Source organism: Petrocella sp. (genome assembly GCF_059865615.1).
In genome coordinates, this window is the sequence record NZ_JCBCDA010000057.1 from 1 (window position 1) to 51,547 (window position 51,547).

At 36.3% G+C, this 51,547-nt stretch carries 56 protein-coding genes; 49 read left to right on the top strand and 7 right to left on the bottom strand.

The window, feature by feature from the left end; all coding sequences use genetic code 11:
• Nucleotides 1–178: 178 nt before the first annotated feature.
• The 6 genes from AC6F8J_RS06660 to AC6F8J_RS06685 all read left to right on the top strand — a co-directional run bounded on the left by AC6F8J_RS06660 (nt 179) and on the right by AC6F8J_RS06685 (nt 2,602).
• Nucleotides 179–493 carry a cupin domain-containing protein gene (locus tag AC6F8J_RS06660; RefSeq protein WP_500721950.1) on the top strand — a complete coding sequence of 105 codons (315 nt, stop codon included), beginning with the start codon at nt 179–181 and terminating at the stop codon, nt 491–493.
• A 160-nt stretch (nt 494–653) separates the two neighbouring features.
• Nucleotides 654–788, top strand: coding sequence for a NifB/NifX family molybdenum-iron cluster-binding protein (locus tag AC6F8J_RS06665; RefSeq protein ID WP_500721951.1), 135 nt, complete (start codon nt 654–656; stop codon nt 786–788).
• On the top strand, nt 739–1,404 hold the full coding sequence (locus AC6F8J_RS06670) for a 4Fe-4S binding protein (RefSeq protein WP_500721952.1): 666 nt from the start codon (nt 739–741) through the stop codon (nt 1,402–1,404). Before AC6F8J_RS06665 ends, AC6F8J_RS06670 begins: the two co-directional genes overlap by 50 nt.
• A 45-nt stretch (nt 1,405–1,449) precedes the next feature.
• Nucleotides 1,450–1,806 (top strand): NifB/NifX family molybdenum-iron cluster-binding protein, encoded by a 357-nt coding sequence (locus AC6F8J_RS06675; RefSeq protein ID WP_500721953.1) that lies wholly within the window; start codon nt 1,450–1,452, stop codon nt 1,804–1,806.
• A 245-nt stretch (nt 1,807–2,051) separates the two neighbouring features.
• The gene (locus AC6F8J_RS06680; RefSeq protein WP_125137548.1) at nt 2,052–2,246 is read left to right on the top strand and encodes a helix-turn-helix transcriptional regulator; all 195 of its coding nucleotides are present in this window, start codon (nt 2,052–2,054) and stop codon (nt 2,244–2,246) included.
• A 2-nt stretch (nt 2,247–2,248) separates the two neighbouring features.
• Nucleotides 2,249–2,602, top strand: a complete 354-nt coding sequence (locus AC6F8J_RS06685) for a DUF6773 family protein (RefSeq protein ID WP_500721954.1) — start codon at nt 2,249–2,251, stop codon at nt 2,600–2,602.
• A 592-nt stretch (nt 2,603–3,194) separates the two neighbouring features.
• Here the strand turns inward: AC6F8J_RS06685 and AC6F8J_RS06690 are convergent.
• Together AC6F8J_RS06690 and AC6F8J_RS06695 are read right to left on the bottom strand one after the other, a co-directional pair.
• Complete coding sequence (locus tag AC6F8J_RS06690; RefSeq protein ID WP_500721955.1) at nt 3,195–3,848, bottom strand: stalk domain-containing protein; 654 nt, start codon at nt 3,846–3,848, stop codon at nt 3,195–3,197.
• Between the two features lie 95 nt (nt 3,849–3,943).
• Nucleotides 3,944–4,144, bottom strand: a complete 201-nt coding sequence (locus AC6F8J_RS06695) for a hypothetical protein (protein WP_500721956.1) — start codon at nt 4,142–4,144, stop codon at nt 3,944–3,946.
• A 132-nt stretch (nt 4,145–4,276) separates the two neighbouring features.
• Here AC6F8J_RS06695 and AC6F8J_RS06700 point away from each other — a divergent pair, with 132 nt between their 5' ends.
• The 4 genes from AC6F8J_RS06700 to AC6F8J_RS06715 all read left to right on the top strand — a co-directional run bounded on the left by AC6F8J_RS06700 (nt 4,277) and on the right by AC6F8J_RS06715 (nt 5,519).
• Nucleotides 4,277–4,567, top strand: coding sequence for a nucleotidyltransferase domain-containing protein (locus AC6F8J_RS06700; protein WP_500721957.1), 291 nt, complete (start codon nt 4,277–4,279; stop codon nt 4,565–4,567).
• Nucleotides 4,564–4,887: a HepT-like ribonuclease domain-containing protein gene (locus AC6F8J_RS06705; RefSeq protein ID WP_500721958.1), complete on the top strand. Its 324-nt coding sequence runs from the start codon at nt 4,564–4,566 to the stop codon at nt 4,885–4,887. The genes AC6F8J_RS06700 and AC6F8J_RS06705 overlap by 4 nt, the downstream gene beginning before the upstream one ends.
• A 228-nt stretch (nt 4,888–5,115) precedes the next feature.
• Nucleotides 5,116–5,289, top strand: coding sequence for a VOC family protein (locus AC6F8J_RS06710; protein ID WP_500721959.1), 174 nt, complete (start codon nt 5,116–5,118; stop codon nt 5,287–5,289).
• Nucleotides 5,268–5,519, top strand: coding sequence for a VOC family protein (locus AC6F8J_RS06715; RefSeq protein ID WP_500721960.1), 252 nt, complete (start codon nt 5,268–5,270; stop codon nt 5,517–5,519). Before AC6F8J_RS06710 ends, AC6F8J_RS06715 begins: the two co-directional genes overlap by 22 nt.
• Here AC6F8J_RS06715 and AC6F8J_RS06720 read toward each other — a convergent pair.
• Nucleotides 5,509–6,552: a GNAT family N-acetyltransferase gene (locus tag AC6F8J_RS06720; RefSeq protein ID WP_500721961.1), complete on the bottom strand. Its 1,044-nt coding sequence runs from the start codon at nt 6,550–6,552 to the stop codon at nt 5,509–5,511. The two genes, AC6F8J_RS06715 and AC6F8J_RS06720, sit on opposite strands and share 11 nt — an antisense overlap.
• 344 nt (nt 6,553–6,896) lie before the next feature.
• On the opposite strand from AC6F8J_RS06720, the gene AC6F8J_RS06725 reads away from it, so the two are divergent.
• Complete coding sequence (locus AC6F8J_RS06725) at nt 6,897–7,460, top strand: hypothetical protein (protein WP_500721962.1); 564 nt, start codon at nt 6,897–6,899, stop codon at nt 7,458–7,460.
• 26 nt (nt 7,461–7,486) lie between these two features.
• On the opposite strand, the gene AC6F8J_RS06730 is transcribed toward AC6F8J_RS06725, so the two are convergent.
• Nucleotides 7,487–8,041, bottom strand: coding sequence for an NAD(P)H-dependent oxidoreductase (locus AC6F8J_RS06730; RefSeq protein WP_500721963.1), 555 nt, complete (start codon nt 8,039–8,041; stop codon nt 7,487–7,489).
• Nucleotides 8,042–8,116: 75 nt separating this feature from the next.
• Entirely contained in the window at nt 8,117–8,560 is a 444-nt protein-coding gene (locus AC6F8J_RS06735; RefSeq protein WP_500721964.1) for a MarR family transcriptional regulator, read from the bottom strand.
• 315 nt (nt 8,561–8,875) lie between these two features.
• Between AC6F8J_RS06735 and AC6F8J_RS06740 the strand changes: the two genes are divergently transcribed.
• The 13 genes from AC6F8J_RS06740 (at nt 8,876) to AC6F8J_RS06800 (ending at nt 24,125) form a co-directional block, all read left to right on the top strand.
• Nucleotides 8,876–10,546: an ATP-binding protein gene (locus AC6F8J_RS06740; protein WP_500721965.1), complete on the top strand. Its 1,671-nt coding sequence runs from the start codon at nt 8,876–8,878 to the stop codon at nt 10,544–10,546.
• A 36-nt stretch (nt 10,547–10,582) separates the two neighbouring features.
• Nucleotides 10,583–11,776 carry a chromate efflux transporter gene (gene chrA / locus AC6F8J_RS06745; protein ID WP_500721966.1) on the top strand — a complete coding sequence of 398 codons (1,194 nt, stop codon included), beginning with the start codon at nt 10,583–10,585 and terminating at the stop codon, nt 11,774–11,776.
• An 81-nt stretch (nt 11,777–11,857) separates the two neighbouring features.
• On the top strand, nt 11,858–13,669 hold the full coding sequence (locus AC6F8J_RS06750; protein ID WP_500721967.1) for a glycerophosphoryl diester phosphodiesterase membrane domain-containing protein: 1,812 nt from the start codon (nt 11,858–11,860) through the stop codon (nt 13,667–13,669).
• Nucleotides 13,670–13,829: 160 nt separating this feature from the next.
• Nucleotides 13,830–14,081 (top strand): hypothetical protein, encoded by a 252-nt coding sequence (locus tag AC6F8J_RS06755; RefSeq protein ID WP_500721968.1) that lies wholly within the window; start codon nt 13,830–13,832, stop codon nt 14,079–14,081.
• Nucleotides 14,082–14,099: 18 nt separating this feature from the next.
• A complete protein-coding gene (locus AC6F8J_RS06760; protein ID WP_500721969.1) occupies nt 14,100–14,534 on the top strand; it encodes a hypothetical protein in 435 nt (144 codons plus the stop codon).
• Complete coding sequence (locus AC6F8J_RS06765; protein ID WP_500721970.1) at nt 14,468–15,628, top strand: histidine kinase dimerization/phospho-acceptor domain-containing protein; 1,161 nt, start codon at nt 14,468–14,470, stop codon at nt 15,626–15,628. The genes AC6F8J_RS06760 and AC6F8J_RS06765 overlap by 67 nt, the downstream gene beginning before the upstream one ends.
• Before the next feature lie 151 nt (nt 15,629–15,779).
• Complete coding sequence (gene cls / locus AC6F8J_RS06770) at nt 15,780–17,315, top strand: cardiolipin synthase (protein ID WP_500721971.1); 1,536 nt, start codon at nt 15,780–15,782, stop codon at nt 17,313–17,315.
• Between the two features lie 489 nt (nt 17,316–17,804).
• Entirely contained in the window at nt 17,805–19,076 is a 1,272-nt protein-coding gene (gene kamA, locus AC6F8J_RS06775) for a lysine 2,3-aminomutase (protein ID WP_500721973.1), read from the top strand.
• Nucleotides 19,077–19,088: 12 nt separating this feature from the next.
• On the top strand, nt 19,089–19,925 hold the full coding sequence (gene ablB, locus AC6F8J_RS06780; protein WP_500721975.1) for a putative beta-lysine N-acetyltransferase: 837 nt from the start codon (nt 19,089–19,091) through the stop codon (nt 19,923–19,925).
• Between the two features lie 243 nt (nt 19,926–20,168).
• On the top strand, nt 20,169–21,548 hold the full coding sequence (locus AC6F8J_RS06785) for a tryptophanase (protein ID WP_500721976.1): 1,380 nt from the start codon (nt 20,169–20,171) through the stop codon (nt 21,546–21,548).
• Between the two features lie 47 nt (nt 21,549–21,595).
• Nucleotides 21,596–22,576: a D-alanyl-D-alanine carboxypeptidase family protein gene (locus tag AC6F8J_RS06790; RefSeq protein ID WP_500721977.1), complete on the top strand. Its 981-nt coding sequence runs from the start codon at nt 21,596–21,598 to the stop codon at nt 22,574–22,576.
• Nucleotides 22,577–22,632: 56 nt separating this feature from the next.
• A complete protein-coding gene (locus AC6F8J_RS06795; protein ID WP_500721978.1) occupies nt 22,633–23,634 on the top strand; it encodes a putative ABC transporter permease in 1,002 nt (333 codons plus the stop codon).
• A gap of 74 nt (nt 23,635–23,708) precedes the next feature.
• A complete protein-coding gene (locus AC6F8J_RS06800) occupies nt 23,709–24,125 on the top strand; it encodes an HD domain-containing protein (protein WP_500721979.1) in 417 nt (138 codons plus the stop codon).
• A gap of 102 nt (nt 24,126–24,227) precedes the next feature.
• On the opposite strand, the gene AC6F8J_RS06805 is transcribed toward AC6F8J_RS06800, so the two are convergent.
• Entirely contained in the window at nt 24,228–26,945 is a 2,718-nt protein-coding gene (locus AC6F8J_RS06805; protein WP_500721981.1) for a PBP1A family penicillin-binding protein, read from the bottom strand.
• Between the two features lie 374 nt (nt 26,946–27,319).
• Here AC6F8J_RS06805 and AC6F8J_RS06810 point away from each other — a divergent pair, with 374 nt between their 5' ends.
• The 25 genes from AC6F8J_RS06810 (at nt 27,320) to AC6F8J_RS06930 (ending at nt 50,260) form a co-directional block, all read left to right on the top strand.
• Entirely contained in the window at nt 27,320–27,973 is a 654-nt protein-coding gene (locus AC6F8J_RS06810; protein ID WP_500721982.1) for a hypothetical protein, read from the top strand.
• Nucleotides 27,974–27,994: 21 nt separating this feature from the next.
• Nucleotides 27,995–28,213: a hypothetical protein gene (locus AC6F8J_RS06815; protein WP_500721983.1), complete on the top strand. Its 219-nt coding sequence runs from the start codon at nt 27,995–27,997 to the stop codon at nt 28,211–28,213.
• A 201-nt stretch (nt 28,214–28,414) separates the two neighbouring features.
• The gene (locus AC6F8J_RS06820; protein ID WP_500721984.1) at nt 28,415–28,723 is read left to right on the top strand and encodes a hypothetical protein; all 309 of its coding nucleotides are present in this window, start codon (nt 28,415–28,417) and stop codon (nt 28,721–28,723) included.
• The gene (locus AC6F8J_RS06825; RefSeq protein ID WP_500721985.1) at nt 28,720–29,487 is read left to right on the top strand and encodes a hypothetical protein; all 768 of its coding nucleotides are present in this window, start codon (nt 28,720–28,722) and stop codon (nt 29,485–29,487) included. Before AC6F8J_RS06820 ends, AC6F8J_RS06825 begins: the two co-directional genes overlap by 4 nt.
• Before the next feature lie 54 nt (nt 29,488–29,541).
• Nucleotides 29,542–29,712 (top strand): hypothetical protein, encoded by a 171-nt coding sequence (locus AC6F8J_RS06830; protein WP_500721986.1) that lies wholly within the window; start codon nt 29,542–29,544, stop codon nt 29,710–29,712.
• 48 nt (nt 29,713–29,760) lie between these two features.
• The gene (locus AC6F8J_RS06835; RefSeq protein WP_500721987.1) at nt 29,761–30,885 is read left to right on the top strand and encodes a hypothetical protein; all 1,125 of its coding nucleotides are present in this window, start codon (nt 29,761–29,763) and stop codon (nt 30,883–30,885) included.
• Nucleotides 30,886–30,939: 54 nt separating this feature from the next.
• The gene (locus tag AC6F8J_RS06840; RefSeq protein ID WP_500721988.1) at nt 30,940–31,188 is read left to right on the top strand and encodes a hypothetical protein; all 249 of its coding nucleotides are present in this window, start codon (nt 30,940–30,942) and stop codon (nt 31,186–31,188) included.
• Nucleotides 31,189–31,467: a hypothetical protein gene (locus AC6F8J_RS06845; RefSeq protein ID WP_500721989.1), complete on the top strand. Its 279-nt coding sequence runs from the start codon at nt 31,189–31,191 to the stop codon at nt 31,465–31,467.
• A 20-nt stretch (nt 31,468–31,487) separates the two neighbouring features.
• Nucleotides 31,488–31,679, top strand: coding sequence for a hypothetical protein (locus AC6F8J_RS06850; RefSeq protein ID WP_500721990.1), 192 nt, complete (start codon nt 31,488–31,490; stop codon nt 31,677–31,679).
• Nucleotides 31,680–31,691: 12 nt separating this feature from the next.
• A complete protein-coding gene (locus tag AC6F8J_RS06855; protein WP_500722007.1) occupies nt 31,692–31,766 on the top strand; it encodes a zinc-ribbon domain-containing protein in 75 nt (24 codons plus the stop codon).
• A 67-nt stretch (nt 31,767–31,833) separates the two neighbouring features.
• Nucleotides 31,834–32,310: a heme-degrading domain-containing protein gene (locus tag AC6F8J_RS06860; RefSeq protein ID WP_500721991.1), complete on the top strand. Its 477-nt coding sequence runs from the start codon at nt 31,834–31,836 to the stop codon at nt 32,308–32,310.
• A gap of 31 nt (nt 32,311–32,341) precedes the next feature.
• Nucleotides 32,342–33,529: an AGE family epimerase/isomerase gene (locus AC6F8J_RS06865; RefSeq protein ID WP_500721992.1), complete on the top strand. Its 1,188-nt coding sequence runs from the start codon at nt 32,342–32,344 to the stop codon at nt 33,527–33,529.
• A gap of 112 nt (nt 33,530–33,641) precedes the next feature.
• Nucleotides 33,642–35,678 (top strand): sulfatase-like hydrolase/transferase, encoded by a 2,037-nt coding sequence (locus AC6F8J_RS06870; protein ID WP_500721994.1) that lies wholly within the window; start codon nt 33,642–33,644, stop codon nt 35,676–35,678.
• On the top strand, nt 35,675–36,733 hold the full coding sequence (locus tag AC6F8J_RS06875; RefSeq protein ID WP_500721995.1) for an MqnA/MqnD/SBP family protein: 1,059 nt from the start codon (nt 35,675–35,677) through the stop codon (nt 36,731–36,733). The genes AC6F8J_RS06870 and AC6F8J_RS06875 overlap by 4 nt, the downstream gene beginning before the upstream one ends.
• Nucleotides 36,723–37,466, top strand: coding sequence for an ABC transporter permease subunit (locus AC6F8J_RS06880; protein ID WP_500721996.1), 744 nt, complete (start codon nt 36,723–36,725; stop codon nt 37,464–37,466). Before AC6F8J_RS06875 ends, AC6F8J_RS06880 begins: the two co-directional genes overlap by 11 nt.
• Nucleotides 37,463–38,164 carry an ATP-binding cassette domain-containing protein gene (locus AC6F8J_RS06885; RefSeq protein WP_500721997.1) on the top strand — a complete coding sequence of 234 codons (702 nt, stop codon included), beginning with the start codon at nt 37,463–37,465 and terminating at the stop codon, nt 38,162–38,164. The genes AC6F8J_RS06880 and AC6F8J_RS06885 overlap by 4 nt, the downstream gene beginning before the upstream one ends.
• A gap of 40 nt (nt 38,165–38,204) precedes the next feature.
• A complete protein-coding gene (locus AC6F8J_RS06890) occupies nt 38,205–39,008 on the top strand; it encodes a TspO-related membrane protein (protein ID WP_500721998.1) in 804 nt (267 codons plus the stop codon).
• A 162-nt stretch (nt 39,009–39,170) separates the two neighbouring features.
• Nucleotides 39,171–40,205 carry a substrate-binding domain-containing protein gene (locus AC6F8J_RS06895; RefSeq protein ID WP_500721999.1) on the top strand — a complete coding sequence of 345 codons (1,035 nt, stop codon included), beginning with the start codon at nt 39,171–39,173 and terminating at the stop codon, nt 40,203–40,205.
• The gene (locus tag AC6F8J_RS06900; protein ID WP_500722000.1) at nt 40,189–41,664 is read left to right on the top strand and encodes a histidine kinase; all 1,476 of its coding nucleotides are present in this window, start codon (nt 40,189–40,191) and stop codon (nt 41,662–41,664) included. Before AC6F8J_RS06895 ends, AC6F8J_RS06900 begins: the two co-directional genes overlap by 17 nt.
• A gap of 4 nt (nt 41,665–41,668) precedes the next feature.
• On the top strand, nt 41,669–43,258 hold the full coding sequence (locus AC6F8J_RS06905; RefSeq protein ID WP_500722001.1) for a response regulator: 1,590 nt from the start codon (nt 41,669–41,671) through the stop codon (nt 43,256–43,258).
• Between the two features lie 12 nt (nt 43,259–43,270).
• Entirely contained in the window at nt 43,271–44,317 is a 1,047-nt protein-coding gene (locus AC6F8J_RS06910; RefSeq protein ID WP_500722002.1) for a substrate-binding domain-containing protein, read from the top strand.
• A 160-nt stretch (nt 44,318–44,477) separates the two neighbouring features.
• Nucleotides 44,478–45,638 carry a substrate-binding domain-containing protein gene (locus AC6F8J_RS06915; protein ID WP_500722003.1) on the top strand — a complete coding sequence of 387 codons (1,161 nt, stop codon included), beginning with the start codon at nt 44,478–44,480 and terminating at the stop codon, nt 45,636–45,638.
• Between the two features lie 207 nt (nt 45,639–45,845).
• The gene (locus AC6F8J_RS06920; RefSeq protein WP_500722004.1) at nt 45,846–47,363 is read left to right on the top strand and encodes an ATP-binding cassette domain-containing protein; all 1,518 of its coding nucleotides are present in this window, start codon (nt 45,846–45,848) and stop codon (nt 47,361–47,363) included.
• Nucleotides 47,364–47,375: 12 nt separating this feature from the next.
• Nucleotides 47,376–48,554, top strand: a complete 1,179-nt coding sequence (locus AC6F8J_RS06925; protein ID WP_275843433.1) for a sugar ABC transporter permease — start codon at nt 47,376–47,378, stop codon at nt 48,552–48,554.
• Nucleotides 48,555–48,571: 17 nt separating this feature from the next.
• Nucleotides 48,572–50,260 (top strand): methyl-accepting chemotaxis protein, encoded by a 1,689-nt coding sequence (locus AC6F8J_RS06930; protein ID WP_500722005.1) that lies wholly within the window; start codon nt 48,572–48,574, stop codon nt 50,258–50,260.
• A 123-nt stretch (nt 50,261–50,383) separates the two neighbouring features.
• Here AC6F8J_RS06930 and AC6F8J_RS06935 read toward each other — a convergent pair.
• A partial coding sequence (locus tag AC6F8J_RS06935) for an MATE family efflux transporter (protein WP_500722006.1) occupies nt 50,384–51,547 on the bottom strand: 1,164 nt, incomplete at its 5' end.

Consider the following 51,547-nt stretch of genomic DNA (forward strand, 5'->3'; position numbering starts at 1 on the left):
GAATTGTTAATTAACATATACGGTTAAGGCGTCAAAACTATATAGTTGAACTTTCACCTACCATATGTAGTTATGAAAGTATCAACGTAATCTACATATGGTAGGCGAATTTAGTGAAACTTAGTTTTGACCCTTTAACCATATACTAAAAGAAATAAGACTAAGAAAGGTGATTAAAATGATTGAACAAGTTTATAACATGACCCATGGAAACGATCGTACGATAGAAAAAGTCATTCAAGATGAGAATGTGCATTATATCCACATGGTATTCAAGAAAGACGAAGGTTTGCCGGAACATTTCGCTAATTCCAATGTGTATATGACAGTACTTCGAGGTACATTGTCTATTGGATTGGATGATCAAGACATTAATCGTTATGGCGTATATTCCATACTAAAAATTCCTGTTAAGACAAAAATGAACGTTAAGAATCTAGATGATGAAGTCTTAGAACTTATTGTATTAAAAGCCCCAGCCCCTCAGAATTAAAAATAAATAAGAACTAATAGAAAAAGCCGATTGAAGTCATTCTTCAATCGGCTTTTTCTATAAAAGTTTTAATACAAAGATAAAGTTATTGACATATGTCAAATACGGCGTATAATAAGAACTGTAAATGACATATGTCGATAATCAAGAGGAGGACACTATGAAAATTGTCATACCAGTAGATGAGAACAATAGAGAAACAGGTGTGTGCATATCTTTTGGACGTACACCTTATTTCTGGATGTATGATACAGAAACAAAAGAAGATATATTTCTTACATGGGAGTTATGTTGAGGACGGTTACCATGTAGATGCCTTTGCTTGTGAAGGATGCAGTGTTTGCGAGATGGTGTGTCCGGCGGAGGCGATAACCATGAAGCCGGCTGTGGCAGGTGCCTTAATGCTATATACTCAAGATGGTAGTGTGTTCTCTACAGCACAACTAAAAATGGGTAGTGGGACTTCGGGTATGTTGGTTACAAAAGTAAAAAAACAAATGAAGTCAATCGACGTGGAAACAGATTTTGCTATCATTGACGGCTCCCCAGGGATTGGTTGTCCGGTTATAGCTTCCCTTAGTGGGGTGGATATGGTACTCATTGTAACTGAGCCTTCTATATCCGGTATCAGCGACATGGGGAGCATTCTTAAAACCATTGAAAAATTTGGAACAAAGACAGCCGTATGTATCAATAAATATAATACGAACCTAGAAAATACAGAGAAAATACAAGACTTTTGCAAAAAAGCAGGTCTACCTTTTATTGGGAATATTCCTTACGATTCGGAAGCAGTAAAAGCGATTAACATGGGACAGACCATTGTGGATGTTGAATGTGAATCCGGTAAGGCTGTTAGGGTTATTTATCAAAAGACCAGGGCGCTACTTTTTAAAGAAGAAGTTAAATAAATAAAGATGAAACAAAACCAAAAACAAGAAAAAAAGGAGAAAAAAATGATTAAGATTGCAATTGCAAGTGAAAAAGACGTGGTAACGGAACATTTTGGACATTGTATTAATTTCAATATTTTTGATGTGGAGGGCGATCAGATTGTTAAGACGGAATCCATACCTAATCCTGGACATAAACCCGGTTTTCTACCCAATTTTTTAAATGATCTGGGTGTCAATGTCATTATATCTGGCGGCATGGGTGGTGGTGCTGTGGATATTTTTAATGAAAAAGGTATTGAAGTTGTGGTCGGCGCAAGAGGCAGTGCCAGAGTGGTTGCAGAAGCCTATTTACAAGGCGCACTTAAGTCAACCGGTTCCATTTGTCACGAACATCAGCATCATGATGAATGTGTGTAATACTATAATTATACACCAAGCTATTAGATCAAATACACTTAAGAGTGGTTTTTGCTTTTAGGTGTATTTTCTTATTCCCTAGGAGAGTATGTGCTATGTTAATGCGTTGAAGTGTTGCATAGCTTCTTTTCTTGTTCAAACTGATCAGGTTTTTACCAAAACAATTATTTTTACCATTTAATACAATATATACTTTACATTTTGAAATGTATATATTACAATATGTAATGTAAAGGAGGCTTATTATGAAAAATAAACGCATGAAAATAGCTCGAATGGAATGGGATATGAAACAAGAAGATTTGGCAAAAAAAGTTGGTGTAACAAGACAAACAATTGGACTCATAGAAGCTGGAGACTATAATCCAACACTTAATCTTTGTATCGCAATTTGCAAAGCATTGGGTAAAACACTAAATGATTTATTTTGGGAGGAATAAAAATGAAAAAAACAAACATTCAAGATGAGAGGATTATATCCTTAAGAAGAAAAATACAAAGTGATGCATTTGGGGTCTTATTTGTGGGGCTACTGATCTCGATATTACTACAAAAAATTATGTTTAATGCACCATTTTCTCAGTATGCAGCCGAGTTCATCCTTCTCATGGTATCAGCAATTTATGTAGAGGGCAGAAACATTGTCGTAGGTAGTGGCACTTATAGTGTTAATCTCAGCGGACAAACACTTGTTATGATACATAGCCTTGTATCCGGTTTGGCCATTGCTGCGATCTCAACGACATTTAATGTCATAAATCATGGCGTAGAACAAATGGGAGGCATTGGTGGCTAAGTAATAACGACATTGATAACCTTTGCTTTTGGGGCCTTGTTATCGTTTATTGTGTTCCAATTACTATATATGATCAATAAGAAAAAGCAAAAACAAATCGATGAGAAGTACTTAGATGCAGATGAATAAGGTCTATAACCTAAATCTAATCATTATTTAAGCATTCCCACATTTGCTTCTAAAGATGGCAAGTTAATATTATATCAAAAGTGATGTTAATGATGAATCAAGAACTGAAAGTTGAGAATGGGATGTACTAAAACTACGGTTTACGGTCAGTGGTATATATCAAGATATCACCTATGGTGGAAAAACCGCCAAGATAAACTTTGATTTCAAGGAGAATAATGTAGAAGCTTATAATGTATTTCTTGATCTTAGAGCGGGCGTTAATATATCTAAGTCGTACAAAAAGAATTTGATATGGATGATGACAGGGATAAAGCGTTAGAGATTTGGTTAGAAGAAATGGAATTTTGACCATTTAACCATATATTTGGGTATAAAAACTACGTGTCTAAGCTTTCATATATGTGTATGAGAGCATCAAGAACACGTAGTTTCAACCCTTGAGCCATGTTATAAGATTGATTTAGTAAATGATGTAACCAGGGGTTTGAGGGGGTAAACTTAAAGTGGAGAAATTTGGAGAGATGACTTTAACAGCATCGTTTTCTTGAATGTCGATTTGAAAGATTGTGGTCTTCTCTGAAGTGTGAATGACAATACGATTAGCATGGTCTTTCTCCTCAAAATCTTGGACTATTGAAAAGCTTAAGTTACCCCAATCATCAGAAGTAATCTCCTTTATGAAACCAGCATGAAAAGTAGGCTCTGATTGGGTCACTTTTAGGGTTTCATTTTCCATTTCAATACCTAAACTTGTAATTTCAGATAGAAATTCTATTGGCACCCATGTATGTCCATCTAAAATAATAGGTGCACGACTTAGAGCCCAAGGTGCCATTTTTTGCTTGAAATAGGCATTTTCACCAATAGCGACGGAGGTCCATAAGGGACCTTTTGATAAATCCACACGTTTGCTAGCTTCATGCCAAATGAACTGATAACCAAAAGCCTCAAGGGTTTTTCTTAGGGGTATCATCGTGATGCCCTCGATAACCTGTGTTTTTGCAGAAACCGATATTGGTGTTTCATTGTTAGGATGAGACTCGGCATATGCACGTGTAAAGGTACCAAGACTCATGCAGGTGACAAGTAATAAAAGTGTACTGATTTTTTTCATAAGATGCTCCTTTATATTATTATTTATTTGGAAAGCGCTACTTTCCCATTTAGGCCTAATACATAAATTATGACGATGAATAAAGAAATAGGTTCTCAAATTATGTGGATTGTATTGCAACTGTAACATAATCGTTCTATAACCAAAAGCATCATGTAAAGCATCTGTAAATCTGTTCTAGTGTAGGTTGGAATAAACCCTCCCCCCGTTACTGCGTAAAAATTCATATGCCTTAGCCCACCAATGATTTCATAACTCGTAAAAGCTTCTCCTAATCTTTTTTCAAAGACCGCCATATTTGTAAAACTTGATGCTCTTCTGATACATTTTTGTTTATTTATATCCTGGGCCTCCCTTGAGGCTCTTTTATTATCTTGATATGGTTGTATATGTATTATATAATCAACTAAAGGAAGGGAGTGATTCCAATGCTACTGAGCGAATTGCGAAAGAAAAGACAAGAAATACTCAAAACCGTGACAAATAATAACGGTAGCCAAGTGAAGGTATTCGGCTCTACTGCGAAAGGTATGAGCACAGAGAATAGTGATATTGATTTTCTTGTGAAGCTTAACGATAATGCATCGTTATTTGACCTTATAGAAATCAAGATTGAACTTGAGGAATTGCTTGGAGAAAAGGTGGATGTTGTTTCAGAGAATGGCTTGAAAAACAATGATATCGGCAATGATATCAGAAAGAGCGCGATTGCCATATGAATAGAGATAATGTATATGTTCAACAAATTCTTGATGCAATCAGTAAGATTGAAAAGTATACCCAAGGTGGTATAAATGAGTTTCATAATGAAATGATGGTGCAAGATGCTGTTATTAGAAATATTGAAATCATTGGTGAAGTTACTAAGCGGATTTCTTTAGATTTTAAGAGCAAATATCCAGAGGTACCATGGCGACAGATGGCAGGTGTCAGAGATGTTTTAATTCATGATTATAACAGCATAGATGTAGCAATAGTTTGGAACGTTGTTGTTAAAGAGTTACCAAATATCAAAGACATACTTGGTCATATTAAATAGGACAAGGTATTAGATCTTTGTATATCGGAAGCAAATCAGAAGAATAGTGAGTCAGAAATGAGTTTTTGTAAATTGGATGCAATATGAATTGATTTCAAGTATGGCTTCACAACAAGCAAAGAAGCTCGTCTTAGTTGTGACCCTTTAACCCATAATGAGATTAATACTCAATTGAAACTTTAATATGCAGGCGCCATCGAATAAGATGGTAAGATAGGAGATGAAGATATGGCAATACAAGCATATGTTAATTTTAGTGGTAATTGCCGTGAAGCGCTAGAATATTATGCAAAAGTGTTCAAGACAAAAGAACCTGAAATTATGACCTATGATGAAATGCCGCCTAATCCGGATTTTATTGTATCTGAAGAAATGAAGAATTGGGTACTACATACGAGCTAGAGATTAGCGGCAGTACAATTATGTTTTCTGATGTTTTTCCTGGTATGCCCCTTGTTGTTGGTAATGATATAAGTTTGACGATGATAACAGATGATGAGACAGAGATTCGCGATGCTTTTGATCAGTTAAAAGAAGAAGGTCGTGTTGATATGGAACTGGGTGAGACCTTTTGGAGCAAATGCTATGGCAGCGTCGAAGATAAATTTGGTATTTTTCCTATTATGGTATAAATAGTAGAGCCAAGGATAAGGCCAGCATTATGAAATAGAGTGCTTTATTCCATCGAAAAACCCTACCTGCACCAAATGATTCAAAAGGGTATAATGGTATTGAGAAGACAACCAATAGACTTGTTCCAATAGAATACATCCAATCTATTAAGGGTAGTAGCTCCATATCAAGTAAAGAAATTCCACCTACTAAAATCAAGAATAACCATTGAAGCATTGCTGTAATACCAAGAGCTTTTTTGAAATCTGAGCCACTTTTATACATCTTAGGGTACCAATTTCCTACAAGTGGCAAGATACCACCAATAATCGGAACCATAGCATGGATTAAAAACCCACCATCCATGGTTCTATATTGCCAGTCTTCCTTAAAAAACCGTGTTCCAATATAACCAAATATAATAATACCAAGAAGAAGTGCGAGTATGCCCAAAATTGATATAAGAAGATTGTACCCATGCATAAGGCCAATAAATGCAAATATTAAACTGTTGATACTTAAATAGGTTAACATCTGAGTTAATGAGTTTTCTTTTGAACTGGGGATACTTTGATCCCGCTTGGCAAGATAATATTCCATGCCCACTGCAACAAAAAGGGATGTACCGAAATAGTGCTTAAGAGCATTTACAATACCCAGTTCCTTTGTCATTTGATAAAAACTTAAACGTTTATAACCATTTTTTAAAAATAAACCCCAAGAGCCTACATTATCATCTTTAACAACCGCACTAACGTAATCACATCCTTCATCCCATAATAACTGAGTGGTTTCATGATATAGACGATTACCGACACCAAACCCCTGCATAGATGCATCAACAAAAGCAAAGTCAATATATCCCACTTTTTTCTCGCCAAATGTATAAAGTTTATATAAGACAGCTCCAACGATTCTGTCACCCTGTATGGCTACCAAGGCTTTTTTTGGCATAGGTACAAATAAACTTTCAAATCCCACAAAAGTTTTACGCCCTAAGCGTCTGACATCCACGGATTCCTCATTTTTCATAGCACGAATAGTAATATCCATAATAATCTGGTCTCCTGTCTTCAAATTAGTAAAATAAGTAATAGGATGTCATACGTGCAAAAGCATCCTAGATTCAAAGAGGTGTTAATGGCTTTCAAGCTATTTTCTATATTTTAACATTTTATGCACTTACTTTCCATTTCCCAATTATAGTATATTTTTTGAGCGGTGTGAATATGTCTCTATTCATATTTCCTTTTATCAAGGGCTACCTGATACCTATGTGTTTAACAATGAAAAACTTAGGTTGACAAAAAAATGAGATTCATGTACTATTTCAATAATACTAAATTTGAATATTAGGATAACTAGATATTCAGGCAACATGAAAGGATTTTTGACACATGAGAAAGAATGTACAGAATCAAATATTTTTTATTACAATCCTATTTTTTATTTTAGGCACTTTGCACATTAGTTTGGCATTACTAGGACTCATATGTTTTACATTGCCCTTTTTTCAATACTTTAAATATAAGGATAGAATATGGTGTAAAAACTATTGTCCCAGAGCAGGCTTGTTTAATGTCATCTTTGGAAAAATCGGTCTCAAGAAAAAAATACCGAATTGGATTAAAAATGGAAAAGGAAAACAAATGGTTCTATACTATTTTGGAATAAATCTATTTTTTGCAACCATGTCAACCATTATGGTTGGTCTTGGACGTATAGACCCTATCGATCATGTTCGCTTTTTAATCTTGTTTGAGATACCTTTTTCATTACCACAGCTATTAACGTATGCGGCACCCAGTGCCATCATTCACCTGGGGTACAGAATCTATTCCATGATGTTAACATCGACCATAATCGGTAGTGTATTGGCTTACTTATACTTACCAAGAACATGGTGTATGATCTGTCCTATTCAGACATTAACGACAAAAGAGGCTCCTAAGTTATCCTAGGAACCTCTTTATATTTTTGAAATATATTAACGTATTGCCTTTAAAGCACCACTCCATGCTATCAATTGATCCAGCATAGCTTGAACACTTTCCTCATGTCGTGAATCGGGTTTAAAATCAGAGAAATTCTCAAAATCTGTAAACAGAGATAACATGACTTGGTCACGAACATCAGCAATCTGAAGTTCAGCCATAATTTGTCTTAAGTGCTCAACAGCTCTGGTACCACTGGCTGAGCCATAGCTGACAAAGCCTGCAGCTTTATTGTTCCATTCAGCATAGATAAAGTCGATTGCATTCTTTAAGGCTGCTGAAATAGAATGGTTATACTCAGGTGTTACAAATATGAAGCCATCAAGTGAATTGATTTTTTCGGCCCATTTCTTAGTATGGTCCTTTGTATACTGGGCCATAGACGGTGGATATGGCTCGTCCAGTAAAGGTAGGTCATAGTTGGCGATATCAACTAACTCAAAAGCCACATCTTCTCTTTTGACAGCAATGTCATTGACCCACTTGGCAACGGCGCTTGCATTTCTTCCTGGTCTTGTACTTCCTATAATAATTCCTATTTTTAACATTATTCTTCCTCCTTATTAAGTAAATCACTAAGCATAAATTACTAATTAGTGATATATGTTGAATGATAATGGCCATTAAAGGCCATTAAGTTTCTTAAGTAATTGAAGTAACTGTTGCTTTTCGTCCATGGTTAGACGATGGAAAAAATCTTCCAGATAATGAAGGTGTGTCAAAAAAGCTTCTTCAATAATTTGGGCACCTTGCTCTGTCAAGGACACTTTGTAAGACCGTTTATCCTCATCATCCGGACTTTTCTTAATCCAGCCTTCTTTTTCTAAGTTCCGAATAACCACAGTCATATTCCCGCTTGTAGAAAGATTTTTATGAATCAACTCACAGATTTTTAGAGGACCAAGGTGGTACAAGGATTCTAAAACGCCAAACTGAGGAACAGTTAAACCATAAGTGTTCAAAAAAACTTGTAAAGTCCGGGTGAAGCTTAAGTACGTCCTTGATAAAGCCACAACTGATTTTAAATGTACATCGTTTTCATTGCCATAAGAGAATGTATTTATCATATAACCAATATATCACTAACTAGTAATAGTTGTCAAGTCTTTATTTTTTATGAAAATCATTTATCCGGGCAGGCAGCTTTTAATACGACATATCGTCGGAGAATGAGAATAATATCCGACAGTATGTCGTAAAACATACATGAATGGGTTGTATAATGATTGGATCATAAACATTGAAAATGTTGGTGATTGAGGATAGGGTTATTATAGTGTATAATTTCTATAAGTAGATGATAATAACAGACAAAAAGGATATCTTGAATGAGGGTTATTAGACCAATGAGAAGGCATATAACAAGAGAAATGTTCATAAATATGAAATTAGGTATAGGATTGCTTTTAGTGCTGTGCCTTTTTGCGCCTACTGGTTTGACCATTTATGGTGAAGCCATTTATTTCACCATAGATTCTTTAAATGAATATGAGACGATTATGTTAATCATTAATCCAGAAAATGGTGATATTCTAGCCAGCAGTAAAGGAGCTAAGATCTATTATGGTTATGAGAGTATTGATAGCATGAATATCAAATCAATTAATACTTTGTCGGAGGAAGAAGTAGATGAGGAAATGGACCATGCATATATGGAAAATCGGAATTTTTTCCATTTTCGTCATAGACTATCAAATGGAGAGATTAGAGACGTACATGTTAATTCTTATGCAATGATGCTAGATGGTGAAAATGTATTGGTTTCAAGAATAAGAGATGTGACAGAAGAGATTCATAATGAAGAAGTCAAGCAATTATACTATAGATTAACTATTTTTATGTTTTGCATTTTTGTAGCTATTCTTTCAATATTGATCTACAAGCTTGTTAAAGCCAAAAAAATAGCTGATGAGGCAAATTCAGCAAAAAGCAAGTTTCTTGCTAACATGTCCCACGAAATCAGAACGCCTATTAATGGAATGCTAGGATTTTTACAGCTCTTACAAGCCTATCCTATGAGTCAAGAACAAAAGGAACTAATCGATGGTGCGAAGGTGTCCTCCAATATGCTTCTTCATGTTGTCAACGATATACTTGATTTTTCAAAAATAGAGGCTGGAAAATTGCAGTTAGAGTATATACCTTTTAATCTTGAAAAAATGATTAAAGAATCTGTTTCCCTTTTCAAACCAAGCGCTGTTGAAAAGGGGATTGAACTCTTGATCCATCTTCAAAGTGGCTTACCATCTCGTGTTATTGGAGATCCTATGCGTCTTAGACAGATTTTGTATAACTTATTAAGCAATGCCATAAAATTTACCCATAAAGGTCAGGTTGAACTTCGAATAAAAGGTGTTATGGATAAGGACGAACAGATACATTTGACTTTTGAAGTTGAAGATACTGGTATTGGTATTGCGCCAGATAGTTTGGACCTACTTTTTGAGTCTTTTAATCAAAGTGATGTGTCGACAACAAGAAAATATGGTGGTACAGGGCTGGGCTTGACGATTTCAAGAGAGTTGGTCACCATGATGGGTGGAGAAATTCACGTAAATAGTCAATATGGAAAAGGCACGGTATTTACCTTCAACATAATCCTTCAATCAATAAATGAAGAGGGAGACCAAGACTGTAAAAAGGATATGGACGATACTTTGGAATTAAGCGAAGTCATGATTTCTCCTAAGAAACAACCGCGGATTCTCGTTGTTGAAGACAATAAAATCAATCAGAAGTTAATTGTGAAGATGTTGGCATCTAAGAACCTCGTATGTGATTTGGTTTGTCATGGTAAGGCGGCGGTGGAAGCCACCATTCACAAAACCTATGATATCATTTTTATGGATTGTCAAATGCCTATAATGGATGGGTATGAAGCTACAAAAAGAATCAGACAAATAGAAGATGGAAAACGACGTGCAAAAATCATTGCCATGACAGCCAATACGATGGAAAGCGATCAAAAGAAATGTATAGAAGCCGGTATGGATGATTATATCAGTAAGCCTATTGATTTCTATAGAATGATAAAAATTATTTATGAAAAATAGTTGGTTAAGTTATGTGACAGAGAAAGGATAACGCATATGAAAAACCCTCAAGAAAGAGAAGCGATTCGTCAAAAAGAGTTTTTGAAAGATGTGCTTGTTTGTTCCTTAGGTGCATATGGCGGACCTGAAGCCCATATGGGTGTTTTTATCGATCAGATGGTGGTGAAAAAGCATTACCTGAGTGAAGAAGAATTAATAGAGCTTATTGCCTTATGTAGCATTTTACCGGGGCCAACTAGTACACAGACCATTGTATCAATAGGCTATAAAACCGGTGGCTCTTTCTTAGCACTATTAACCATGTTGGTCTGGGCACTTCCAGTACTGATCCTCATGACACTTCTTTCGTTTTTATATCAGTTTTTTGAACAAATGAATTGGGATAAGGACAGTCTTCGTTACATCAGCCCGATGGCAGTTGGTTTTATCGTGATGGCGGCTTACCGTATCAATAAAAAGGTGGTGACAGATAAAATGACTTTTGTCATATTTCTGTTTGGTGCTATTGTAACCTATTTGATAAGGGCACCTTGGATTTTTCCACTTGTACTTATTGTAGGTGGTATTATAAGTGTGATAGTTAGTAAAGAAAAAGAACTATGGCAACGGGTAAAACTAAACCCTCCATGGGTTTACTTGGTTGTATTTTCTTCGATTGCCTTAGTTAGCATTGTTTTGACGTTAACTTGGGACAATCTTCTTGTGCACCTTTTTGAAAGCTTCTACCGTTATGGCTATTTGGTTTTTGGTGGTGGGCAGGTTGTGGTACCTGTTATGCATAGTGAGCTTGTACAAGTCAATCAGTATATGACCAATCAGGAATTTTTGACTGGGTATGGATTGGTTCAAGGCTTGCCGGGACCAATGTTTAGTTTTAGCGCATATGCAGGAGGGATGGCGGCTAGAGTGGGTGGCCCCATGATTCAGATTCTCGGTGCCATAGCCAGTGGTATAGGTATATTTCTACCAGGCTTGTTGTTGATTTATTTTGTCTATCCGGTGTGGGAGAATCTAAAGAAAATCAAAGGTGTTAAAGTTTCTATTAAGGGTATTAATGCTGTGGCAGGTGGCATGATTGGCGTGGCTGCAATCGTCTTAATGCAACAAAGTGGTTTTAGTTTGGAAAACATTATCGTTACGTTTCTGACGGTATTGTTGCTACTGACCAAGAAAGTACCAGCACCGCTTATGGTATTAACGTTTATAATTGCAGGTTTTCTTATCGGTTAGTTTAATATTATAGCAGAGCATCATTTTGTAGTTAGGTTATAGGATTAAAACCAAGTTTCACTACATTGGAAGGTGACATAAATGTTCTTGATGATCATCAATAGTTTAATGGATTTCCGTCGTTCATGGAGGAAATATATCGCTCTTGGATTGGGCTATCTATTGATAACGAGCTACTTGTTTGTACCGGGGTTGGCATATTTGTTTAACCGTCTATTGATTGTGTCAAAAACAGGGGTACTTCTTAATAGAGATATCTTCAAGATATTCCTAAACTATAAAAATGCATTGGGAATATTTTCATTAATGATTCTGGCGGTTGTATTCATATTAATTGAACTAGGTACATTAACGGTCATAGCTCATAAAAAATATTATAGTAAACCGATTCTAATTACGGAGGCGATGGCGACTACATTTCATGTGCTACCTCGCATTTTAGGCTATGGTTTCCTTTTGCTTACCCTTCAGTTTCTGGTGGTCATACCGCTTGTCAATCTTCCGGTTAAGCCCTTAATTTTCAACCAGATTAAGGTGCCGACATATTTCATCGAAAACATTATGGTATACAATTTAATAAAAGTTGTTTATTGGAGTGTCGTCTTCCTCTTAGCTTATTTTTTGCTGAGATGCATTTTTGTCTTCCATGAGATTCTATTGACGGGAAAAAGCACATGGCAGGCAATCCGGTCCAGCTTAAAACTAACAAAAAAATTACAAAAGGCTATAATATTTAAAATACTGATGTTGAACTTAATACTTTTTGGTTTATTGACAGGCATTTTAGCCATTATTTCTTTTCTATTGACAGGACTTAATACAGACGCTAACTATCAATTAAACCAGATTTTAACGACTTTATCAGGGTTTTTATTATGGATTTACACACTTATGATTTTTCCGGTTAATATCTTGTTTTTAACCAGACTTTATTATGAAGTAAAAAGAAAAGATGGTGCCATATACAAAGATTTTTTGAGACCAATCAGGTGGCCACTTATGTCTAGGGCAGAGTGTTATTTGAGAGATCAACTAAAGCCACGTCGTTATTTGTCAGCCTTTTTAGTAATATTAAGCCTCATAGTATCATTTTATATGGGTCATACCCTAAATCAAGATTTATTATATAAAGGCAGAGATATTGTGGTGGCGGCTCACAGAGGAAAAATCGGAAATTCACCAGAGAATTCTTTGTCAGCAATAGCATTGGCATTAGATTTGGGAGTGGATGTAATAGAATTGGATGTTCAATTAACAAAGGATCACGTTGTTGTTTTGCATCACGACTTGAATCTTAGAAAAATGGCAGGAATATCCAAACGCGTTTCTGAAATGACCTACAGCGAGTTGTTAGAACTTGATATTGGTAGTGGCATCTCTATAGATTATATGAATGAAAGAATACCAAGACTTGAAGATGTAATAACATTTATTGATGGTCGCGCTTTGATATTAATAGATATTAAAGCTTATGGGTATGAAGCGGAAATGGCAAAACTTATTGTTGAAATCTTGGAAGAGAAAAATGCAGTTGAAGCCAGCTACATTCAATCCTTCAATTACAAGGTGCTAAGTGAGATTAGGCAACTGGACTCGGATATTAGAATCGGTCAGATTATGTATTACGCAATTGGCAATCTTGACTTGCTGGATGTTGATTTCTACACGGTTCAAAAGGATATGCTAAGTCAAGAATTTGTGAAAAAGGCGCATCAGATGAACCGTGGCATATGGGTATGGACAGTGAACCGTGAAGCTGAGATTAAAAAGGCACTTCAGTTTGACATTGATGGCATTATTACTGCTAATGCGGAACTTGTCCAAGAAATACTTGGGTCAAATGTACCCTTAGAAGAAGTTGTATCCATTCATGACGATGAGACGAATAAATAGAAAAAGTATAAGAATATAGGATAGGACTATAATATTTTGATTTAAGAATATCGTAAGAAAAATATCAAGTTCTTTGACTATTTTGTATTATAGACTATGAATGAGTCAAGAGGAAAGAAGAGGTAAGTGTGTGTGGAGAAGATAAAGATACTTGTTTGTGATGATGGTAGGCGCAGTTTTCTTGGCAACCTGGGGTTTTTATCATATTGCGATTATGCAGGATGCATACCAAAGTGAACATTTTTATGAAACACAAGAATTTGAAAACAATTTAACACGATTGGTACATAACATCGTTGAAAAAGAACTGATTTTAACAGATGAAGCCAGTATTCTTGCTCTTGAAATATCTGAGGAAGAAAAGAGTGAAAAGGTAAGACGTTTAAGAAGAATTGAACAAAACTTAAAATAGGCATCAGATTTGGACTATATGCTGGTATCAAAAGCAACTCAGCGGGTTATCAGCAATGTGTCAAAACCGGAGCTGGATCCATTATCGACCTATTTCGGTGCGCCTTATAAAGCTTTTACAGATTTTAAAAGACACCAAAATGAATATTCCCTTGGGTTAATTATCGGTCTACTTATTATTTTATCCGGAACGATATATTTTACCATTTTTGTAGGCGATGAAGATGGAAGTAAGAAACCTTATGACTATGTTCCTTTTGAAATTCAAGTCATATTGGCAGGTGCTTCAATCATACCGGTATATGTCATTGGTGAGAGCATGCATGCGGTGAATCAATTCATGGATCTAATACCCATCCTTGTAGCACTGGAGATGAGTTTGCTATTTTGGTTTTTCTGTTATTTATCAACGGTAAGAAGGATAAAAAAGGTGTTTTTTTTAAAGAGCTATTAATCAGTCAGTTACTGATAAAGATCATTGGCGCCATGACCTTTGATAAAAATAAGGGGAGATTGAAGCCGTGGCTATTGCTACTATTAGTGGCTTATGGCGGCATGAATATGTTTTTTCTACTAGTTTTTTTACTAGGATTTAATATAGGTATGACCATTTTATTAGCTTTACCTATTTTTATTGCATTTAACGTAATCGTACTCATATTTGTGAACGAGAGAATTCGTACACTCAATTGTATGATGCATGCAACTAAGGAACGGGTGCATGGACAGATTAATTATCCGCTTGAAACGAAGAATCTGACGAGAGAATTTCGTCAATGGGGAGAGGAACTGAATCAACAAAAGATAGGTATGGAAAAAGCCCTTGAGGAAGCAATGAAGGGGGAGAGGATGAAAACAGAGTTAATTACGAACGTAACCCATGATTTAAAGAATCCTTTAACATCCATCATAAACTATGTAGATTTATTGAAAAATGAAGATATAGATGAGGAAGAAAGAAAGAATTACTTACAAATTCTAGAAGATAAATCTTTGCGATTAAAGAGTTTGATAGAGCAGTTGGTGGAAGCTTCGAAAGCTTCAAGTGGTAATGTTGAGGTAGCTCTTGAAACACTTGACCCCTATGTTCTGCTACAGCAGGTGATTGGAGAGTATGAAGAGGCCTTTGGAGAGAAGAACTTAATTATGATGATGAACGAGCCGGTTCCGCCATTTTCAATTAAGGGTGACGGACGCTTGATACATCGTATTATGGACAATCTAATGGCTAATGTCGCCAAATATGCTCTCGATGACACTCGAGTCTATATTAGCTTTATAAAAGAAGAAAATCCATCACAGTTGGCTATTGAAATTAAGAATATTTCAAAAGAAGCACTTAACATGGCACCGGAGTTATTAACAGAGCGTTTTGTAAGAGGAGACAAATCAAGGCACACAGAAGGGAATGGTTTAGGCTTATCCATTGCAAGAAGCTTGTCAGAAGCTATGGGTGCCAGCCTAGATATTGGAATTGATGGTGATTTATTTAAAGTAACGTTGACGTTTCCTCTTGTTAAGCTGAAGGCGCCCCTTGAGCAAGAGTAAGTTCCAAAAAAGTACCTATAAAGTAGATGCTCAAAAAAGAGTACTTATTTTATAGGTACTTTCTTATTATATTCATGAAGGTTATAATAGGATTATGAGTTGAGCTAATGATTTTTAAGAAACTAGGGAATATATCTTGAAGGAGTCTCATATGAAGAAATTTTTTGAACTATTGACACATCGTATTGTTACTTTCGTAGTTGCTATGCTACTACAACTTGTTATTTTGATTATGATTGTTTCACGATTTAACAATTATTCGTCTATTTTTTATGGCGTGATGTTGCTTTTTAGCTTCACCATCGTATTATGGCTCATCAACTCAAAAAGTAATCCCGCTTATAAAATGGCTTGGATTATCCCCATAATTGCCCTTCCGGTTTTTGGAGCTGTATTTTATTGGTTATTTGGTAATAATGGGCTCAGTAAAAAAGATCGTAGCAAGCTTGCTATTATTGCGGATATAAGCCAAGCAAATATGCCATTAAATACAGAAATAATGAACAACCTAAGAGAGAATGATCCAAAAGGCTATAGCCAGGCATATTATATTAAAGATTATGCATTTGCACCGCCCTATTCTCAGACACATTCTCATTATTTTCCATCAGGTGAAGAGATGTATGAAGTATTACTTCGTGATCTTAAATCTGCTAAGAAGTATATTTTCCTGGAATTCTTTATTATAGCTACAGGCAGAATGTGGCAGAGCATTCTTGACATTCTTATAGAAAAGGTTAATGAAGGTGTGGATGTACGCGTCTGCTATGATGATTTTGGCTGCATAATGACACTACCATCGAAATACGATACCTATTTGAATAGCAGAGGTATAAAGACAGCTGTGTTTAATCCATTAAAGCTTAAGATGAGCTCTAAGTACAACAACAGGAATCATAGAAAGATTGTTATTATCGACGGTATGATCGGATATACAGGAGGGTGTAATATCGCAGATGAATATATTAATGTGGTGGAAAAGCGCGGTCATTGGAAAGATGCGGCTATAAGATTACATGGAGATGCCGTCTGGAGTCTTACAGTTATGTTTTTGACGATGTGGGACTATATACATCATAGTACGTCTGATTATAATCATTTCAATACGACTGCTCTTACGGATCAAATTCTTCTTGAAACAGGGCTTGTTCAACCTTTTTCTGATAATCCGCTGGATTTAGAACCCGTAGGAAACCACATATATCTAAACCTTATTAATAGGGCTGAAAAGTATATATATATTAAGACACCATATCTTATTATCGATCATGGCTTATATACCGCTTTATCTTTATCAGCAAAATCTGGCGTTGAGGTTATCATAATTACACCTGGCCATGGGGACAAATGGTATGTACACGAAACCACACGTTCATATTACAAAATGCTTGTCCAAGAGGGCATTCAAATCTATGAGTACACACCGGGCTTTATTCATGAAAAATCAATCGTCGTGGATGATGAGTATGCGGTAATTGGTACAGTGAATCTAGATTATCGAAGCATGTTCTTGCATTTTGAATGTGGTGTGTGGTTATGGAGAACGCCTACCATTAATGAAATGAAGAAAGACTTTTTGACAACGATAACCCACTGTCAAAAAATAAGTATGGAAAGCATAAAAAAATCACCTTTATTGAAGACCGTTTTACGAGCATTTCTAAGAATTTTCTCACCGCTTATGTAATGCATTCATATATTAGCGCAGTTGGAGATTTGCTTAAAGCATAAATCAAAGTTTTTTCCAAAATATTACAGATATTTACAATGATGATTTAAGCCAGATTTGACGTTACCATTAATATTTGTTATACTAGTCGTAGTTATGAAATGAAGTAAAGACGTGAGTATTGAATGCATGAGCTTTTTTACGTATATGTGCATCTATCGTATGTGGATTGAAGTAAATGTGTTGCTAAGTGAAAGCGTGCTTGAAAAATTATAATTAGAACTGGGACTTGGTTAGGATCAAAAGGTCATGACCTATACTATAAATAATGGTATAAAACGAGCGCAAGCGAAGTTTAAGTACTCTAACTCTATTACAGAGTTAGAGTACTTTTTGTTTTTGGAAATACATAACAAGAACCTAAGAATTAAGTTGTCTGCTTGATCAACACCATCAGTCATCTTTAATTTTTTTTGTAAAAAGGTATGAAAACCAAGGAGGAAACATATGAAGGCACTAAAAAACCAAAGTTCAAGAGAAAACTGGTATGATTGGAAATGGCAACTAAAAAATGCTATTACATCCATAGAAGAAGTTGAGAAGCTGTTGAAAACGGATTTTAGTAAAGAATTTGGAGAAGATTACAGGGATAAGTTAGAAAAAACCCTTGATATTTTCCCACTTTCTATTACACCCTATTATTTTTCACTTATTGATCAAAAAGATTTTATAAATGATCCGGTATTAAGACAAGCTTTCCCTGATGTTCGAGAACTGGATATATGCTCATCTGATATTGAAGATCCTTTGGGAGAGGATAAAGACAGTCCGGTAGAAGGTTTAACCCATCGTTATCCTGATCGTGTCTTATTTCATGTAAGCAATCGATGTGCTATGTACTGTCGTCATTGTACCCGTAAAAGAAAAGTTGGTGATACTGATTACAGTCCAACTCTTAAAGATTATGAAAGTGGTATCGCTTATATTGAAGAACATAAAGAAGTGCGAGATGTACTTCTCTCGGGTGGAGATCCATTTTTGCTATCGGATGAATTAATAGAAAGCTTATTAGAAAGGCTTTCAAGTATAAAACATGTTGAGGTCATTCGAATAGGAACCAGAACACCGGTGGTATTACCCTTTAGGATAACTGAAAGGTTGGTAAATATACTAAAAAAACACAAGAACTTATGGATTAACACCCATTATAACCATCCAAAAGAACTGACAAAAGACTCAATAAGAGCCATTGACAAGTTAGTTGAAGCCGGAATACCTTTAGGCAACCAATCGGTACTTCTCTCAGATATTAATGATTGTCCCCAAGTTATGAAAGCTTTGGTTCGTAAGTTGGTAGCCAATCGTGTTAGGCCTTATTACTTATATCAATGTGACTTGTCAGAAGGACTTGAGCATTTTCGTACCAGTGTAGGCAGAGGCATTGAGATTATGGAAAGTTTACGAGGGCATACAAGTGGCTTTGCTATACCGACTTATGTCATTGATGCACCAGGTGGTGGTGGTAAGATTCCTATTATGCCAAATTATCTTATATCATGGTCAACCAATAAGATTATTCTAAGAAATTATGAAGGCGTCATCACCACATATACAGAACCTAGAGATTACGGTCACAGAGACTGTGATTTGAATTGTGCGGATTGCAACTTACATATGAAAACCAGTTTGGATAGTCACTATGAAGCTACAGGTATCGAACAGCTGTTGTCTGATTATACAGATGTCATGACCTTCACACCCGAAGATGTCAAAGCATAGGAGGTAGAGACTATGAAAGATATCATTGAAAAAAAAGAAGGAATAATCATCCATCATGGCACTGATAGTGACCGTATTTATGTCATGTCTTATGACTCGGAACAAGCAAAAATGATGTTGAATTATGTTCGGAAACTGGGAAAAGAAAAGGACTACGGAAAGATAATTATTAAAGCACGGGAAATAGATAGAGAGCTACTTCAAGAGGCAGGTTTCTCAAAGGAAGGGGAAATTAAAGGCTATTATAATGGTAAAAATCATTGTCTTTTTATGGCCAAATATTTAAAAGCAGATCGAAGAGGTGTTCGCAAGAAGGCGAAAATTCTAGATGCTGTTGATAAAGCGAAAGAAAAAAAGGCGGAACTTGACAGATTCAAGTGGCCCAGCTATGCTTTTAGGCGTTTGGGTGAAGAAGATATTGGACAAATGATTAAGGTTTATGAAGAAGTTTTTAAGACCTATCCTTTCCCAATATATGACCCTGATTATATTAGAAAAACTATGATGGAGCATTGTCAATATTTTGGTGTGTTTGATCAAGAAGGCTTAATTGGTCTTAGTACATGCGAAATTAACCATAAAGAGAATAATGTTGAAATGACTGATTTTGCTGTTTTACCTTCTTATCGAGGACATAAACTAGCTAAAGCTTTACTTATAACCATGGAACAAGCGATGACCCAGGAAGGTATATCAACTTATTATACAATAGCTAGAAGCCAATCTCTGCCTATGAATATGACCTTTAGCAGTTTGGGCTATCATTATGGTGGTACATTGTGGAACAATACTCAAATCGCAGGTAACATAGAATCTATGAATATATGGATGAAGCAAATAGACCAATAAACATCCTTTAGAAAAAGTCAAATCCTAACCAGGTGTATCAGCATGATATGTCTATTTAGGGTTTGACTTTTTTGGGGCAAAATGATAACATCCCATTAGTATAGATGACATAAAGAGGACAGCTAAAGTGGCGGCAATTGCGATTTGCAAAACATGGGGCAAGACAACCCGAGAGCATGTTTTAAAAAAATCCTTTCTTATTTTCTAACGAGAGCAATCTCATAAATTAAGGAGGATACAAAAATGAAAATCAGAAGAGCAGAACCTTTTAAGATTAAAATGGTGGAACCGATTCATCTCATATCTGAGGAAGATAGAAGTCTTAGATTAAAAGAGGCTGGTTACAACCCATTTTCTCTCAGAGCTGAGGATGTGTACATTGATTTGCTGACAGACAGCGGAACAGGTGCTATGAGCGATCATCAGTGGTCAGCCATGATGATGGGAGACGAGTCTTACGCCGGTAGTCGGAGTTTTTACAGATTAGAATCAGTGGCAAAAGAGATTACAGGATGTAAATATATCATACCAACCCATCAAGGAAGAGGCGCAGAGCAAATCATGCTGCCAATCTTAGTTAAGAACTCGGGTGATTATGTTATAAGCAATATGCATTTTGATACGACTAAAGCACATGTGGAACTTGCAGGTGCTAGAGCCGTAAATGTAATAGACGCAAAGGCCTTTGATACAGATACTTATGATGATTTCAAAGGGGATTTTGATTTGACCTTGCTAAAGACAACCATAGAGGAAAAAGGAGCAAAGCAGGTAGCGCTCATCATTATTACTGTAACATGTAATTCAGCCGGCGGCCAACCGGTATCGATGGCAAATATTAGAAAAGTTAAAGAAATAGCAGATGAATATGGCATCAAAGTGATGCTGGATGCAGCCAGATATGCAGAAAATGCATATTTTATAAAGATAAGAGAAGAAGGTTATCAGGATAAAACCATAAAAGAAATATGTAAAGAAATGTTTGCTTTGGCAGATGGCTTTATGATGAGTGCTAAGAAGGATGGCCTTGTCAACATGGGTGGCCTCATTGGTATTCGTGAAGATGAAGCACTCTATACAAAAGCAAGGTCTCTATGTGTACCACTTGAAGGTTTCCCTACATATGGTGGTTTGTCCGGTAGAGACATGGAAGCTCTAGCGGTTGGACTTGAAGAAGGGACTAACTTGGATTATTTGTCGTACCGTATATCACAAGTCGCCTATTTAGGTGACCAGTTAAGAACTGCAGGTGTCCCAATTCAGTACCCAACAGGTGGTCATGCGGTTTTTGTGGATTGTAAAAAAATATGTCCTCATATACCATACCATGCATTTCCGGCACAAGCGGTTTGCAATGAGATTTATCTCATTGCAGGTATTAGAGCTGTAGAAATAGGCTCTTTCCTCTTAGGGAGAGACCCTGACACAGATGAACAACTTGAGTCACCTTTTGAGTTTATGCGCTTAACCATACCAAGACGTACCTATACCAATAGGCATATGGATGTGGTAGCCGATGCGGTTATAGAAACTTACACGAGGGCCGGAACTTTAAAGGGCTTAACATTTGAGTATGAACCTAAGGTCTTAAGGCATTTTACAGCACGTTTAATACCGGGTTAAAGCTTAAAACTATAATTTGAAATTAACCTAATTTAAATGGAGGCATTATGAAAAAAATATGGCCAATCAGTTGTATTTTACTGATCCTTATGACAGGATGTGGCACAAAAATCTCACTGGAAACACCAGTGGATAATCAGACAGGTGCCACAGAAAAATTATATGAAGAAGATTATGAAGATGACACTGAATACTTGGATATAGAAGGTGTTTTGGAGGAAAAGGTAGAGGATACTAAAGACGATGATTATATAGATTCGAAGGCTTCTAATCAAGAAATAGTGGAAGAAAATATAGTAGATTATCATGATTTGATTGTTGATTTATCAGATAGCCACATAGATGTAGATATAACCGACCCAAGATTGTCAGATCTGGTAGAACATCTAAAAAACAACCCATATAATCATACTTTGAAACAGATTGGTAAGGTGACAGAACCGGAACATCTATTTGTATTAGTGAACAAGTTAAATCAATTACCGGAGAGCTATATTCCGGATGATTTACGGGAACCCCAGGTACGCTTTTCTTTCTCAGGACCAAATGAAAAAAGAAATCTAAGAGATATAGCAGCATTAGGCCTTGAGGCCATGTTTGAGGCAGCAGATAGGGCATCGATTCAGTTGTTTGCGCTCTCCGGTTACCGTTCTTATAACAGGCAAAGAGACATATATAATAATAATGTAAGTACCCGGGGCATTGAAGCGACGGATAAAGTGAGTGCAAGACCAGGTCACAGTGAACATCAAAGTGGATTGGCCATGGATATTACCAGTGAATCTGCAGGGTTTAACTTGATGTATGCTTTTGGAGAAACTGAAGAAGGCATTTGGGTCAAAGAAAATGCTCATTTATATGGTTTTATTGTCAGATACGGGAAGGAAAAGACGCCAATTACCGGATATGATTATGAACCATGGCACTTAAGATATATTGGTTTGGACTTAGCCAGTTATATTTATGACCATCAACTCACTCTAGAAGAGCTATATATCCAGATAGAAAAAGCCATACGTTTTCAATAAGGCTAAAATGTCATAGGATAATCTTAATGAAAAAACTGAACAAGAGGTGATGCACGGTGTTAAATCATACTATAGATCTATATAATTTGACCTTCTATTTTTTTGTTTATGGGTTTTTGGGCTGGCTTGTTGAAGTGGTATATGCATTTGTTAAACATGGGAAATATGTAAACAGGGGTTTCTTATATGGGCCAATCTGTCCAATCTATGGTGTAGGTGTCACAACAATATATCTTTCGATTCATAAATTAAGCACACTCTTTTTAGGGGGAGAGGCGCCCTCCTGGTGGATGTTGTTTATTATGGTGACGGTAGTAACCACAGGACTTGAGCTCATTACGGGCTCTGTTATGAGCTATTTGTTTGGTACTAGATGGTGGGATTATTCAGATCGAAGATTTAATCTCGGAGGTTATATTTGTCTAGATTTCACTTTGATTTGGGGATTAGCAGGAACACTCTTAATGCAAATTGTGCATGTGAGAATTGCCAACGTAGTAGATGGTATTCCAAGAAACATTGGGAATCCACTATTACTGATGCTTATGGCGTTTTTTATAATAGATGGTACTTCAACAGTCAGAACGCTGATTGACTTTAGGAGCTTATTGCTTGAGATGGATAATATAGCAAAACAGTATGTACAAATCAGAAGCAATCTGGTTTTTGAGATGATTAGGTTGAAGGATGAACTATCAGAGCTTATAAAAACAGGTGTAGAAAAGAAAACCGATGAAGCAGGACAAACTCTAAAACGTATACAAGAACAACTTAAGGAATTACAAGTACATGAATTCATCCCGAATCATCCGGTTAAGAATATTATTAATGAGTTGATAGATGAAGATAAGAAACTAAATGTCAAGACTAAGTTTGAGCTTAAGCGTGTTTTGGAGCATTATGAGAATCTATCCAATCGGTTTTCCAAGAGTAGACTCTATAATGCCTTTCCAGATATGAAGTCCATCAAATACAAAGCATTATTGAAGGACGTCAGAGATAGAAAGAAAAAGAAAAACAAAAACAAAGATAAAAACAAAGGGAATCAAACATCATGACAAAGAAGACTATGCTTATTAGAGTATACAGAGGTTGTGTAAAAGATATTATAAAGCATGAGAAAGTTAGATCAATGGAGAGTTATATTGCCCACCATGATGTGGATACACTTGCCCATAGTCTATTTGTGTCTTACTGGAGTTTTTTGATCTGCAAGAAACTAAAGATGAATTATCGATTGGCTGCAAGAGGTGCTCTGCTACATGATTTTTATTTGTATGATTGGCATATACCGAATATAAGAGAAGGTTTACATGGATTTACTCATCCGGCTACTTCACTGACAAATGCAAAAAAGTATTTTAAAATCAGTAAGATGGAACAAGATATTATTATTAAACACATGTGGCCTTTAACAATCTTACCGCCAAAATATAGAGAAACGTGTGTGGTCATTATTGTCGATAAGGTGTGTGCTATTCTTGAAACACTTAAGATTGTCAATGGGAAAAAATTAGCAATACTAAAGCACAAAGTATTGAAGATATAGAAAAAAGAGATGTAGTTCAATTTGAACTGTATCTCTTTTTTCATTCTCTAGGAAAGGACCGTTCTTGTTTTATGAATATTCATTAGTGGCTAAGCTGAGCATTTAATCTATAGCGATAGGTAAACTGATATCTATGAGATTATCAGTAATGTCATCCTCATCCTCATTCTCATTGTCATTATAATCGAGATTATTGCGATTACCATTTCCATTATTTCCATCCTCATAATCATTGTTCCCATCTTCCTCAAAAGGACGATCATCTCCAGGAAGTGTGGGACCATGAATATTACAGTATTCTTCAATCATCGTGATGGGGAATTCATAAGCATAGTCTCTTATTCTAGGACGGTTAACAGGATCCCATTCTTCGGGTGCAAAAGGAATAAGTCTTTGGGTGTATACTTTATCAACTAAAGTATCTTCTGGACAATATTCATTGGGCATTAATCCGGATTCACTACAAATGGTAACCTTAATATGAACGTCACATTCTTCTTTTGGCTCAGTACCAATAGCAAAGTACTCTGTTTTCACCGTACTGCCACGAGGGTCAGAATCACATAAACCTGGAACGGCAAGTTTTCCAGAGATGGTACAGATATTTCGTGTAACAATGCCATCCGGTACAAGGAATTTTCTTGTTTCAAGATCTTCATGAATCTGCGCCATGACATTTTGCCATAAAATCTGTTGATAGCTTTTATTGTGAGACATTCTTTCGGGTGTATCATGACCAAGCCATATGCCGGCAACATAGTAAGGTGTATAGCCGATATATGCCAAGTCTTTGGAATCACTGGTTGTACCGGTTTTGCCTGCAACGGGCATATTACTCAGTCTGGTTGTTTTTCCTGTTCCGGTTTTTACAACATCTTCCATGGCATTCGTTAGAAGGAAGGCTGTTGTTTCTTTCATTGCAGAATGGATTTCCGGTTCATTTAATAGAAGTAAGGTTCCGTCATGACTCAAAACCTTGGTATAAAACGTCGGTTCAATATAGTTCCCTTTGTTGGCAACGGCACCGTAGGCCGCTGTTAATTCGAGGAGTGAAACACCTCTTGTAATACCACCAAGGGGTAAGACGATATTTTTATCGGAATAAGTTTGGCCATTAATTATCTCGTTTTCCACTAAAGAAGTGAAGCCGAGATTCTTCAGATAATCAAATCCGGTCTGGACACCCACAGCGTTCATGGTCTTTAAGGTGATGATATTCATAGACCATTCGATGCCTTGCCGGAGGGTGGACAAGCCCCAGTAGTTAAATGTTGCTCTTTCATACCAGTTTTTAGGAGAATATGTAGTGCCGTCACCAAGTTTTACAGAATAAGGCACATCATCAAAAACAGTAGCAAGGGTCATGCCAGCCGTGTCAAGAGCGGGAAGATAAGTTGCGAGCACTTTGAATGTAGAGCCGGGTTGTCTTAAGGACATGGTTGCACGGTTTAAAGTTTGATTCCCTATTTTTTCACCTCGACCTCCAGTCATGGCTTTAACATTTCCGGTATAGTAATCGATGACCACCATGGCTGCCTGAGGTTGAGGGATCAGCAATGATTTGTCTGCAATCAGAGTATCAGAGCCTGTAACCCAAGTGTCTTTTAATAGTTCCATATGGGTATAAGCCTCTTCGTCAGTTTGGAAAAGAGTCTCATCGTAGTAATGCTTCACACCATCTGCAGTTTGAACTGAAACGGAATACATGAGCATAACATTATAGTCATCTTCAAATGGAGGGAAGGTTTCCTCATCAGCAAAGGACTGATCCATAATGCCTTGCATAGTCATATCTTGAGTGGTATAGATATCAAGTCCGCCTCGATAGACAAGGTTGATGGCTTGAGTATTACTATAGCCTTTTTCAGATTCCAAATCAGCGGCAACACGTCGTATGACCTCATCAACAAAATAGGAGAAATCCGATTGCTCAAGAAAAACCTGATGGGTAACTTGAATAGAATCATAGACCTTTTCATTGAGGGCAGTTTGAAGCTCTGCATCTGTAATCAAACCTTGTTCATTCATATAAGTCAGTACAATCTCTTGTCGAACTCGGTTATTTTCCGGTTGAGCAACAGGTTCATAAGCGGTTGGTCTTTGAGTAATGCCGGCTATAACAGCTGCTTCTGCAATACTTAACTCAGACACATCTTTGGCAAAGTAACGGTTAGCTGCAGCTTGAACGCCATTCGTACCACGACCAAGACCCACGGTATTTAGATAAAGCTCTAGAATCTCATCTTTGTCTAAGACTTTTTCTACTTGTATAGCCAAATATTGTTCGATGATTTTTCGGTCAAATGTTTTTTCGGAAGTTAAGATGTTGTTTTTTATGACTTGTTGGGTGATGGTGCTAGCACCTTCACTAAGGTTACGCTCTTTTAAGTTGACGAAAACCGCTCTAAAGATACCTCTTAAATCGACACCCTTATGTTCATAAAAACGTTGGTCCTCAATGGCCACAAAAGCATCTTTTACATGAGTGGGAATATCGTCGATTTCAACATATATACGATTAGACTCACCTGTGGAAAGCTCTTGGATGATCGTTCCATTTTGGTCTCTTATAAAGGATGTATAGCCTATTGGAACCAAATCGTCATAATTTAACTCAGGTGCATCTTTTAAGATGGATGCTACCATAGCGGCGGCTACAATCAAACCGATGACACCGAGTGTCAGCATGCCTAGAAATATATTTCTAAACAAGACTTTCTTATTAGTTTTATTTGCTTTCTTTGCTTTTTTTAGTTTTAGTTTTTCTCTGGCACTTAATTGCCCAGTTTTTTTTGAAGTTATTTTTTTTACTTGTTTCATAGTATATGCCTCCTTACACCAAGAGTATTATATCAAATATTGATTAAAAAAAAAGCATATTATTGTGGAATTAGTCAAAATTTAATATATGGTTAACGTATCCAAAGTAAGCTTCTCTAAATCATATACAACATATAGGTTACGTTGATACACTCATCAAACATGAAAAAAAAATGACGAAAGGATGACACAACTAGAAAAAGTGTTTATAATATAACTAGGTTAAAAAGTCAAAACTAAGTTTCACAAAATTCATATACCATATATAGATTACGTTGATATATTCGTAAATCTATATGGTATTTGAAAGTTCAACTAGATAGTTTTGACGCCTTAACCATAGCTAAGTAGAAAAGAATAGGAGTGTGGTGCATATGTACTGTCAAGGGTGTGGCTCTATATTACCAGATGAAGCACAATATTGTAACAAATGTGGGATTAAGCAAGAAAAAGGCCTGGTTGGCTATTCTTCAAAAATACAAGATCCTGCTTTTCAAAAGTACTTGAAAAACAGTAATAAGTACGCAGTTGTTTTTTCTTTGATTATTGCGGTTATTGCAATTGTGGGCTTTACTATTTATGGAGAAACCAGTCGAGAGATGGATAATCCAGGTGCTATGTTTATTGGACTTGGCATTGGAGCCATGTTTGTATTAATTGCGATTTTTCAAGTGGTTGGAAAGAAAAAAAGTAAGACTTGGGATGGCGCTGTTATAAACAAGACCCTTAAGAAAAAAAGAAGACGAGAAAATACCGGTGATGACAATTCTTATTTAATTACATATATGCAGTATGACGTAACCATACGGGACGATCGAGGTAAGACACATCATATTACGGCAACAGATGACGCTACTTTATATAATTATTATAATGTTGGCGATAGGGTTCGACACCATGGTGGACTCAATACATATGAAAAACAGGACAAGTCTCAGGACACCATTATTTTTTGTAATGCATGTTCAAGCCTAAATGATATAAAAAACGACCAGTGTTTTAGATGCGGTTGCCCATTATTGAAGTAGGATTATGAGGAGGGAATAAGAATGATGGCTACTTTTAAAGGTATTGGTATTATTTTTTCTATTGCTCTTGGTTGGAATACATCGGTGGCTTTTGGTGTTACTGGCGTACTTTGGGCTATTGGACCGATGATGTATACCATACGTGAACTTACAGGTGGCAATCATAAACTGAGCATACCGATTTCTTCTTTGATCGGTGTGATTGTTTTACTTTCTTGGTCCACACTTGGAAGATTTTAGGAGGGTGCCATTTATGGAGATTGGAATATGTGCCTTGGCCAACCCGATGGATTTTTTCAATATTTATAACATTCTGTTTGGCCTTATTATTGGCCTATTTTTTGGTTTTTTTACAGAAGATTTCTAGGCATCTTTCTAAACCTCTTTAACCATCAATTCAAAAAAGAAAAAGGGAAAGCGGTTATAAAGGAAGCGGTCGAGATGGGTATGCTATTTTTGACCCCTTTTACAATCATGCTGATTTTTGCTACTTTTATTTTAAGATGGTCTATGACTTTAGGCTTCATATCTGCAGGCATCATGTCTGTTGGTACAGCCTCTGCTATTGAAATGGGTAAAATCAAGGGCAAACAAGAGATAAAAAATACAATAGCAACTTCTGGGGTTTCATTTCTATTTGCTATTGCTTGGACACTAAGTATTCCTCTTATGACAAAAGTACCATCCTATATAGAAGGTGGTATTAACTTGTTACGATCTTTGGCTGGGGGAGGAGGTTTTGGATTATGAGGAAAAAAATTGCAAGAATTATGGTTATTTTTATGATGGCGGTCAACTTTTTATCTATGCTATCAATGGGTGCGGCTAGAGAACCTAGGTTACCTAATGAAAAAGTCATTGGCAAATCAGGCATGTGGTACAGTGAATACTTAGATTTTGATGGGAAGTCCAATCTTGTTATAGGCTATACTGCTGGTATGGTTAAGGGGGAAGCTCAGGATGAGGATGAATTAGGGGAAACACACAATGTGCAAGTCCCAACAAGTTACGCGGAAGTCACAAGTTTTATTGGCCCAATGAAGTTCAATCTTAGAGATAAGACAGTGATTACTGGTATATACATACCTTTTGAGGGCACTGGTATTGGTCCGATGGAACTTTATATTCAATATAGCCGAGGAAATATCTATCAAGGTTTTGAAGGGACAGCCGACATTATTGGCGGTATTGGGGCATCAGAGGAGGATGGCAATTTTACGGCAAGTGAAAGAAACACGTCCTACTTTTTTGCACCTTTTATGGATAAGATTTTGCCAGAGGGTGATTATACACTGGTTCTAGATGGTAATGATATTCCGATGAGTACTTTTCTCGTTAAGGGCATGGACTATTTAGCCTATGAAAAATACCTGGAAGCTTTAATGAAAAATACCCTTGAAGAAGAGGGAATAAGGGATGAGGAATATGACTCTTATGTTAGTTTTGGGGAAGAAGAACTATTAGAATTATATGAACTGTATATTGAAGATTGGGAAGCAGATTATGTGGATTAGGGCATAGGAACCACTGCAGATTTACTGGCGCCTTCTTTTTACTTTGAAAATGAAATGTCCTTGGACCAGATTATTCTAAATACTTACAATCAAGGTCAAGGGTCAATACCCGGCATAATCTATGTGCTAGATGAGCTGGGCAATGAGCTTTTTAGTCTGATTGCCCAAGGTGCAAGTTTGGGTGATGTTCCCAATGGATTATGGACGGCAACACCTATTCCTTAAGCGGGCGTGGGAATGTTGTTTCCTCCTTTAGTAGGCTTGGTGGTAAGTGTGATATTAGACCTACTCAAGCCGAAAGAACTTGTCTCTGAACTAAGTATAGGTGAACAGGCAATGAAAAATGCCAACAATTCACTAGGTAAAGGTCTTATTGATGAAAGAGAAGCGGATGCATGGAAAAAATTGGCGGATGCTCTTGGTAATTCCGGTGCTTCTTATGAAAACGAAGATTATGGCAATGACTATTATAATGAAGTTCATGGCAATGAAGATTATGGTCAAGAAGAAGCAAGCGAAGATTATAGTGGTCAGGAAACAAGCTCAAATCATAATAGGGAAGATAGTACTCAAACTGAAGGCTATGAAGAACCTATACCAGATAGACCTGAAGAAGCAGAGACTATGGTCATTACAACCACCCACAACGGAGCTCAAGAATTGATTGTAAGAGATCCGGAGACAGGTGGATGGGTGCATTCTGAGTCGGGCAATCCTTTTGACCTAGAAAAACACCAACGAGAGTCATCAGGACGATTTGAAGAGATTAAAAAACATCGAGAGCATAATAAAGAACTGGAGGAAAAGGGTCAAACGTTCATGCAGCAAGCCATGAAAGAAATTGATGACAGGTATGAGCAAGAAATGGCTACCATTCAGCAAGAAATTGACAAAAGAAAACTAGAACAATTAAAGCGCGATATGGAATGGTTGGAGTATGAACGAGAAAAGGCCAATAAACAGAATAACCTTGGTAAAATCATAGGTGACTCCGTCATCAACATGGGTGATGAATTGGTGGAAACGGCAGATGTGGTAGGTACAGGTTTATCTAATGCGGCAGCAGAAGCTAAACGTACCATAGATGACATAAGAAGAGACCCATCTATAATAACTAAAACCATTGAAGATTCTATTGATGACATTAATAAAGGTTATGAAATTGCAAAACAGACGGCAAAAAAAACTGTAGACCAAATTATTAAAAATCCGGAAATCATTGTTGAAACAGCGATTGATTTGGGTAAAAAGACAGGAAAAGTGGTTGTTAATGTTGGAAAGGCCATCATCAATACGGTAAAAGACCCTAAAAAAGGTGCCGGCAAGCTTGGCGGTTTGGTTGATGATCTTGTGATGACCTTAAGGATAGATGTAGGGGGGATTGATGGGCTTTGGTAGAACAATGAATCCCCTAAAAGACCTGAATCTAACTTACCAAAAACATATTTTGCCATGGATGGGGCGATGAAATTAGAAGCGGTATTGGAAGTGGCTCCCTTTATAGTTACACCTGGACAATGGGTTAGTGTAACGCCTTCTTTAATGGATTATGATTTTGATTTGGCCCCTTATATAAGAAGTGGAAAGCTTTTGTGGATTGAACCACAAGATGCGTCACTACAACTAAAAAGCATGGTTAGAGGTTGCCCATACTTAGAACTTGAGGGCAGTCATAAGCCCAAGTTCATTCAAGAAGGGTAGATGTGGGAAGATGATATGGCTTTTGAATTTGAAGAGGATACTTTATTCACAGAAGAACTGGCTATTAACCCACAAAAAGAATCTATTCTTATGGGTCTAAAGCCTATTCGTAAAGAAAGGCAAAAATCTCTGAAAGAAATCTATAGTGCTTACTTAGTAGATTCTGATTTTGAAAAAATAGGTCGCATCATAGGTGCACCGGATACAATTATACATCAAAGAATTGGTGGTGGCAGTACCCACATTGATCAAGTAAGACTATTAGGACATGGCTTCTAGCCTCAGGTATTGAGATTAAAGTGGCTGGTAATGATGGGTTTGAGACCAAAGGGAGATTTTTCATTGCCCCTACTACCCTATGTAACCATTTTATTCATATTGAAAAAGAAGATGATGGTCAAATCTATGTCAACCATCAAGCCTATAATAAGGCGCAATTGAGCTTTCAATTAAAAAAACAATTAGGTGCATTCTTTCAAGAAGAATATTAACAAGTTGAAAAAATCTGTAGTCAGTGTAACAATAAAGTACCGGAAGATGCCTTGTTCTGTAATAAATGTGGAAATAAGTTAAGCTAAAGCTAAAGGAGTGCTATTTGGCACTCATTTTAAAGGCTATAAAATAATGAACACAAGGAGATAAACCATGACGATGAAAGAAGAGATGACGGAACTATTGAAACAAGAAGCTTTGTTACAGTTTAATACTTTTAGTAACAAGATGGCTTATGAGATAGGCCTAATGTTAGTAAAACAAGCTGAAAAAGAGAATAAACCGGTCACCATTGATATCACTAGAAACAATCATCAGCTTTTTCATGTGGCCATGGAAGGCACCTCGTCGGACAATGATGCCTGGGTTAAAAGAAAATCTAATGTAGCTAATCGATTTGGGCATAGTTCAATGTATATGAGTCTTAAGATGAAAATAAAAGGAGGAACGATGGAAGAAGCCTATTTTCTAAATTCAGCTGATTTTGTAGCTCATGGCGGGTCCTTTCCTATCATAATTAGAGACACAGGTGTTATTGGCACCATAACGGTTTCTGGATTACCATCGGAACAGGACCACCAAATGGTTATCAATGTATTAAGCGCATATCTAGAAGTAAGATTAAACTAATAAAATAATATCATTGTTGAAAGGACAAAAAATGGCAAAATTGTCAGCGAAAGTATTTAGAAAAGAACTTAAGCAACGTATATTACCTTTCTGGAGAAGTCTTAGAGACCCCCAGTACGGAGGTTTTTTTGGATATGTCCATCATGATCTTACTGTTGAAAGACACAGTGATAAACATACGATAGGCACGGCCAGATTGCTATGGGCTTTTTCAAAAGCCTACAAAACATTAGGTAACAAAGAAGACTTGAAGATGGCAGAACATGCCTATGACTTTTTGGTTAATGAGCTGTATGATAAAACCAATGGTGGTTTTTATGCTCAGGTTACATTTAAAGGTGGCCTTGTTTCAACAATAAAGCATACTATTTTTCAAGCCTATGTATTATATGGCCTTAGTGAGTATTATGGCATTAGCAAAAATCAGGAAGTGTTGCTCCATGCTAAAAGGCTCTTCTATTTGATTGAAAAAAAGGCTTTTATCGAAAATGAGGACAAATACGTTGAAGCTATGGAGGGGAGTTGGATACCTTGTGAGAAAAATATGATGGCACAAAAAGATTTGGCATTTGATAGAACAGGCGTATGTTATCTTCACCTATTAGAAGGGTACACCAACTTATATAAGGTATGGCCGGACGCAGGCTTGAAAAATAGAATAGAGTGGCTTTTGGAAGTTTTTGATCTAAAGATATACAATACAGATTTAAAAGGGTTTGGTATATATTTTGATAAGAACTGGAATCAGGTATCTGACAGCGTATCTTACGGCAGAGATGTTGAAAGTTCTTGGTTGATTTGTGATGCCATGAAAACGATTGGATACGAAAATAATTGCTTGGAGTCAAAAATATTGGAAATGATATACCACATTTCTGAAGTTGCCTTACAAGAGGATGGTTCATTTTATATTGGCATGGAACATGGTCAAGTAGATCAACATTTGTGGTGGTATGCTCATACAGAAGCTATTATTGGTTATTATAATGTTTATGAGATAACAGGAGAAAAGGTGTACTATGAAAGGGCAAAAAAAGTGTGGAATAAGGCTAAAGAAATCTTTCTAGATCCAAGAAAAAATAGTGAATGGTTAGCATGTATTAAACCTGATGGTAGTGTTATGACAGAAGAAGCTATGGTCACTGAATGGAAGACCTTTTATCACACAGGCCGACTATGTTGTGAAATGATAGAAAGATTGGAACGCAAAAAGCCATAAGCTTGGTTTAATCGTCGTATGGCCAAGGCCTTTTTAGAGTGGTATAATGTGTTATAGGGGAAAGCATTTTAATTATTACATTGAGTATTTATTTGAGAAAGAGGAAACGAGTATGAACATGGTCACTAAAATAAAATCATTTATAAAAAAGGCAGTAGAGGACTTTAACATATCATCTAAAGCTAGAAATAGGGTCGGAAGCTGGCCAATTGCATATATTTTTAGTTATGCTATCGCTATCACTTTTTTATTAGAGGTATTAAACCGACGATCATTTGTTGATGGCTTGGGTTATGCGATTCATAATCCGGTTATGTTTTTGTATAATGCTCTTATAGTGTTGTTCACTTTGTCATTAGCCGAACTACTAAAAAAGAAAGACTTTTTTTTGGTGTTGATATCTGTATTATGGATAAGTCTAGGCGTTATTAATTTTGTGGTACTGGGATTTAGGACAACACCCTTAGCGGCTATAGATTTTTATATAATAAAATCTGTATTAGGCATCATACACATATATTTAAACAGTTTTCAGATTGTAATTATTAGTATTGCCGTGCTCTTAACACTATTGGGGATTGGTATGGCGTGGAAAAAACTACCGAAAAAGCAAGTCTATTATAGAAAAGCTTTTGTGACGACAGTAGCACTTGTAGGTTTGATGTTCACCATGCCTAACCTTGCTTCAGAGAAAGTTTCAATCTCAAGTAATTTTGGTAACCTTGCAGATGCTTATGAAGACTATGGATTTGCATATTGTTTTTCTACAAGTGTTGTAGATAGAGGGATTAAGAAGCCGGATGGCTATAATCAGTCAAGTATAGACGAAATATTAAAAAGGCTTGATGTAGATGAAACCAAGAAGTTAAACGGGATTAAGCCGAATATTGTAATGGTTCAATTGGAATCTTTTTTTGATGTAAACTATTTAAACAATATAATATTTTCAGAAAATCCAATTCCGAATTTCACCGATTTAAAAGAGGAATTTGCATCGGGGTTTTTGACAGTCCCCTCGATAGGTGCTGGAACAGCAAATACTGAATTTGAAGTGCTTACAGGTATGAGTCTAGATTTTTTTGGAGCAGGTGAGTATCCTTACAAAACCATTCTTCAAGAATCACAAAGTGAATCTATTCCCAATAATTTAGATGCATTAGGCTATAAAAGTCATGCCATTCATAATAATACAGCAACGTTTTATGATCGGAACAAAGTATTTGCTAATCTTGGTTTTGATGCATTTAGTTCGATAGAATATATGGGTGAAGTGTCGTATTCACCTAATGGGTGGGCCAAAGACAAACATCTAACTGAAGAAATACTAAAGGCCATAAAGTCAACGGTAGAAAGTGACTTTGTTTTTGCAATATCCGTACAAGCCCATGGGAAATATCCTGAATTGCCCTTTGATATTGAGCAAAAGATATCGATACAATCATCTATGGAAGAAGGGAAAAAAGTAGCCTTTGAATATTATATCAATCAATTGTATGAGGTCGACCAGTTTATTGGTAAGTTGATAGGTACATTGAATAATTTTGATGAACCGGTTATGTTGGTACTTTATGGGGATCATTTGCCGAGTTTTGATATTAATAATGAAGATTTGGACAATCACAGTCGCTATCAAACAGAATACATTATCTGGAGAAATGATCAGTCAGTTAAAGGCAAAAAAGATTTAGAAAGCTATCAACTTGGTTCTTATATATTAGAAAGAAACGGTATTAATCAAGGCATATTAACAAAGCTACATCAAATAAGCAGTAAGAGTCCGAATTATCAAGAGGCATTACTTATGCTTCAATATGATATGCTATATGGTGAAAAATATGTATATAATCATGAGGAACTTTATAAACAGAAGAATTTAAAGATGGGATTTTCAGGGATTGGCATTACACAAATCAAAGAAGTCAATGATGAAATTCATATCGAAGGTTATGGATTCACCCCCTGGAGCAAAGTATATTTAAATGATAAGGAAATAGAGACAGCTTACATAGATGCTCATACATTGTTTATTAAGAGTCGAAAATTACACGAAGAGGACGAACTACGTGTTGTGCAACAAAGTGATAATAAAATAATATTAAGTCAAACTGAGGCATGGTGTTACAATCGACAGATAAGGAGAATAAAATGAAAACAAGATGGAAACCAAATATAATAATCTTAGGCATAGTGTGTGTGATTCTATTAGTGACAGCTTGTCAAAATCAGGAGCAGGCTACAACTTCCTATCAAAATGAAGATCTTGATGTATCGATACTTGAAGAAACTCAATCCAAGGATGAAAAATCTAATCATCCGGTTGTAAGAGTGGGGACCCTTAAGGGACCGACGGGTATGGGCATGGTTAGACTTATGGATCAATCAGAAAAAGGTGAAGCAGCACTTGACTATACCTTTGAAATGTTTGATAGTCCGGATGAATTGGTAAGCAAAATCATTAGTGGTGAAGTGGACGTTGCCGCAGTACCTACGAATGTTGCATTGTTGTTATACAATAAGACGGAAGGTAGAGTAATAGTTACAGCTGTTAACACATTAGGTGTACTTTCTTTATTAGAAAATGGTAATCAGATTCATCAAATTAGCGACCTTAAGGATAAAACAGTTCATGTTAGTGGTAAAGGTGCTTCACCTGATTTTATTCTGCAGTTTTTATTACAAAAAGCCGGTTTAGTGATAAACCAAGACGTAGAACTGGCGTATAATCTTCAGCACGCAGATTTAGCAGCAGCAATGGCAGAAGGCGATGTGGCAATCGGGTTACTACCACAGCCGCATGTAACGACGGCTATGATGAAAAATCCAAAACTAAGAATTGCTATAGATATGACCCAAGAGTGGGAAGATGTTAATCAAGGTAATCAACTGGCAATGGGTGTTCTTGTAGCGCAAACATCATTTGCTAAAACCAACCAAGAAACACTAAATCTTTTTTTAGATGAATACAAAAGCTCAGTCGCTTATGTAAACGAAAATATAGAAGAAGCTTCAATGCTGGTTGAGGCGACAGGGATACTTCCTAATGCGGCCATTGCCCAAAAAGCAATCCCTTTATCAAACATAATATATATCGATGCCAATGAAGCTAGACCGTTTTTAGATGCCTATTTTGAGGTGCTCTATAATTTTGAACCGAACTCAATCGGCGGGAAATTGGCAGATTATGCTTTTTATTATGAGAAGTAGAAGATGGATAAAAAAGTTGATGATAGGTCTCTTATGGTTAGCGCTTTGGCATATTACATATAAGTTTGTTGATCGAGCCTTATATGTGCCATCCATAATGAGTGTCATGAAGGCGCTGCTAGGATTAATTATGGACGTTCGGTTTTGGCAGATTATCGCTGCATCTGTATACCGAGTATTGGCTGGACTTTTTCTTTCGCTGGTATTTGGTGTCTCTATTGGGATTCTGTGTGGTTTGAATAGTTTAATGTTTGATTTTATTAACCCTTTTGTAAAAGCGATTAGAGCGACACCCGTAATATCCTTCATCATCATTGCTTTAATTTGGTTTAAGTCTACCAATGTACCTATATTTATAAGTTTTTTAATGTGCTTTCCGATTATATGGACCAATGTGGTTTCTGGGATTAGGAACATAGATGTTAAGCTCATTGAGATGGCAAAAGTCTATCAACTAAAAAGATTTTTGATTATTAGAAAAATATACTTACCACATATAAAACCTTTTTTTACAGCAGGGGTTATTATGGCATTGGGTCTTGGTTGGAAAGTCAGTGTAGCAGCAGAAGTACTAAGTCATCCTCAATATGCTATTGGTAGTAACCTTCATAGTGCAAAAGCCTATTTAGACACACCACTTCTTTTTGCATGGACCATAGTGGTTATCCTACTAAGTTTTATATTTGAAAGCTTTTTTGCTTTGTGGGCTAAAGAAAGCAGGAAAACATTATGAATCTATCTATAAAAAACATACATAAATCTTACGGAGAGTTAAAGGTACTAGAAGATTTTAATCTGGAACTGGATAAAAGCCGTATTCACTGTTTCTTCGGACCTTCAGGCTGTGGCAAAACCACATTGATGCATGTGATGGCAGGAATTTTGAAGCCAGATTCAGGCCAAATCATTATGTCTTCGAATGTACGTTTTTCTTATATATTTCAAGAAGAAAGATTGCTACCATGGATGACAGTTAAAGAAAACGTTGCCCTCGTGCTTCAAGGTCAAAAAGATCCAGCATATATAGAAAGAAAAGTCTTAGAAAGCCTCTCTTTGGTAGAGTTAAACGATTTCACCCAGTATTATCCCAGTGCGTTAAGTGGGGGCATGCGACAAAGAGTATCTATTGCAAGAGCATTTGCTTATGAAGGGGATGTATTAGCCATGGATGAACCTTTTAAGGGATTGCATTTCAAGCTAAAACAAAACCTAATGGACGCCATCTACAAGTATTGGATACTGCATAAGCCTTTTACTTATTTTATAACCCATGATATTGATGATGCCTTATACATTGCCGATGACATCTACTTACTTGATGGGCCGCCGATGAAAATTATAGAAAAAATTGATGTTGGGGTGCCGCATGAGCTTAGAAAAACCAATCCGGAACTTTTGATGGACTACAAGGTGAAACTATCCGGTGTTTGATAACAAGTCGTTCATATTAAGAGAATAGAGGAGGTTGATTATGAAAAGCGTTTCAAAACATACTTGGATGGTAGTAATCACTATTTTGACTTATATTATAATGATCGCTATCAATGCTCTAGCTAATATATTACCTATTAATGGTGTGAGTACAGGGGCTGTGTCGGAACGCTATAGTAACTTATTTGCGCCGGCAGGCATTACATTTAGCATATGGGGATTGATTTACTTATTACTACTGGGTCATATAGTCTATCAACTAATAGAGGTAAGGACTACCAATCGACATTCCCAAAAAATGCTTTACGAAATTGGTATTCTTTTTTCTATATCATCGGTTATAAATACAATTTGGATTTTTATGTGGCATTATGATTATATTGGTATCACCCTAATCTTAATGCTGATGCTTTTACTATTACTTATTGTTATTCGTATAAGAATAGAAAAGTATACCTTGAATTTTACTCAAAAACTCTTGATTAGATTACCCTTTAGTATTTATTCTGGTTGGATTACAATAGCCACCATAGCAAATATAACTACCTATTTGGTTTATTCCCAGTGGAAGGGTTTTGGCCTTTCAGAGCCTTTCTGGATGAATATCATCTTAATTGTTGGAGGTGCCATAAGCATAATCACCCTTATTCGCCTTAAAGATATGCCTTATGGGTTTGTTGTAGTATGGGCTTATATTGGAATTCTCATTAAGCACTTATCACAGGAAGGGTATAAAGGAGATTATATCTCTGTAATAATAACAACTATTTTTGTTATTTTCATGGTGATATTTGCAGAGTACCTAGTCTTGCGTTATCAATTAATAAAAAGAAATCGACATTGATTAAAGTGTCAAAAACAAGTTTCGCTAAAAAGTTTTGATGCCTTAATCATCATTAGGATATTAAAAAAATGCTATCATCCAATAAGAATGTCTATGTATTTAGTTCTAAATCATCATAATACCCATGTAAAATAGAATAAGAATGAATAAAGGAGTGAAACCATGAATAAAAGAATCACTTCCGTGACGATTTTAATATTGTCCATGATTCTCCTGTTTCTTTTAGGAATGGGTTTATATCTGTCAAATACTATAGCAGAAGCAACTAAAGGTGAATATTTGTGGGAATCTATGTTACCAGCAGAGTATCACGTTATGCTTATATTAGATAAGTCCAATCAAACCTATGATCAATCTTTTAAAGAAGGTTTAAAACAATCTAGTGAAGACTATAAAATCTCCATCGAAGTCATTATGTTTGAAGGCGAGAATGTTGAAGACGAAGTATTAAAGATAATGGATTTAGCGATTTATGCTAAAGCAGATGGTGTGATTGTTCATGCTTTTGACAACCCTAGAATTACTAATAAAATCGATGAACTTATGAATTTGGGTATTGCAGTAATTACATTAAATGAAGATTTACCGCAATCGGATCGGATTAGTTATGTGGGTGTAAATCGATATAAAATTGGCTTAGAGGCAGGCGGTGCTCTTGCAAAAGCTACAGATGGTATAGGGAAAATAGCTGTTGTTGAGCAACAAAACTATCAAAAACAAGGAAATCAACAACAGGACCTATTACTTCTTGGTATAACGGATGCATTAAGAGATTACCCAGGTTTAAGTCTTGAATTGGTGAGGTATACGAAACAAGGCTTTTTGAATGCTGAGATTTTGGCGACTGAAATCTTTAGAAACCACCCAGATATTAATGGCATTTTTTGTACCAACGCTGAAAATACCCTTGGTGTGGTTCAAGTATTGGTAGACAATAATTTGGTAAATCGCATTGTTTTGGTAGGATATGGTGATGATGCTGAGATTTTGGGCTATATTGAAAGAGGAAAAATCATTGAAAGCTCCGTTGTTACCGATTACAAAGGTATTGGTAAGGAAGCTTTGAAGGTTTTTTATGAGTACAAAACCAACACTTATGTTCCAAGCTATATCAATACAAGCCTTCAAGTGATAGATGAAGAAAATATTACCGCCTATATGACTGAAAAGAGTGAAGCCTATGACAAAAATCAATAAATTCAGTTCTATAAGAAACAACATGATTGTCTATACCTTAAGCATTATATTCTTGATGACGGTGTTAAGTATCTATTCACTAACTTTTATGGAACGTTATCAGGGTCAAATAGAAACCATGTTTGAAAAACACATTTTTCTTTCACAAGTGGGTGATTTAATGATTAGCCTAGATGAAGATTTACTTGGTTTTTTGAGTTCGAAAAGCTCGACGAGGCTTAATGATTATATTATCAACAGTGAAAAATTAGAGCTTCTGGTAGAAGATGCCTATCAGATGACTTATAATGCAGAAGATATGATGATGAAAAATATTGTGAATTTGATTGATGCTTATATCATTGAAGCAAATGAGGCCATTGCCTACAAAAGACAAAGAAATGTAATTAAATATTATGAACACTATCAAAAAAGTGTCACGATTAAAGGGTTTATCGCAGACTATATTGATCAACTCAATAATAGACAGCTCAATCGTAACTCAGTAACATATACTCAACTGGTTAAGCAAATCAAGATTCTTCAGAACATTACCTATATGATTGTTATTGTCCTAATAGGTTTATCTTTAATGATTGTTTACTTAATTACTTCTAGAATGGTAAAACCCTTTAACAATCTATCTCATGCAGCAGAAGAGATTGCACTGGGGAATTTTGATACAGAAGATATTGTGGTGGAGTCAGAAGATGAATTCTTGTTGCTTGCGACTGCTTTTAATCATATGAAAAACAGTATTAAGAGTTATATTAGTGAAATTAGGAAGAGCGCAGAGACGGAAGCTAAATTAAAAGATGAGCAGCTCAAAAATATAAAAATGGAGCATTTACTTGATAATGCAAAACTTTATGCATTACAATCTCAAATCAATCCCCATTTCCTGTTTAACACCATTAATGCAGGCGTCCAAATGTCGATTATGGAAAGAGCGACCAAGACCAGTCAGTTTTTTCAAACCATGGCAAGCTTGTTTCGTTATAATATTCAAAAAATGGATTCGAGTTGTACATTAAAAGAAGAAATTGAGAATATCAAGGATTACTATGAGTTGCTTAAGGTCAGATTTGGAGATCGCATACGCTTTGAGTTCAACATTGACTCCGAAGCTTTGGATATGAAAGTGCCGCCGCTAATTCTTCAACCATTGGTTGAGAATGCCTATGTTCATGGCTTAAGCGGTTTAGAAGAAGGTGGAACGATAACTATAAATGTTGTAGATGAATGGGATGCTACTTTTGTTACTGTAAAGGACACAGGAAAAGGTATGACAGCCCATGTGGCCGATCAGATTCTAAATAAGTCAAGAGCAGATTATGCCCATACTAAGTTCGGAATTGGTATCAGAAATGTACGTGACCGTCTGGAGTTGTTTTTCCATCAATCCGACCTATTTGAAATTGAGTGTGAAAAAGGAACAGGGGTCAAAATTATTATGAAGATACCTCATATTAAGGAGTGATGCGATGTTTAAATTAATGATAGCAGACGATGAGCAGATTGTCGTAGACGGCATTGAGTTCATGGTTGAGGATTTATTTGATAATATTGAGGTTGTAGCCAAAGTGAATTCCGGCAGAGAAGCCATAGAAGCTACTATGACAACAGTACCGGACATTGTTTTAATGGATATCAAGATGCCAGGTATCAATGGCATTGAAGCGATTACCAACATAAAGAAGCGTCATCATAATACCAAGTTTGTAATAATATCTGCTTATGAACAGTTTGAATATGCTAAACAGGCGGTTGAACTTGGTGTCAGCGACTATATACTAAAACCGGTCAGCTTTGACAATTTAAAGCAGGTATTGATAAAGATTATGTCAGAGATTGAGGAAGAAAGACAGCAAAAAAAACGTGAGATCGAAAACAGGGAAAAGCTAGAGAAAGTTATACCGGTTTTAGAACATGGTTTCATTTACTCAATCTTAATGAACACAGATTATAGAGATGAATTATACAAGTACCGTGATTTGTTTGAAATTAATAAAGAGTTAGCCTATATCATGGTATTAGAATTCACTGAAGAAGGAGAAGAAAGTCAGAATATAATTGGAACAGGGGTTAGAACTCAGTCTTTTTATCCGAAAGTGCAAAGTATCATTAAGTATAAGTGTAAATGTATTATAGGGCCTATGATCATCAATAGAATTACGATTATGGTTTATGAGGATCAGTTTGAAAAAGAGTATGAACAAAGGGTAAAGGCAATAAAATTGGCGGAAAGTATACAGACTGTTATTAATGAATGGATAGATGTGAAGATTCATATAGGGATTGGTTCTTGTTATAAACTGGACAAGATTAAAAATTCTCTAGAGGAAGCTCTTCATACCCTTAACCGAATGAGTGGGGACCACAGTTTGCATATAAACGATATATTTGAAAGAGAGCCCCATGATAACGAGTATACATATGTGGACATCAAAGGTGATGAAACACATATCATTCAACTGATTGAGAATGGGAATGAAGAATTATTGGTCAAAGAATTGGGTGTTTTCTTTAATAAAATCGAGAAAAAATTTGGCAGTTCGTTGATTGATTTAACCAATATCATGACTGAAATGATGGTTATGGTACTGAGTTGCTCATATAGACATAAACTAGATGAAGGCGAGGTCGGGTATTCGACATACTTAGGAGAGCTAAGACGTATTGAACATGTGATCGAACTACAAAATTGGTGTCTTAGAAAAATGGTATATGTGTCGCAGATGATTCAAAGTAAGCGTCACTTACATATTTCTAAAGTTGTATTAAAAGCCAAAGAGTATATTGACGCGAAATATAATGAAGAGTTGAGTTTGACGGATATTTCTAAAGAAGTTTCCATAAGCCCTCAGTATTTTAGCAAAATATTTAAAGAAGAAATCGGCCTAAGTTTTGTTGAATATGTTAGAGAAAAGAGAATGGATATTGCAAAAGAACTGTTAAAAACCAAAAACTATTCAGTTAAGGAAATCTGCTATAAAATTGGCTATAATGATCCAAACTATTTTAGTCGTTTGTTTAAGAAACTGGTAGGTGTATCACCAACAGATTTTAAATAAAGGTGGGGTGTTATGAAGTTGAATGAAAAGAGATCTAAACTACTGCTGGTCACATTTATTTCATTGGGGTTGATCATAAGTGCTATCTGGTTGATTATTCTTGTGATTGAAAAAATCGACAAAGGAAATAACAAGATTGTTATAGGTTATTGTGCGGATAATCTAGTAATTGAAAGATGGCAAAGAGATCAAGAAATATTTAGGACAAAAGCAATAGAGTTGGGTGCAGAAGTCATTGTTTACAACGCCAATGAAAATAATGAGACACAAAATCGACAAATTCGTATGCTTATAGATCAGAAGGTGGATGTCATAGTCGTGGTGCCTTATGAAAAAGATGGTATAACAGAAGCAATAAACGAAGCCAGGAAGGCGGGTATCAAAGTCATTGCTTATGATCGATTAATAACCGGCGTCACTATTGATGCCTACATATCCTTTGATAATGTTAAGGTGGGGGCCCTTCAAACGGCCTCGCTTATTGAACAAGCACCAGAGGGCAACTATGTCATCATTAATGGTTCACCTGAGGATAACAATTCCTATATGTTTAATGGTGGCTATATGTCCATCTTGGAGGATTACATAAGATATGGAGAGATTGATATTATAGAGGAAATATGGGCAGAAGATTGGCGAGAGGAGCCGGCTTATGATTTAATATCCAGTCTAATTGAAGAAGGAAAGCAAATAGATGCTATTATTGGTGCCAACGATCGATTAGCAGAAGCAGCGATTCGAGCGCTTGCAGAAGCAGGTCAAGCAGGAATAGTTTTTGTTGCAGGCCATGATGCAGATATCTCAGCATGCCAAAGAATTGTAGAAGGTACTCAACATGTGACCATCTACAAGCCAATTAAAAAGTTGGCAGAAGCAGCAGCAATTCTAGCCATAGATTTAGCCAAAGGTCAAGTGCTTAATAATGATGAGACTATCAATAATGGTGTTGAGGAGATTCCTTATATAAAACTCGATGTTATGACGGTAACCAAAGAAACGATGATGGAGACGGTTGTTGCCGATGGTTTTCATAGAAAAGAAGACATCTATAGAGAATAGCATTATATGAATCATAAAATAATACAGAAGAAAAGCGTAATTGTAAATAGAATGTTAAATTTGTCATGATTTTGTCGCATTCTAGCCATGGTGATTATGGACGTATTTAAATATAATGGTAACTGTAACTGCAATTCATATATTTAAATGGAGGATAATTATGAAAAAACTAGTATCATTGTTATTAATTGCAACATTTGTTATGAGCTTATTGGCTTTATCTGGATGTGGGAAAACAGAGGAAGCGCCTACGACACCAGACACAACTACAGAAACACCAGAAGTAGAACCGGCAGCACCATCAGCAGATGGCACAGTTGACATCGGTATCGTTCTTCCAACCAAAGAAGAACCACGTTGGGTACAAGACGAAGCTAGATTCTTAGCGGCACTTGACAGCACAGATTATAGTGTTGAGATTTTATTTAGCCAAGGTGATTCAGGACGCGAAATGCAAAACGTTCAAACCCTTATTGCCAAAGGTATCAAAGTACTCATTATAACACCACAAGACGGAGATGCAGCAGCAGCAGCGGTTCAAGCAGCAAAAGCTGAAGGCATTACAGTTATTTCTTATGACAGACTTGTTACTAATACAGATGCAGTTGATTATTATATCACATTCAACTCTATTTCAGTTGGTGCAGCTCAAGGTCAATTCCTTGTTGACAATCTAGCAGGCGGAACAGGCGAAAACTTATACCTATATGCTGGTGCAGCAACAGACAACAATGCATTCTTATTCTTTGAAGGTGCATGGAATGTGCTTCAACCTAAGATCGCAGATGGTTCATTCGTTGTTCAGAACTCATCAAAAGCTGTAGAATACATGAACAAAGCAGAGTTAACACGTGAAGAAATGGGCCAAATCATTGAACAAATCACAACTGATTGGAAACCGGAAGTAGCTAAGTCAAAAGCAGAGTCACACATAACAGCGGCACCTCCATCAGGCAAAACTTTCATCTTAGCACCAAACGATGGAACAGCTCGTGCAATTTACGATCAATTTGCTAGAGAAGATGGATTAGAAATATTTGTTACAGGACAAGACGCTGAAACAGCTTCTATCCAATACGTAATCGAGGGAAAACAAAGCATGACAGTACTTAAAGATGTTAGAGACCTTGTACAAGGTGCTATTTCAACAGCAACAGAAGTTCTTGAAGGTGCAACCATCGTAACAAATGGTGAATATGATAATGGCGCAGTAGTAGTTCCTGCAAAAGACATTCAAGTTATCACAGTAACTACGGATAATGTTAAACAAACCATTATTGATTCAGGATACTATGAAGCATCTGAATTTACCGGTCTATAAAAAATATTCATAAATCATTGAACAATATGACTTAAAAATGAATTTAGTAATAGTGATAGACCCACATGGGTTTATCACTATTCTATTGAAAAAGACACATAACAGATTCTGATTGGTAGGTCGTTATGCGACCAAATTGACTGGTCGACAAGCGACCAAATTGATAGGTTGCCAAGCAATTCATGTAGGAATGATAGGAGCTCTATTATGGCAAATATATTAGAAATGCGTAATATTACGAAAGAATTTCCTGGTGTAAAAGCTTTGGACCAGGTTAATTTCGAAGTTGAAGAAGGTGAAATCCATTGCCTTGTAGGTGAAAATGGTGCCGGTAAGTCGACTTTGATGAAAGTTTTAAGTGGTGTGTATCCTCATGGTAGTTATTCAGGGGATATTGTCCTTAATAATGAAGTTCAGAACTTTTCACGTATAAGTGATAGTGAAAAAAAAGGTGTCGCAATCATCTATCAAGAATTGGCATTGATTCCAGATTTGTCCGTTTATGAAAATATTTTTTTAGGACATGAAATCCATAAAAAAGGTATAATAAATTGGCATGATACAAAAGCGGAAGCAGCCAAAATGTTAAAAAAAGTCAAACTTGAAATCCATCCTGCATCAAAGATTATCGATCTTGGTGTGGGTGTACAACAGCTTATTGAGATTGCAAAAGCCTTAAGTAAAGAGGTTAAATTATTGATATTAGATGAGCCTACGGCCGCATTGAATGAAAGTGATAGTGAAAATCTACTGGAGTTACTAAAAGATCTTAAGAAGCAAGGCGTAACTTCTATCATGATTTCACATAAATTAAAGGAAGTTATTGCCATAGCCGACACAGTAACAGTTCTAAGAGATGGTAAGACAATATGTTCTCTAAAAGCAAGTCAGGGAGAAGTTAATGAAAAAGAAATTATTAAATATATGGTTGGTCGTGAAATCAATGATATATTCCCTAAAAGACTGGAAAAGAATTTTGGAGATGTACAGTTAGAGGTAAAGAACTGGTCAGCCTTTGATCGAAAACTAGGAAGGCATGTTGTCAAAGATGCCAATTTCAATATTAGAAAAGGCGAGATTGTTGGTATAGCCGGACTTATGGGTGCTGGTAGAACGGAATTTGCCCTTAGCATTTTTGGTAATTCAAAGTCTTATGATGTATCAGGAGAAGTATTGGTTGATAATCAAAGAGTTAGCCTGAAGAAACCGAAAGATGCAATCGACAAAGGATTGGCTTATGTTTCAGAAGATAGAAAAGGTAATGGCTTAATCCTAATACAAGATATTAAACAAAATATTACCGTTGCCAACCTTAGTAAATTATCTAATTATATGGTCATTGATAAAAATGAAGAAATAGAAATAGCAGAAAAGTATAGAGAATCGATGAACATAAAAACCCCTTCCATTGAGCAAAAAGTAATGAACCTTAGTGGTGGTAATCAACAAAAAGTGGCATTATCTAAATGGCTATTTGTAGAGCCTAATGTACTTATACTAGATGAACCGACAAGAGGTATTGATGTAGGTGCAAAGTATGAAATATATACCATCATGAACGAACTTGTAGCTAAAGGATTAAGTATTATAATGATATCATCCGAGTTGCCGGAAGTGCTTGGCATGAGCGATCGTGTTTATGTCATGGCTGAAGGACGTTTAACAGGGGAATTACCAATTGAAGAAGCAACCCAAGAAAAAATAATGGAAATGGCGACTGTATAGGAGGCTAATAAAATGTTTAATGATTTAACAAAAGCGATTAAAGAAAACATACGTGATTATGGTATGTACATAGCATTAGGTTTTATAATGATTATCTTTACCAACTTAACCAATGGTTTGTTTATGACACCTCGTGTTATATCGGACTTAATTGATATGACCGGTTATATTGCAGTTTTATCTGTAGGTGTTACTCTAGTTATTGTTATCCGACACATTGACCTATCTATTGGTTATATTGCCGGATTTTTAGGCGCCGTAGCAGCCATGTTAACCTCAATTGTTGAGATGCCAGTATTCTTAATGATACCCCTTATTCTTGTCATGGGTACATTGATCGGCGCATTTTGGACAGGAACCTTGGTAGCCGGTTTTAAAGTTCCTGCCTTTGTTGCTACACTTGCAGCCATGACGATTTTCAGAGGTTTGCTAATTAGAGTTACCAATAGTGCAACAATTTTTACGGCAAATGACCAGTTCAATGCCATTGGAAATGGTTATATACCTGATATTGCTAATGTTCCGGGTTTACATATATTAACATTAATTATTGGAGGTTTGGTCGTTGCTCTTTTTGTATTTTTGGAAGTGAAGAACAGAATTAAACAGATTTCATATCGACTACACGTATCAACATTACCGATATTTATTATGAAATTAGTATTTGTTTCTTCTATCATCATGTTCTTTTTATGGAAGATTGCAAGCTTTAAGGGTTTGTCATGGACAGCGGTTATTGTAGCTGTTGTCGTAGCAATCTATGCTTTCGTAACTAATAATACCACGCTTGGCCGACATATATATGCAGTGGGTGGTAATCCGGAAGCGGCGGAATTATCCGGTGTAAGTGTTAAGAGGATCACATATATCGTATTTGGATCCATGGGTATGTTGGCGGGATTATCTGGTATTCTATTTACAGCCAGGTTGCAATCAGCTACACCAACAGCTGGTATGGGTTTTGAGTTAGATGCCATTGCGGGTGCATTTGTAGGTGGTACTTCTGCATCAGGAGGTATTGGTAAAGTGACCGGTTCGATTATTGGTGCACTCGTTATGGCATCATTAACAAAAGGTATGGACTTAATGAATGTAGGGGTTTCATATCAATATATCATTCGTGGACTGGTATTGGTAGCGGCGGTCGTGTTTGACGTTTACACAAGGAATATGCACGCGAAACAGGCGTAGAAGATAGGGTGAGTCATTTGCAGAAACAAAAAGTAAAGAAGATTAGGGAGATGAGTCATAACAATAGAATGTTTAACATCCGAGTGTTGGTACCTCTTCTGTTTTCTCTTGTAATCATTATGATTATAGGTATCGGCATATTGTACAACAACTCGACAAATTCAATCAAGAAAAGCTATAGCATATCTAACAATATTGCAGATATAAGAGATTACCTTATGCAAGCGACCCAAGACGGTGATAATTTTCTTGATAATGATGACGAAGAGTACATTAATACAGTCAAAGGTCATATATTTGCGATTTTTGACTTAGTAGAAGAAACACGCAGTCAAACAGATTCTCAGCTCATGTTAGGTTATTTAGATGCAATTCAAGTGGATATTGAGGATTATTTGAGTAAATTCAACTATTTTGTAACCATATTGGAATATCAAGATGAAACCACGAATTTTAGTGATAGTATCCTACCGATTGCAGAGAGTGTCAAGGCTAATGTGGATTTGGCAAGAGAACATACGAGGATTGAGCTAGAGAATACTCTAGATAAGAGCACGAGGTTATCTTTATTGGCAATCATACTCATTGCTGTTATTTCAGCAATATTTACATTGGGGCTTTCTATGACCATTAATAAATCTATGAAGGAGTTACTAACCAAGCTTGGAAAAATCACACAAACAGGTGATTTATCTATAAGAATTGAGCTCAAGAGTAAAAATGAATTTCAGGAAATCGGTCACTCCATTAATACTTTTATTGGGAGCTTAAGTGAAATTGTACAGGCGGTGAACGATTCTTCTAAGGAAGTCTTCGAACATTCTAATACAATCGAGGAACAGTTACATTCATTAGATTCAGATATACTGAATATGACGGATACATTAATGCAATTGTCTTCAGGTACACAACAAACCAGTGCTTCATCTCAAGAGATTAATGCACATATAGAAGAAATCGTATCCACGATGCACATTATTACAGAAGATATCAAAGAAGGTACTAGGCTTGCTCAAGCCAGTGACCAGCGTGCGTCAGAACTTGGCATACAGGTAACCAATAAAATTCATAGAGCACAAGAAGTTTATGAAAATACAAAAGGACAAATTTATCGTTCGCTTGAAAAATCTAAAGAGGTGGAAAAGATAGGTATGTTAACCCAAGCTATATTGGGTATCAGTGAACAGACCAATTTATTAAGCCTTAATGCGGCTATTGAGGCGGCAAGAGCAGGTGAAGCGGGTAAAGGTTTTGCTGTTGTAGCAGCCGAGATTAGGAAGTTGGCGGAGACTTCCAGTAAAAGCGCTAGTCAAATTCAACAAGTGTCTGATGTCATAGTAGGAACGGTGCAAGAAATGTCATTGGATATTGAGAAGATTATGTCATTCTTTGAAGAAGATGTTATGAAGGATTATCGAGATATGTATGAGGTTAGTGAACAATATAGTACAGATGCTGTGCAGTTTAAGTCTAAGCTTGAGCATGTTTTCAGTGCATTTAATAATGTGGACGGTGCAACCCACGAATTGTCCAACAGCATGGATGAAATCGCAGCAGCAATTACACAGAGTTCCAATGGTTTAGCGGATATGTCTATGAAGTCTGTAAGCATTAATGAAGAGTCTAGAGTGATTAGAGCTTCAAAAGAATTGTCCAATGATTCGATTGATGCACTAAGAGAAAAAATGTCTGTTTTTAAATGTTAGATGTGGAGTAGTTGTATAAGGATGAGAGAGCGTAAAATAGAAGTTCCGGTATTTAGAAGATGTTTCTAAAACACCGGAACTTTTGCATTGAAGGGATTGAGTAAAAAGGGGTCATGAAGATCTTTAAGCTAAAGGAATGGCTTTATTTGCTATACGTCTGAAGAAGAAGAAAGCAATAGCAACGGCACTCCAATTAATAATGACGATACCCCACCATACGCCGTATATGCCGATACCGAAATAGGTGCCTAGAAGTTGAAATAGGAAGAAAGGCATGAGAATTTGTCGATAGAGCCCGATGTAAACTGCAAAATTGGGTTTTTTAATGCCTTGTAAGACTGAAATGATGGCATTTAGTATAACATAGGTCGGTAGAGCTAAAGCCTCGATGCGTAAGTAGCTTGTACCGGATGAAACAACAAGAGGGTCGTCATTAAATATACTAATGGCATAAGGTGCAAAAATGAAAATAAATATAGCGCCGATAACCATAATCGCAACACCAATCCAGACGGATTTACTTAAGACTTCGTAGATGCGTGTGATTTTTTTTGCTCCATAGTTTTGTCCGGTAATTGTTAAAGTGGCTACATTAAGTCCAAGAGCAGGGAGTAAAGCCAACTGCTCGACTCTGACGGCAGCACCAAAAGCAGCTATTGTGGCGGCATTGTCATAATAAAGAATAAAATAATTGATGACAAAAACACCAATAGCAATGGTTGCCATATTAAGACTGGCAGGCATACCTTGCTTAAAAAGGTTGATGATAGTGGATGCCGATAAGTGTTCAGTTTTGAAAGTTTTAAAGTTGAATAGAGGACTTTTAAAGACTCTATATGTGAGATATACAGTACCTAAGAATTGTACCACTACTGTAGCAAGGGCAATACCAACCACACCCATTTTGGGTATCCCAAACCAACCAAATATGAAAAGTGGGTCCAAAATTAGATTCATAAAAAATCCGAAAATCAAGAAATTGCGATAGCTCTTGGTGTCCCCTTGAGCATTGAGTATACCGTTTAGAATAAAACTAAGTATAAAAAAGCTGGCACCAAAGAATATAGTCTGCGTATAAGAAATACCTAATACCATAGACGGACCGGAGGCTCCGGTTAGGGCAAACAAATAGGTCGATAGCATAAAGCCTATTAGTCCAAGAGCCAAGCTGACAAAGACACCTGAAAGAAGGGCGTTATAAGCAAGCTTGTGAAACTCACCTTGTGCATTTTCTCCTAAAGCAATAGAGGATAGAGTGGTGGTGCCACTGCCTATACCGGAACTTAA

Coding starts and splice junctions, on each gene's coding strand:
- AC6F8J_RS06725 (WP_500721962.1), top strand. CDS start 6,897: ATGAGAAAGAATGTACAGAATCAAATATTTTTTATTACAATCCTATTT.
- AC6F8J_RS06735 (WP_500721964.1), bottom strand. CDS start 8,560: ATGATAAATACATTCTCTTATGGCAATGAAAACGATGTACATTTAAAA.
- AC6F8J_RS06790 (WP_500721977.1), top strand. CDS start 21,596: ATGAAAAAAATATGGCCAATCAGTTGTATTTTACTGATCCTTATGACA.
- AC6F8J_RS06815 (WP_500721983.1), top strand. CDS start 27,995: ATGATGGCTACTTTTAAAGGTATTGGTATTATTTTTTCTATTGCTCTT.
- AC6F8J_RS06900 (WP_500722000.1), top strand. CDS start 40,189: ATGACAAAAATCAATAAATTCAGTTCTATAAGAAACAACATGATTGTC.
- AC6F8J_RS06845 (WP_500721989.1), top strand. CDS start 31,189: ATGTGGGAAGATGATATGGCTTTTGAATTTGAAGAGGATACTTTATTC.
- AC6F8J_RS06670 (WP_500721952.1), top strand. CDS start 739: ATGATACAGAAACAAAAGAAGATATATTTCTTACATGGGAGTTATGTT.
- AC6F8J_RS06885 (WP_500721997.1), top strand. CDS start 37,463: ATGAATCTATCTATAAAAAACATACATAAATCTTACGGAGAGTTAAAG.
- AC6F8J_RS06700 (WP_500721957.1), top strand. CDS start 4,277: ATGCTACTGAGCGAATTGCGAAAGAAAAGACAAGAAATACTCAAAACC.
- AC6F8J_RS06880 (WP_500721996.1), top strand. CDS start 36,723: ATGAGAAGTAGAAGATGGATAAAAAAGTTGATGATAGGTCTCTTATGG.
- AC6F8J_RS06760 (WP_500721969.1), top strand. CDS start 14,100: ATGCTGGTATCAAAAGCAACTCAGCGGGTTATCAGCAATGTGTCAAAA.
- kamA (WP_500721973.1), top strand. CDS start 17,805: ATGAAGGCACTAAAAAACCAAAGTTCAAGAGAAAACTGGTATGATTGG.
- AC6F8J_RS06730 (WP_500721963.1), bottom strand. CDS start 8,041: ATGTTAAAAATAGGAATTATTATAGGAAGTACAAGACCAGGAAGAAAT.
- AC6F8J_RS06870 (WP_500721994.1), top strand. CDS start 33,642: ATGAACATGGTCACTAAAATAAAATCATTTATAAAAAAGGCAGTAGAG.
- AC6F8J_RS06920 (WP_500722004.1), top strand. CDS start 45,846: ATGGCAAATATATTAGAAATGCGTAATATTACGAAAGAATTTCCTGGT.
- AC6F8J_RS06665 (WP_500721951.1), top strand. CDS start 654: ATGAAAATTGTCATACCAGTAGATGAGAACAATAGAGAAACAGGTGTG.
- AC6F8J_RS06800 (WP_500721979.1), top strand. CDS start 23,709: ATGGAGAGTTATATTGCCCACCATGATGTGGATACACTTGCCCATAGT.
- AC6F8J_RS06690 (WP_500721955.1), bottom strand. CDS start 3,848: ATGAAAAAAATCAGTACACTTTTATTACTTGTCACCTGCATGAGTCTT.
- AC6F8J_RS06895 (WP_500721999.1), top strand. CDS start 39,171: ATGAATAAAAGAATCACTTCCGTGACGATTTTAATATTGTCCATGATT.
- AC6F8J_RS06820 (WP_500721984.1), top strand. CDS start 28,415: ATGGGTATGCTATTTTTGACCCCTTTTACAATCATGCTGATTTTTGCT.
- AC6F8J_RS06720 (WP_500721961.1), bottom strand. CDS start 6,552: ATGGATATTACTATTCGTGCTATGAAAAATGAGGAATCCGTGGATGTC.
- AC6F8J_RS06840 (WP_500721988.1), top strand. CDS start 30,940: ATGGATGGGGCGATGAAATTAGAAGCGGTATTGGAAGTGGCTCCCTTT.
- ablB (WP_500721975.1), top strand. CDS start 19,089: ATGAAAGATATCATTGAAAAAAAAGAAGGAATAATCATCCATCATGGC.
- cls (WP_500721971.1), top strand. CDS start 15,780: ATGAAGAAATTTTTTGAACTATTGACACATCGTATTGTTACTTTCGTA.
- AC6F8J_RS06710 (WP_500721959.1), top strand. CDS start 5,116: ATGGCAATACAAGCATATGTTAATTTTAGTGGTAATTGCCGTGAAGCG.
- AC6F8J_RS06830 (WP_500721986.1), top strand. CDS start 29,542: ATGTCCTTGGACCAGATTATTCTAAATACTTACAATCAAGGTCAAGGG.
- AC6F8J_RS06925 (WP_275843433.1), top strand. CDS start 47,376: ATGTTTAATGATTTAACAAAAGCGATTAAAGAAAACATACGTGATTAT.
- AC6F8J_RS06890 (WP_500721998.1), top strand. CDS start 38,205: ATGAAAAGCGTTTCAAAACATACTTGGATGGTAGTAATCACTATTTTG.
- AC6F8J_RS06675 (WP_500721953.1), top strand. CDS start 1,450: ATGATTAAGATTGCAATTGCAAGTGAAAAAGACGTGGTAACGGAACAT.
- AC6F8J_RS06695 (WP_500721956.1), bottom strand. CDS start 4,144: ATGGCGGTCTTTGAAAAAAGATTAGGAGAAGCTTTTACGAGTTATGAA.
- AC6F8J_RS06785 (WP_500721976.1), top strand. CDS start 20,169: ATGAAAATCAGAAGAGCAGAACCTTTTAAGATTAAAATGGTGGAACCG.
- AC6F8J_RS06810 (WP_500721982.1), top strand. CDS start 27,320: ATGTACTGTCAAGGGTGTGGCTCTATATTACCAGATGAAGCACAATAT.
- AC6F8J_RS06905 (WP_500722001.1), top strand. CDS start 41,669: ATGTTTAAATTAATGATAGCAGACGATGAGCAGATTGTCGTAGACGGC.
- AC6F8J_RS06825 (WP_500721985.1), top strand. CDS start 28,720: ATGAGGAAAAAAATTGCAAGAATTATGGTTATTTTTATGATGGCGGTC.
- AC6F8J_RS06685 (WP_500721954.1), top strand. CDS start 2,249: ATGAAAAAAACAAACATTCAAGATGAGAGGATTATATCCTTAAGAAGA.
- AC6F8J_RS06915 (WP_500722003.1), top strand. CDS start 44,478: ATGAAAAAACTAGTATCATTGTTATTAATTGCAACATTTGTTATGAGC.
- chrA (WP_500721966.1), top strand. CDS start 10,583: ATGAAAAACCCTCAAGAAAGAGAAGCGATTCGTCAAAAAGAGTTTTTG.
- AC6F8J_RS06860 (WP_500721991.1), top strand. CDS start 31,834: ATGACGATGAAAGAAGAGATGACGGAACTATTGAAACAAGAAGCTTTG.
- AC6F8J_RS06740 (WP_500721965.1), top strand. CDS start 8,876: ATGAAATTAGGTATAGGATTGCTTTTAGTGCTGTGCCTTTTTGCGCCT.
- AC6F8J_RS06750 (WP_500721967.1), top strand. CDS start 11,858: ATGTTCTTGATGATCATCAATAGTTTAATGGATTTCCGTCGTTCATGG.
- AC6F8J_RS06660 (WP_500721950.1), top strand. CDS start 179: ATGATTGAACAAGTTTATAACATGACCCATGGAAACGATCGTACGATA.
- AC6F8J_RS06910 (WP_500722002.1), top strand. CDS start 43,271: ATGAAGTTGAATGAAAAGAGATCTAAACTACTGCTGGTCACATTTATT.
- AC6F8J_RS06875 (WP_500721995.1), top strand. CDS start 35,675: ATGAAAACAAGATGGAAACCAAATATAATAATCTTAGGCATAGTGTGT.
- AC6F8J_RS06705 (WP_500721958.1), top strand. CDS start 4,564: ATGAATAGAGATAATGTATATGTTCAACAAATTCTTGATGCAATCAGT.
- AC6F8J_RS06680 (WP_125137548.1), top strand. CDS start 2,052: ATGAAAAATAAACGCATGAAAATAGCTCGAATGGAATGGGATATGAAA.
- AC6F8J_RS06755 (WP_500721968.1), top strand. CDS start 13,830: ATGATGGTAGGCGCAGTTTTCTTGGCAACCTGGGGTTTTTATCATATT.
- AC6F8J_RS06805 (WP_500721981.1), bottom strand. CDS start 26,945: ATGAAACAAGTAAAAAAAATAACTTCAAAAAAAACTGGGCAATTAAGT.
- AC6F8J_RS06865 (WP_500721992.1), top strand. CDS start 32,342: ATGGCAAAATTGTCAGCGAAAGTATTTAGAAAAGAACTTAAGCAACGT.